This window comes from Leuconostoc sp. UCMA20149 (genome assembly GCF_030400235.1).
Classification (GTDB): Bacteria; Bacillota; Bacilli; order Lactobacillales; family Lactobacillaceae; genus Leuconostoc; species Leuconostoc pseudomesenteroides.
On sequence record NZ_VJYC01000006.1, the window covers coordinates 57,672 to 113,414 of the forward strand.

At 38.6% G+C, this 55,743-nt stretch carries 48 protein-coding genes (1 of these 48 cut by a window edge); 15 read left to right on the top strand and 33 right to left on the bottom strand.

Annotated elements, in window-relative coordinates; all coding sequences use genetic code 11:
• Positions 1-491: the 5' portion of a response regulator transcription factor gene (locus FF105_RS06490; RefSeq protein ID WP_188353284.1), read on the bottom strand. Its footprint begins 187 nt before the window's first position; 491 of the gene's 678 nt are visible here — the first part of the coding sequence; the start codon lies at positions 489-491; its stop codon lies beyond the left edge, outside the window.
• Positions 492-684: 193 nt separating this feature from the next.
• On the opposite strand from FF105_RS06490, the gene FF105_RS06495 reads away from it, so the two are divergent.
• Positions 685-1,224, top strand: a complete 540-nt coding sequence (locus FF105_RS06495; protein ID WP_211640419.1) for a GNAT family N-acetyltransferase — start codon at positions 685-687, stop codon at positions 1,222-1,224.
• Positions 1,225-1,306: 82 nt separating this feature from the next.
• On the opposite strand, the gene FF105_RS06500 is transcribed toward FF105_RS06495, so the two are convergent.
• Complete coding sequence (locus FF105_RS06500; protein ID WP_290046474.1) at positions 1,307-3,337, bottom strand: KUP/HAK/KT family potassium transporter; 2,031 nt, start codon at positions 3,335-3,337, stop codon at positions 1,307-1,309.
• A gap of 249 nt (positions 3,338-3,586) precedes the next feature.
• Here FF105_RS06500 and FF105_RS06505 point away from each other — a divergent pair, with 249 nt between their 5' ends.
• The 3 genes from FF105_RS06505 (at position 3,587) to FF105_RS06515 (ending at position 6,178) form a co-directional block, all read left to right on the top strand.
• Positions 3,587-4,129 (top strand): NADPH-dependent FMN reductase, encoded by a 543-nt coding sequence (locus tag FF105_RS06505; protein WP_010280390.1) that lies wholly within the window; start codon positions 3,587-3,589, stop codon positions 4,127-4,129.
• 188 nt (positions 4,130-4,317) lie between these two features.
• Positions 4,318-5,097, top strand: coding sequence for an SDR family oxidoreductase (locus tag FF105_RS06510; protein WP_010280392.1), 780 nt, complete (start codon positions 4,318-4,320; stop codon positions 5,095-5,097).
• A 100-nt stretch (positions 5,098-5,197) separates the two neighbouring features.
• Positions 5,198-6,178, top strand: a complete 981-nt coding sequence (locus FF105_RS06515; protein ID WP_010280394.1) for a LacI family DNA-binding transcriptional regulator — start codon at positions 5,198-5,200, stop codon at positions 6,176-6,178.
• Positions 6,179-6,274: 96 nt separating this feature from the next.
• Here the strand turns inward: FF105_RS06515 and FF105_RS06520 are convergent, their stop codons facing one another.
• The 4 genes from FF105_RS06520 to FF105_RS06535 form a co-directional block, all read right to left on the bottom strand.
• Complete coding sequence (locus tag FF105_RS06520; protein ID WP_010280395.1) at positions 6,275-6,835, bottom strand: hypothetical protein; 561 nt, start codon at positions 6,833-6,835, stop codon at positions 6,275-6,277.
• 21 nt (positions 6,836-6,856) lie between these two features.
• Positions 6,857-6,991: a hypothetical protein gene (locus FF105_RS06525; RefSeq protein WP_010280396.1), complete on the bottom strand. Its 135-nt coding sequence runs from the start codon at positions 6,989-6,991 to the stop codon at positions 6,857-6,859.
• A 186-nt stretch (positions 6,992-7,177) separates the two neighbouring features.
• Entirely contained in the window at positions 7,178-8,440 is a 1,263-nt protein-coding gene (locus FF105_RS06530; RefSeq protein ID WP_290046475.1) for a glycoside hydrolase family 32 protein, read from the bottom strand.
• Positions 8,441-8,456: 16 nt separating this feature from the next.
• The gene (locus FF105_RS06535; RefSeq protein ID WP_010280401.1) at positions 8,457-10,403 is read right to left on the bottom strand and encodes a sucrose-specific PTS transporter subunit IIBC; all 1,947 of its coding nucleotides are present in this window, start codon (positions 10,401-10,403) and stop codon (positions 8,457-8,459) included.
• A gap of 160 nt (positions 10,404-10,563) precedes the next feature.
• On the opposite strand from FF105_RS06535, the gene FF105_RS06540 reads away from it, so the two are divergent.
• On the top strand, positions 10,564-11,535 hold the full coding sequence (locus tag FF105_RS06540) for a LacI family DNA-binding transcriptional regulator (RefSeq protein WP_148422859.1): 972 nt from the start codon (positions 10,564-10,566) through the stop codon (positions 11,533-11,535).
• 61 nt (positions 11,536-11,596) lie between these two features.
• Here FF105_RS06540 and FF105_RS06545 read toward each other — a convergent pair whose 3' ends face one another.
• From FF105_RS06545 to FF105_RS06590, 10 genes are all read right to left on the bottom strand, one after another.
• Entirely contained in the window at positions 11,597-12,331 is a 735-nt protein-coding gene (locus FF105_RS06545; protein WP_290046476.1) for a GntR family transcriptional regulator, read from the bottom strand.
• Between the two features lie 118 nt (positions 12,332-12,449).
• Positions 12,450-13,883: a 6-phospho-beta-glucosidase gene (locus FF105_RS06550; protein ID WP_010281804.1), complete on the bottom strand. Its 1,434-nt coding sequence runs from the start codon at positions 13,881-13,883 to the stop codon at positions 12,450-12,452.
• A 13-nt stretch (positions 13,884-13,896) separates the two neighbouring features.
• Positions 13,897-15,252, bottom strand: a complete 1,356-nt coding sequence (celB, locus tag FF105_RS06555) for a PTS cellobiose transporter subunit IIC (RefSeq protein WP_010281805.1) — start codon at positions 15,250-15,252, stop codon at positions 13,897-13,899.
• Positions 15,253-15,276: 24 nt separating this feature from the next.
• Positions 15,277-15,768 (bottom strand): hypothetical protein, encoded by a 492-nt coding sequence (locus FF105_RS06560; protein ID WP_010281806.1) that lies wholly within the window; start codon positions 15,766-15,768, stop codon positions 15,277-15,279.
• 270 nt (positions 15,769-16,038) lie between these two features.
• On the bottom strand, positions 16,039-21,447 hold the full coding sequence (locus FF105_RS06565; protein ID WP_260351324.1) for a S8 family serine peptidase: 5,409 nt from the start codon (positions 21,445-21,447) through the stop codon (positions 16,039-16,041).
• Between the two features lie 280 nt (positions 21,448-21,727).
• Positions 21,728-23,953, bottom strand: coding sequence for a beta-glucosidase BglX (gene bglX / locus FF105_RS06570; protein WP_148422862.1), 2,226 nt, complete (start codon positions 23,951-23,953; stop codon positions 21,728-21,730).
• Positions 23,940-25,232 (bottom strand): PTS sugar transporter subunit IIC, encoded by a 1,293-nt coding sequence (locus FF105_RS06575; protein WP_336621642.1) that lies wholly within the window; start codon positions 25,230-25,232, stop codon positions 23,940-23,942. Before FF105_RS06575 ends, bglX begins: the two co-directional genes overlap by 14 nt.
• Positions 25,233-25,345: 113 nt before the next feature.
• Positions 25,346-26,209 (bottom strand): AraC family transcriptional regulator, encoded by an 864-nt coding sequence (locus tag FF105_RS06580; protein ID WP_010281827.1) that lies wholly within the window; start codon positions 26,207-26,209, stop codon positions 25,346-25,348.
• A gap of 155 nt (positions 26,210-26,364) precedes the next feature.
• Positions 26,365-26,850, bottom strand: a complete 486-nt coding sequence (locus tag FF105_RS06585; protein WP_010281828.1) for an Rrf2 family transcriptional regulator — start codon at positions 26,848-26,850, stop codon at positions 26,365-26,367.
• 59 nt (positions 26,851-26,909) lie between these two features.
• Positions 26,910-29,126: a YhgE/Pip domain-containing protein gene (locus tag FF105_RS06590; protein ID WP_148422864.1), complete on the bottom strand. Its 2,217-nt coding sequence runs from the start codon at positions 29,124-29,126 to the stop codon at positions 26,910-26,912.
• 216 nt (positions 29,127-29,342) lie between these two features.
• Between FF105_RS06590 and FF105_RS06595 the strand changes: the two genes are divergently transcribed.
• The 3 genes from FF105_RS06595 to FF105_RS06605 all read left to right on the top strand — a co-directional run bounded on the left by FF105_RS06595 (position 29,343) and on the right by FF105_RS06605 (position 33,150).
• A complete protein-coding gene (locus FF105_RS06595) occupies positions 29,343-30,626 on the top strand; it encodes an MFS transporter (protein ID WP_290046477.1) in 1,284 nt (427 codons plus the stop codon).
• A 36-nt stretch (positions 30,627-30,662) separates the two neighbouring features.
• The gene (locus tag FF105_RS06600) at positions 30,663-32,072 is read left to right on the top strand and encodes a glycoside hydrolase family 32 protein (RefSeq protein ID WP_148422865.1); all 1,410 of its coding nucleotides are present in this window, start codon (positions 30,663-30,665) and stop codon (positions 32,070-32,072) included.
• 115 nt (positions 32,073-32,187) lie between these two features.
• The gene (locus FF105_RS06605; protein WP_148422866.1) at positions 32,188-33,150 is read left to right on the top strand and encodes a LacI family DNA-binding transcriptional regulator; all 963 of its coding nucleotides are present in this window, start codon (positions 32,188-32,190) and stop codon (positions 33,148-33,150) included.
• An 18-nt stretch (positions 33,151-33,168) separates the two neighbouring features.
• On the opposite strand, the gene FF105_RS06610 is transcribed toward FF105_RS06605, so the two are convergent.
• The 5 genes from FF105_RS06610 to FF105_RS06630 form a co-directional block, all read right to left on the bottom strand.
• Positions 33,169-33,648, bottom strand: coding sequence for a glutathione peroxidase (locus tag FF105_RS06610; protein ID WP_010281845.1), 480 nt, complete (start codon positions 33,646-33,648; stop codon positions 33,169-33,171).
• A 75-nt stretch (positions 33,649-33,723) separates the two neighbouring features.
• Positions 33,724-34,584 carry a fructosamine kinase family protein gene (locus FF105_RS06615; RefSeq protein ID WP_148422867.1) on the bottom strand — a complete coding sequence of 287 codons (861 nt, stop codon included), beginning with the start codon at positions 34,582-34,584 and terminating at the stop codon, positions 33,724-33,726.
• An 83-nt stretch (positions 34,585-34,667) separates the two neighbouring features.
• Complete coding sequence (locus FF105_RS06620) at positions 34,668-34,802, bottom strand: hypothetical protein (protein ID WP_010281853.1); 135 nt, start codon at positions 34,800-34,802, stop codon at positions 34,668-34,670.
• 265 nt (positions 34,803-35,067) lie between these two features.
• Positions 35,068-35,712, bottom strand: coding sequence for an RNA polymerase (locus FF105_RS06625; protein ID WP_290046478.1), 645 nt, complete (start codon positions 35,710-35,712; stop codon positions 35,068-35,070).
• A gap of 204 nt (positions 35,713-35,916) precedes the next feature.
• Positions 35,917-36,165, bottom strand: a complete 249-nt coding sequence (locus FF105_RS06630; protein WP_290046479.1) for a GlsB/YeaQ/YmgE family stress response membrane protein — start codon at positions 36,163-36,165, stop codon at positions 35,917-35,919.
• A gap of 310 nt (positions 36,166-36,475) precedes the next feature.
• On the opposite strand from FF105_RS06630, the gene kdsA reads away from it, so the two are divergent.
• On the top strand, positions 36,476-37,327 hold the full coding sequence (gene kdsA / locus FF105_RS06635; protein WP_148422869.1) for a 3-deoxy-8-phosphooctulonate synthase: 852 nt from the start codon (positions 36,476-36,478) through the stop codon (positions 37,325-37,327).
• The gene (locus FF105_RS06640; protein WP_010281873.1) at positions 37,311-38,267 is read left to right on the top strand and encodes a KpsF/GutQ family sugar-phosphate isomerase; all 957 of its coding nucleotides are present in this window, start codon (positions 37,311-37,313) and stop codon (positions 38,265-38,267) included. Before kdsA ends, FF105_RS06640 begins: the two co-directional genes overlap by 17 nt.
• Before the next feature lie 49 nt (positions 38,268-38,316).
• Here the strand turns inward: FF105_RS06640 and FF105_RS06645 are convergent, their stop codons facing one another.
• From FF105_RS06645 to FF105_RS06670, 6 genes are all read right to left on the bottom strand, one after another.
• Positions 38,317-39,987 carry a glycerophosphodiester phosphodiesterase family protein gene (locus FF105_RS06645; protein ID WP_010281877.1) on the bottom strand — a complete coding sequence of 557 codons (1,671 nt, stop codon included), beginning with the start codon at positions 39,985-39,987 and terminating at the stop codon, positions 38,317-38,319.
• Positions 39,988-40,001: 14 nt separating this feature from the next.
• Entirely contained in the window at positions 40,002-41,318 is a 1,317-nt protein-coding gene (locus FF105_RS06650) for a chloride channel protein (RefSeq protein WP_290046480.1), read from the bottom strand.
• A 183-nt stretch (positions 41,319-41,501) separates the two neighbouring features.
• The gene (locus FF105_RS06655; protein ID WP_010281885.1) at positions 41,502-41,981 is read right to left on the bottom strand and encodes a DUF1440 domain-containing protein; all 480 of its coding nucleotides are present in this window, start codon (positions 41,979-41,981) and stop codon (positions 41,502-41,504) included.
• Positions 41,982-42,138: 157 nt separating this feature from the next.
• A complete protein-coding gene (locus FF105_RS06660; protein WP_148422872.1) occupies positions 42,139-43,098 on the bottom strand; it encodes a nucleoside hydrolase in 960 nt (319 codons plus the stop codon).
• A 1-nt stretch (position 43,099) separates the two neighbouring features.
• Positions 43,100-44,032 (bottom strand): ribonucleoside hydrolase RihC, encoded by a 933-nt coding sequence (gene rihC / locus FF105_RS06665; RefSeq protein WP_148422873.1) that lies wholly within the window; start codon positions 44,030-44,032, stop codon positions 43,100-43,102.
• A gap of 20 nt (positions 44,033-44,052) precedes the next feature.
• Complete coding sequence (locus FF105_RS06670; RefSeq protein WP_290046482.1) at positions 44,053-45,276, bottom strand: NupC/NupG family nucleoside CNT transporter; 1,224 nt, start codon at positions 45,274-45,276, stop codon at positions 44,053-44,055.
• 144 nt (positions 45,277-45,420) lie between these two features.
• On the opposite strand from FF105_RS06670, the gene rbsR reads away from it, so the two are divergent.
• From rbsR to FF105_RS06690, 4 genes are all read left to right on the top strand, one after another.
• Positions 45,421-46,422 carry a ribose utilization transcriptional repressor RbsR gene (gene rbsR, locus FF105_RS06675; protein WP_010281901.1) on the top strand — a complete coding sequence of 334 codons (1,002 nt, stop codon included), beginning with the start codon at positions 45,421-45,423 and terminating at the stop codon, positions 46,420-46,422.
• A 147-nt stretch (positions 46,423-46,569) separates the two neighbouring features.
• Positions 46,570-47,517, top strand: coding sequence for a ribokinase (gene rbsK / locus FF105_RS06680; protein WP_010281905.1), 948 nt, complete (start codon positions 46,570-46,572; stop codon positions 47,515-47,517).
• A 2-nt stretch (positions 47,518-47,519) separates the two neighbouring features.
• A complete protein-coding gene (gene rpiA, locus FF105_RS06685; RefSeq protein WP_148422874.1) occupies positions 47,520-48,212 on the top strand; it encodes a ribose-5-phosphate isomerase RpiA in 693 nt (230 codons plus the stop codon).
• Positions 48,212-49,126 (top strand): DMT family transporter, encoded by a 915-nt coding sequence (locus FF105_RS06690; RefSeq protein WP_200136119.1) that lies wholly within the window; start codon positions 48,212-48,214, stop codon positions 49,124-49,126. The genes rpiA and FF105_RS06690 overlap by 1 nt, the downstream gene beginning before the upstream one ends.
• Positions 49,127-49,179: 53 nt before the next feature.
• On the opposite strand, the gene FF105_RS06695 is transcribed toward FF105_RS06690, so the two are convergent.
• The 6 genes from FF105_RS06695 to FF105_RS06720 form a co-directional block, all read right to left on the bottom strand.
• The gene (locus tag FF105_RS06695; protein ID WP_148422876.1) at positions 49,180-50,376 is read right to left on the bottom strand and encodes an SAM-dependent methyltransferase; all 1,197 of its coding nucleotides are present in this window, start codon (positions 50,374-50,376) and stop codon (positions 49,180-49,182) included.
• 212 nt (positions 50,377-50,588) lie between these two features.
• The gene (locus FF105_RS06700; RefSeq protein ID WP_290046483.1) at positions 50,589-50,735 is read right to left on the bottom strand and encodes a hypothetical protein; all 147 of its coding nucleotides are present in this window, start codon (positions 50,733-50,735) and stop codon (positions 50,589-50,591) included.
• Positions 50,736-53,122: 2,387 nt separating this feature from the next.
• Positions 53,123-53,491 carry a hypothetical protein gene (locus FF105_RS06705; RefSeq protein WP_010277757.1) on the bottom strand — a complete coding sequence of 123 codons (369 nt, stop codon included), beginning with the start codon at positions 53,489-53,491 and terminating at the stop codon, positions 53,123-53,125.
• The gene (locus FF105_RS06710; RefSeq protein WP_010277753.1) at positions 53,491-53,760 is read right to left on the bottom strand and encodes an AbrB/MazE/SpoVT family DNA-binding domain-containing protein; all 270 of its coding nucleotides are present in this window, start codon (positions 53,758-53,760) and stop codon (positions 53,491-53,493) included. Before FF105_RS06710 ends, FF105_RS06705 begins: the two co-directional genes overlap by 1 nt.
• A 173-nt stretch (positions 53,761-53,933) precedes the next feature.
• Positions 53,934-54,407 (bottom strand): holin, encoded by a 474-nt coding sequence (locus tag FF105_RS06715; RefSeq protein WP_148422878.1) that lies wholly within the window; start codon positions 54,405-54,407, stop codon positions 53,934-53,936.
• 9 nt (positions 54,408-54,416) lie between these two features.
• Positions 54,417-55,340: a GH25 family lysozyme gene (locus FF105_RS06720; RefSeq protein ID WP_234456353.1), complete on the bottom strand. Its 924-nt coding sequence runs from the start codon at positions 55,338-55,340 to the stop codon at positions 54,417-54,419.
• 69 nt (positions 55,341-55,409) lie between these two features.
• On the opposite strand from FF105_RS06720, the gene FF105_RS06725 reads away from it, so the two are divergent.
• Positions 55,410-55,652 (top strand): transposase, encoded by a 243-nt coding sequence (locus FF105_RS06725; RefSeq protein WP_290046485.1) that lies wholly within the window; start codon positions 55,410-55,412, stop codon positions 55,650-55,652.
• The last annotated feature ends 91 nt before the right edge of the window (positions 55,653-55,743 follow it).

Here is a 55,743-nt window from a genome sequence, read left to right on the forward strand (position 1 = left end):
AATAAGTGTAACAACTTGGTTTCATTTCTAGTCAAAGTTACTGAGCGTGTTCCCGTTCTGAGTTGATCATCAATAATATCTAAACTAAAATCTTGAAATTTTAGAACGCTTCGATCAGACACAAACGTATATTCACGACGCAAAAGCGCATTAATTTTGACAATCAACAATTCAATATTAAATGGCTTGGTGACATAGTCATCACCACCAAAATTCATCGCCAAAATTTGGTCTGTGTTGTCATCACGACTGGATAAAAATATAATTGGAACCACACTATCCTTTCGGATTGCTTGTGTCCAAAAAAAGCCATTATGATACGGTAAATTAATATCCATTAAAATTAAATGCGGCAAAAATTGGTCCACTTCTGTTTTGACATGATTGAAATCATGGCACGCTTCAATTAAAAATCCCCAACTTGATAATGATTTTTTTAATAAATTAACAATTTCATGATTATCCTCGACTACAAATATTTTAAAACCCATGGCACTCCCACTTTTTTCATCTTATTGCAAAACGCCGAGCTTGTATTTCGCCGACATTATTGTTAAATTATAGTTATTGTTTTTCACTATACCTATTGTAATATATGATATACCAAATTGTTGCCTTTCATGTCATCCGTTAGTTATCATTTATCACAAATAACCCCATACCACAGGAGAAATTATCCAAAGCATGACACCCATTGTAACAGAACGACTGATTCTTAAACCATTGCAAATAGATGACTACGAAAGTTGGTTTAATGGTTTTTCTAATCGCTTTCCTGCCCAAAGCCCTTATGATGAAGGCAAGTTAGACATGAGCATTTGTACAGCAGATTGGTTTGCCGACTTAGTTGGTAAGCATAATCGGTTACGTGAAACTGACGATATTTTGATTTTGGCTATCTTTGATAAAAATCACAATCACATCGGTATGATTGATGTTGCAACGCTAGCTAGAACCAATATGGCGTGGGGAGAATTAGGCTACTTTATCCATAATCAACTATGGCGTCAAGGCTTTGCCTTTGAAGCGTTATCTGCACTCATGCCCTATCTTGCTGACACAGCAGGATTTCATCGTATTGAAGCTCATGTTGCATTGGAAAATTATCCTTCTCAAAACTTACTAAAAAAATTGGGCTTTTCATTTGAAACAGTTCGAAAAGGCTTCATGTTAGAAAATAATAAGTGGACCGATAAAGCAGTTTTTTATCGTAATCTCTATTAAAAAAGAGTGGCACATTGAACGTGTCACTCTTTTTTTTGAAGATTGTAGAACTAACATCCAGTTTACAACGAACTAAATTGATTCACTCATTGTCTTTTTTGACGACATTCTTCAAATCACTTTGAATTAATTTGACTTTTTTATTATTATCCAAAAATAATGGTACAGTTTCTTCAATAACATCACTTAACTCAAGCCCATAAAAGCTACTTGGTTTAACAGTGTGGCCTTGCAACCATAAGCGACCACCAATCAAGAAACGATCCCAAGGATGAATGTTTGGTAAACGCAATAAATCAGCTGAATATTGATTAGCAATAACATACTTAAAATCACTCACACTACCGTGCTTATCAATCGCATATCTTGGAAACTGAGGTTTTAGAACTTCTTTTTTAATTAAGTCGTTAGCAATTTGTTTGATATACAGATGAATTTGCGGCTCAACTTTAAAACCAAGCCTGAATGTGACATGCACTATATTTGTTGTCCCCATCATATCAACTTCGTAACTTTTTTCATAAGGATCCGTTGCTTCACGAACGGTGACAAACCAGTAAACAGCAGCACGCTTGGGCTTGGATCCTATCAATGAGTAAATAACGGATCGCTTCAACATGTAATTTTGATGGACGTTAGCAATATAAACAAGATTTGTCGCAAATAGCGGCTCATTTTCATCTTCAGATAAGTTGACTAACTGTTTACGATAATCTCGCAAAGACAAATAATCATCTTTTTTGGCAATTTGTTCACGACGTTTATTACCATAAAACCAAACGGTCATCATTATCAAAATAGCCAACATGATAATCAAGGTGGCATATCCACCGTGTAAAAACTTACCAAGACTAGCAATCAAAAAGACAACTTCAATGAAGCCAAACACAATCGCAAACAAGCTTGCCACAAGGATTGACTGATACTTCCTCACAAATTCAAATAGTAGCACTGTTGTCATCAACATGGTAATTGTAATTGACAGACCATAAGCTGCCTCCATATTGTGCGAAGTTTGAAATACCCATACAATAATCAAGCCTATCACACACAAAATCCAATTTACAGTGGCAATATACATTTGACCACGAGCGTCACTAGGATAAAATGTCCTTAGTCTTGGGATTACTTTGAGATTAATTGCCTCACTAACTAGAGTATAGGCACCAGAAATCAACGCTTGCGATGCAATTACTGCCGCTAAAGTTGCTAATATAACCCCGACAAGCCGCCAAGAATGAGGCAAAATCTCAAAAAACGGATTTGAGGCTTGCTTCAGAAGGTTTGCTTGGCTGCTATGGGTCATAATCCACGCCCCTTGTCCCATATAATTTAAAATCAACATTGTATAAACAAACGGCCAGCTAATATAGATATTGTGCTTACCAACGTGACCCATATCTGAATAAAGTGCCTCAGCACCAGTGGTAGCCAAGAAAACACTTCCTAATATAAAAATACCAGTTTTATTTTCTGGACTCACAAGTACCTGTATAGCATAAACGGGCGACAGTGCTTTCAGGATCGATAAATCACTAAAAATATTAATCAAGCCAAAGAAACCAATAAAAAGGAACCACACTAACATAACCGGCCCAAATAAATTACCTATCTTCTTGGTACCTGCCCGCTGAAATGTAAAAATAATCACCAAAATAACTGTTACGGTAACCATGACAATAAATTGATCATTTGGAAAGGATAAAATGCCAAAGCCTTGCCCTTTTAAACCTTCAATTGCTGTTGTTACGGTAACGGCAGGCGTCAGCGTCCCGTCTGCTAACAAAGCTGATCCACCAATTAAAGCTGGAATCAACAGCCATTTTTTATTGACACTTTGAACACGACTATAAAGCGCAAAAATGCCACCCTCCCCATGATTATCAGCACGCAATGCAATCAAAACATATTTAATGGTCGTAATCAACATCAGTGTCCAAAACACCAAAGAAACCGAACCAATAACAAACTCATTTAAATGCTGAGTACTCCTTGCACTATTCAAGATGGAATTCATCGTATACAATGGCGACGTACCAATGTCGCCATAAACGATACCCAAAGCAATTAGTGCGCCCGCAGACGACCATTTAGTCTTTTTTTCTAAATCCATTTGTGATTCCCCTCTTAATTATGGATACTTTACTAATTTACGATTTGTCAATATTATAACAGTATTTATGATTGGTAGACCAATAACATTGTCATAGTTTGATATGTTACTTGTGGTCATTTAGTTTGTATTAAAAAGTCAACTACTGTCCCTGTACTGCTTTTGTCGTGAAAATAACCAGAAAATGCTTGCAAAATCATATTACAAGTTTTATACTTACTTTTAGTAACTAGAAAGAGGTAAACACCCATGACAAAATTTGGTATCGTAATTGGTTCAATTCGCAAAAATTCTTATTCAAAAGGTGTCGCAGATGCACTTGTTGCTGGACTTCCTGAGGACGCAGACGTTACTTATTTAAATATCAGTAATCTACCCATTTATAATCAGGACTATGATGAAAACTCACCAGAAGTTTACACAGCATTTAGAGAACAAGTGGCAGCACAAGACGCATTCATCTTTGTCACACCAGAACATAATCGTAGCATTCCAGCTGCATTGAAAAACGCATTGGATATTGCATCACGACCTTGGGGGCAAAATTCTTGGGCAGGAAAGCCTGCATTAGTCGCCTCACAATCAATTGGTGGGACAGCTGGTGTTTTAGCACATCATGTCTTACGTCAATCATTGGTATTTTTAGATATGCCAACTCTACAACAACCAGAACTTTACATTGGTAACACAGGCAATTTAGCTGATGAAACTGGTCAAATTACAAATGACGACACAAAAGCGTTCTTGGCAGGCGCTGCCCAGAAGTTTGTGACATTTGCTGACAAGTTTTAATCATCATATCAAGCCAAGCAAAAGCTAACCCTTACAGGGTTAGTTTTTTTGATCACTACCAAATGATACACTCGACCAAATCAATTACTTGAATAATAACGAACATCATAGTATGATTTGTTTATAAGGTTTACGTAAGCGTTTACGTAACTATAACTCACTGCTACTTAATAAAAAGGAGAATGGTTATGCACACAAAAGATTTTGGACTCGATACTTTTAGTCTTGCTGGTAAAACTGCCTTAGTTACTGGTGGTGCATCAGGATTAGGTCGTTATTATACGGAGGCACTGAGTGCGGTAGGCGCTAATATTTTAGTCATTTCTCACAGTGAAAATGGTTGGTCTGAAACAAAAAAAGTGGTTGAATCGAATGGTCAGACTGTCCACTTCCTAAAACTGGATATTACAAGCAAAAATGTTGGGGATGCTGTGACAAATTTTGTTAATGATCACGGTAGTAAGTTAGATATTTTAGTTAACAACGCTGGTCTTCAAATACGACACGAGTGGCAAGCATTTCCTGACGATGATTGGGACGCTGTCATCAATTTGAACCTCAACGCAATGTATCATATTTCAAAAGCTGCTGCGTTGATAATGGCAAAAGCTGGTGGTGGTAAAATAATCAATATCGGTTCAATGCAATCATATCGTGCTGGTAAATTCATTTTCCCATACACAGCCAGCAAACACGGTGTGATTGGCTTAACAAAAGCATACGCAGATGCTTTGGCTCCGGATAATATTCAAGTCAATGCCATTGCACCCGGATATATTGACACACCAATGACCAAGGCTTTGCAAGAAGATAAAACACGAAATGAAGAAATTTTGAATCACATTCCTGCAGGTCACTGGGCCAATCCTAAAGAATTAATGGGAACAGTTGTCTTTTTGGCCAGCCATGCATCCGACTATGTAACCGGTGTCACACTGCCAGTCGACGGTGGTTATCTGCTCCGTTAAGTTTGAATAATACTTTTCAAACTTATCACAACGTTATGGTAAACTTAAAAAAGCAATACATTGTTTTGTGTATTGCTTTTTTTAAACGGAGATTATTTTTATGACAAATCAACAAAAACTGACCATTAGCGACATTGCCAAACTGGCTAATGTGTCGATCGCAACTGTTAGTCGATACCTCAATGGTCAACTGAACCAAATGTCTGAAACTACGGCTCAAAAAATCAAAAAAATAATTACTGAAACTGACTATATTAGAAATTCGGCTGCAGTTCAACTCGCAAAAAAACGATCAAACTTAGTCGCTGTTGTTGCCTCTAACATCGATGAGTATTTTTCGTCTGAATATTTTAAAGGGATTGTTTCAATTTTAAGTGCTTTTGGATATATCGGTGTCTTGCTGGATTCTGATTCCAATCTAAAAACAGAAAAAGCACATTTAGAGTCCGTCTATAATCAAAATTTTGCTGGGATTATTTTACAACCACTGACAACAGATAGTGCAGTAATTCGTAAATTTTTGAACAATAATATGCCAATTGTCCTAATTGATCGTGAGTTTGCTGATTTAGAAATGAGCTCGGTAACAACCAATAACTTTGAAATTGCAAAGTATGCTATGTCCCAACTTTCTCCTGATTCTTTTTCTAGTGTGACTGTGATTACCGAACCGGTGAAAAAACTGTCGACACGGGTAGCACGTGTTGCAGGTATTAAAACCGTGTTTGATCAAGTTAATGTCATTGAAACGCAGTCCGAGCATTTTGATGTGAATAAGCTATCAGAAACAGTTGATCTAAACAATCCCAAAAATTTACTAGTGGTTTTGAAGGAACGCTTATTGATTCAGTTATTGACACACCCTTCTTTTTTAACGCAAGCGCATCAGACGCAAAATATAACTGGCTTCATCGATACTGCGATGCCCCGTTATCTTGCACCGAATTTCAAATTCATTCAGCAATCACCCTATTTGATGGGGGCTTCTGCTGCGGAAATACTCATCAAACATCTATCGTCAGAAAACAATGATTACCACCAGACTATTCAAAACATTATCATCCCCTCACACTACAAATAAAGAATTATCAAAATGTCATAACAAAGCATTTCTTCTCCCAACAGGGTCGAGAAGAAACATAAAAAGCCGACATCAGTAGCCTGCTTTGACCAAAACTTACACGCGCGCATTGCTACCAATGATTTGTAACGGCATGAAAAATTTCGTCCGTTTGGCCAACTCTTCAAATAACTGATTGTCTAATTCACCTAATTGTGCCAAATGTGTCATTAAACTCATTTCATCAACGAGATGAAATTTTTTAAAATTTAGGGTTGACATAAATTTGCCCAACGCTTGAATATCATCATTTAACATAAAAAATGGTTTTTCATTGGCTACTAAGTGAACATAAAGCGTATAACGAGAAGATAACAGTGCCAAAGGCGCATTCCGAACTGCAGAACGGTAAATACCTATTTCTAAAAATGTAATCTGATCGGTTGAAAAAGTTGCAAAAACATGCTTGGTTTCATCGCCAATCTTAATCTCATCATTTTTCAATTCAAGTACTCCGATTGGAAATGGATTAGAAGCTAACACTTTTGAAAATAAGCTATTTGATTGTGGCTGTTGCGGAAATAATTCACCATCTATATTAAAATCAATAAATGTTAATTTTTTGTCAATATTATTGGGTATGTCCATCATTGTTATCTGTTGCATAGTATGTGTCATGTGTTTTCTCCCTGATAGCCATTACTTATTGTGACGATTACGCCATGCCCTGATTCCCAGCATCACCATTGTCACTAAAACAACAGCAAACAAAAAATAACGCATTAATTCGCCAACTCGAAAGCCTTCCTCGTATGCACTCACCAAAAATAACATAATGTTTCTCCTGTTCTCTCATTAAAATATCACCAATAATGATATTTTATGACATATAATATCAACTCAACTACAATTATGTAATCGGTTTCATAAAATGTCAAGATATTCTTGTACACATTGTATAGTTAAAAAGGACATCAGTTCTCATTCGAGCTGATGTCCTTTTATCAATAATGCTAACCTTCAAAAATATCGCGCCGTTAACGTTAGTTGATCGTTATCCGTGTAAACCTCAATAATATCTTTATCAACTACCAACAGCACTTCATCCAAATTACCGGTCACTTCACGACTTTCATATTGGTCACTTTCCCATTGCTTACGCGTCATGGTTAATCGATTTTCTTGACGTGATAAGGTTAAATCATCGCCGAAATTTATCAGCCAGTCAGCTTGTGTGTGCAACGCGTATGCGCCCACACCACTAACGTCTTCTGGCTTTACAGATATCGGCTGCACTAATTCAGCGATTGGTGCTTGGGTTAATTTGTTGTCATCAGTAACGTGCAAAACTCTTGGTAATGACAAGACATGAACCCAGTTGTCCTCTGCGATAGTCGGCACCTTGCTTTCACGCTCTGGGGTCATCATTCCTGCCCATCCCCACATAATACGGCGGCCATCTGGGGCGCTTAATGTTTGGGGCGCATAAAACTCAAATCCACGATCGACTTCTTCAAATGATGTTTCAGGTGTGAAATGAGCCGTTTTTTCATCAAAATGTCCCACCACATAACCAGTGTTATGAATATTTTCGTACCGGTGATTAATTTTATCCGGCGCAAGACCCTGTGGCGAGAACATGAGCACTTGTTTGCCATCAACTTCAATTAAATCAGGACACTCAAGCATGTAACCACGCACCTCAGTTAATTCACCGGTAATCAATGAGCCTCTAAATTGCCAGTTTTCAAAATTAGTTGATTCGTAAACAATAATGTCACCAATATTATTATCAGGACGTGCACCTAATATCATGAAAAAGTGTCCATTTTGACCTTGCCAAACCATTGGATCACGTACATCTTTTGTAAATCCTTCAGGATGAGGAAACAATTGACCTAACCTAGTGAAATTAAGCCCGTCATCACTCACCGCCCACATTTGATGTGAGGCGACACTATGCCCAGCTTCGTCACGTACATTACCGGTATAAAAAACATACAACCGATTATCTTTAACAAATGCTGTACCAGAATAGATGCCAGCAGCATCTTCAGCCAATGACGGCTTCAAGGCTGTCTCAACACGTTCCCAAGTGATTAAATCTTTAGAAACAAAGTGTCCCCACTCTTTATACTTGTGATTACAAGCCTTTGGATTCCATTGAAAGAAAACATGATATTTTCCTTTGAAATAAACCAAGCCATTGGGATCATTTAGTAATCCCTGTGTTGGATATAAATGAAATTCCTCTCGGGAAATTGTATCGTTCTTTACTAACATTGAAACCTTCCTTTTGTTATTGTGCCTTAGGTACGATTGTCAAAATATCATCTGTCGTAATCACTTGATTTCCATATGGTGCATCAACGATTACCTGCTCAAAATTATTTGTGTTTGTCACTAAGACCATTGTCGTTACGGGATAGCCAGCGTCTTTAATAATAGCTGCATCAAACGTTCCTAGTTTATCACCTTTCGAGACAGTTTGTCCTTGTTTGACAAAGCTCTCAAAGCCTTTACCATCTAAATTAACGGTATCGATACCAATATGAATTAAAATTTCAACCCCATCTGCTGTGGTTAAGCCATAGGCGTGTTTGGTGGCATAAGCAACAGTAATTGTACCATCTGCCGGTGCGACTATTGTCCCATCAGCTGGTTCAATCGCAGCACCTTTACCCATCATACCACCGGCAAAAACAGGATCATTGACAGTCGCCAAATCAACTAATTGACCAGAAACTGGGGCACTAATTTCAAAACCATCAACAGTTGAAGCATCAGCTGAAACATCTGTGGTTGCTTGTGATGCATCATTATTTTGATTTGGCATGTGTGACTTACCATACGTTAATGTCACAACAAACGAGACAATGAAAGCAACTGCTACTGCTAAGAAGAAACCAACCCATTTATTAGCTGGAATAGCAATAAAACCAATCAAGCCGGCAGGACCAAGTGATGATGACATCACGTGGAATAATCCCATAACCAAAGCCGCAATTCCTGACGATCCTAACGCAATAAAGAATGGGAACTTATACTTCAAATTGACACCAAACATCGCAGGTTCAGTAATACCAAGCATTGCCGAAGCACCTGCTGATGAAGACAACGCACGAACTTTTTCATTTCCTTTACTCAAGAAGTAAATGGCAAATGTAGCAGCGCCTTGCGCGACGTTTGCCACAGTAGCAATTGGGAAAATAAAGTCGCCACCCGTTTTTGCAACGTTGGCCAACAACTGCGTCTCAATTGCTGGGAAACTCTGATGAAGTCCTGTAATCACGATAGCTGAGTAGAATGAACCAAAGACACCATAGCCAATAAAGCCAAATGTTGTCACTAACCACGTCAACCCGTCTGTAATACCGTTAGATACTGTCCGTAAAACTGGACCAAGCACAATAAAAGTGATAAATCCTGTAATAATTAAGGCTAACATTGGCGTGAATGTAAAATCAATTGCGCCTTTCAAGTGCTTATGGAAAAACTTTTCCAATGTAGCCAGAATGAAAGCAACACCAATCACTGGCAACACTTGTCCTTGATAACCTGCCTGTGCGACGGATAAACCAAACAAATCCCAAGTTGGCATTTTTCCTGTCGCAACTGCTTCAGCAACATTATAACCATTAACCAGACTTGGCATCACCAACATCATGCCGGCAGCGGCACCAAGAATTTCATTACCACCAAATCGGCGTGTCGCTGTGATACCAATCAAAATTGGTAAAAATGCAAATGGCGCTGAAGCCATCAAGTTGACCATCTCAGACACTCCCGTAATGCTGGGATACATGCCTACCAATGATTTTGGGCCAAACATATTGGGCTGCGTTAAAATGTTGTTCAAGGCCATCAATAAACCACCAGCCACCAACGCTGGAATCAATGGCACGAAAATATCAGATAAGACCTTAACCAAATCCATTAAAGGATTCTTTTTACCAGAAGCCACAGCTATTTTTTTGAGATCGTCAGTTGAAGCCTGCTTAACACCAGTTAATTTAACAAATTCATCATAAACACCATTAACATCTCCTGGACCAACAATGATTTGATATTGACCATTGGCATTAAATGTTCCTTTTAAATCTGGATCATTATCCAAAGCAGCTTGGTCAATATTTTTAACATCCTTCACTACCAAACGTAGTCTCGTCGCACAATGTGCTGCGGCTACGATATTGTCCTTCTTGACTGCTTGCGCAACACGCTCAGCCACTTTCCTATAATCCATATTCTACTCCTTTTTTCAAATACTGATGAGATATTTGGAACCGTTTCCATTTCCTTAACAATTACATTGTAACCGCTTTCAATGATTAATGCAATCTTTTTTTTTAAATTAATTTTTAGAACTGAAATATTGTCTTGCGTATTTATGGTACGATAACCTTATGGAAAAAAAGATTACAATTGCAGACATTGCCAGAATGGCTAACGTCGCAAAAAGCACCGTTTCACGTTACTTAAATGGTGGCTCTGTCAGTGAAAAAACACGTCGCAAAATCGACACAATTGTTTCAGATTATAATTACCAGCCTAATGCTTTGGCGCAAAATTTGAAATTAAAAATTAACCACACTGTCGGGGTCATTGTCCCCCGTTTAGATTCAACAGCACAGGTGGAAATGTTGCGTGGTTTGGATGCTGCCAATGATGAGGACACTTTTTTAATTGTCAACACTTATCAATCGGTCGCGCGCGAGTTAGCGGCGATAGAAAAGTTGCGTAACCAGCATGTCAGTGGTCTAATCATTTTAACCGCTAATATCACTGATGACATTCGTGACGCACTGAAAGCTTTTGATGTACCAGTCGTCATTCAGGGTCAAGATGAAGGTGATTTTCATCGCGTCTTAATGAATGACCGTCAAGCCGGTGACATAGTTGGGCAGTATGCCATGTCTTTAACCCCCAAAAAAGTATTATTGCTGACAATACCTGAACAACAAGATTGGTCCATTGGCCATGAGCGTTTTACTGGGGTTTATCATGCTTTAGCAGACTACGACGTCACCACTATTCATACCAAATTTAACATTGACGAGGCTAGAAATGATGCATTAAGTGTCATGTCTGAGAATACGTTTGATTTGGTGATTGGTGCCACTGATCGAATGACAATTGGTGCATTACAAGCTGGTATTGCCACTCATCAATCAGCCAAATATATTGGATTTGGAAAATCTGATTTAAGTACAACTGTCACCCCTCATCTCACTAGCTTTGAATATGACTTCTATGAAACAGGTAAGCTAATGTATAATCTGTTGAAAAATGTTCGTGAAAATAACCCTTCAGAAAAGCAACGTCTTGTGTTTGATGGACAGTTAGTTGAACGTGAATCAACACAAAATTTTTATTGATTATTCCAGCAAAAAATGCTATGCGCAAATCATGGTTTGCGCATAGCATTTTTTGTATTCATTAAATCTTTTTAAATAAAAATAATTTAGTGTCTCGAGCATCATACCCTAACTTTGAAAAGGCAAAAAGTTGTCCAGAACTCAAATAAGAATCATCTCGCACACTCAATGTGGGGCTTTGCTCAGGCCTATCAAAAAAAGTTGCCATTTCTTGACTCATTGATCCAGCTTCAATAATAGTATCTTGAAAGCCGACTTTTAAAGCATCATTTTCTTCTACAAAATTAAATAATGAGCCGTAAAGCGCTGTTTCTGGAATTTGATGAACAATGTTTCGCAAATAATAAGACTGCTCAAAAATAAATGGCTTATCGTCAGCATATCTAAATCGTCGCACACTCCACAGCGGGATGTTCGAATCTAATTGAGTGCCGATGGGTAGAAAAGCGGCTTCTGCAACTGTCGTGGCCTGTATCGTGGCATGCTTAGTTGTTAAATGACGCCCTTGACGCGCCATTTCATCAGTCATACCGACAGGATTTTGTAACGAAATGGCATGATTGTTCATTCGTGGTCTCACAAATGTACCAATACCATGCGCTTGGAAAGTATAACCCATTTGGCTTAGCTTTTTCAGCGCTTGTCTTAGTGTATACCTTGTGACTTGATAGGTTGCCATTAATTCAGGCTCTGGAGGCAATTGCATTGTGCCGGAACCGGTCGGTAACTGTTGGATGTCATCCATTATTTTTTTGACTAATGTGTCTGTTGCAACAGAACGCTCTCCCTTTGCCATAAAATTTTCCTTCCAGATTTCGTATTTTCTGACGCACTATCATCCATTATGCCTGAATTTAGCGTAAAACAAAAGACTTATTGTTCGGAGAGGTCGCCACAACAAGTCTTTGCTCAACTTAATTCAAATTATCACCATTTGTTGTAATCACCTGATTAAACCATGCGAAGGAATCTTTTTTCAATCGTTTTAAACTACCCTCGCCGGCATCATTTTTATCAACATAAATCATGCCATATCGCTTATCCATTTGTCCGGTCCCTGCTGATACCAAATCGATGAAGCCCCATGGCGTGTAGCCAATCAGATTAACACCATCAACATTGATAGCCAACGCCATCTGCTCAATGTGTTGGCGTAGGTAGTCAATACGATAGTTGTCGTGAATTTGACCATCTTCAACCTTATCAAATGCACCCAATCCGTTCTCAACGATAAAGAGTGGCAATTCATAACGATCAGTCAGCCAATTTAGCATATATCGTAAACCAACAGGATCAATCATCCAACCCCAATCTGAAGCAGCCAATGTTGGATTTGGAATTTCTGTTTTGTCATCTCGTGTTGTAAAGTCAGCACGCTCATCAGCGACTGCTTGCACAACGTGGGAAGCATAATATGAAAAGCCGAGGTAATCCACTGTACCAGCCTGCAAGACATCTAAATCAGATAATGTGATATCTAAATCAAACTGTCGTTGTTTGAAATATTGACGTAGCCAAGCAGGATAGCGCCCTTTTATTTGAACGTCAGCGTACCAAGTATTGACTTGCATAGCGCGTTCTGCCTTCATGATGTCTTTTGGATCTGGACTAGCCGGATAGGCTGGTCCAAGTGCCAACATGGCACCAATTTGGAAGTTAGGATTAATATCATGGCCAATTTGAACGGCCAAGGCACTCGCAACCACTTCATAGTGACTAGCTTGATACATCACACGCTCAACATCTTCATCTGGTTTAACCACAATACCAGAATTTGTAAACAGTGACCATTCATTCATCATTGCTGATTGATTATTGATCTCATTAAAAGTCATCCAATATTTGACCTTGTCACGATAGCGTTGGAAAACCACGCCGGCAAATTTTGTGAAGAAATCAATCATCTTGCGATTACGCCAGCCGCCATATTCAGTCACAAGATGATAAGGCATTTCAAAGTGAGACAGAGTAATAACAGGTTCAATGCCCTTACTTAATAATTCATCAAATAAGTCATCGTAAAATTGAAGTCCCGCTTCATTGGGTTCATCTTCGTCACCATTAGGGAAAATTCGTGTCCAAGCAATACTGGTACGGAATGCCTTTAAGCCAAGTTCGGCAAATAAAGCAACATCCTCTTTATAGTGATGATAGAAATCAATTGCCTCATGATTAGGGTAGTTTTCATCAGGCAAAACGCCATCTGTAATCCGTCGTTTGGTCTGATTATCGCCAGCCGTCATGACATCAGCTATGCTAATGCCCTTACAGTCTGCCTGCCAACCACCTTCAAATTGATGCGCCGCCACGGCACCGCCCCACAAAAAATCTTTTGGAAATGTACTCACAATTATCCTCCTATTAAGCATTCACTGCGTTTGTTTGTTCATCACGTACTAACTTGCCATCATAAAACTTGATAAATGGATACCAAATGACAAAGGCCACTATGACACAAACTAGTGCTAAGACGGCTGCCCGCCAATCACCACCTGATCCAATAAATCCTGACAAACCACCCGGCGTTGGCCAAGCAACCTGCGCAATCGGTGGATTAACCAGATGGAATTTGATAGCAAAGTATGCGACTGACATTGACGCCATTGGTGCTAAGAAAAACGGAATAGCTGTATAAGGGTTATACACAACCGGCATACCAAACAAAATTGGTTCGTTAATATTGAAGAATGACGGCACAATGGCAGCTTTTCCAAGCGCACCTAGTTGTGCTGATTTGGCAAAGAAAGCAATGAATATTACCATACCTAGTGTCGCACCAGATCCGCCAATAGTAACAAACGAGTTATTAAATTCACCGGCAAAAGGAATATTGGCCCCAGCTTGGTTGGCTGCCATATTTGACAAGACAATTGGTGTCAAAAATGACGTGACAATTGTCGCACCATGAATACCAACAATCCAAAGTGCGTGCATCAAGAAGTAAATGACTAACAAACCAATCCATGTGTTCGTTAGATTCGTCACGAAACTAAATGGTACGGCAATGACTTTGAAAATATCAGTATTCAAGGCAACCAGTATACCGTTAATAATAATGACTGTGAATGCAATTAGTGCAGTTGGAATTAATGCCATGAATGAATTAACAACACCTGTTGGCACAGTATCTGGCATTTTAATCGTCCAATTTTTCTTCACACAGAACGTATAAATTTTCACAGCAATGATTGACATGATAATAGCTGTGAAGATACCAGTCGTACCCAAACGGGTGACACCACCACCCATTTCCCAACCATCAATAATTTTGCTGTTTTTGCTAACAACATTAATTAATGTCATTGCACCATCCTTGAAAATAATTTCAGGGACACACATTATAAATGCCATCAGCGATAGTAATACACCGTTTAGTGGATTAACGTTAACTTTTTCTTCTTGTGCTTGAATTCTTGTGTATTCATAACCAAAAACAATACAGAAGTAAAGGGCTAAAATTCCCATCGTTGCTGTGTTAGCAATCATGTACAAGCTTGTTAATTTGTCAAATGACGCCGACCAAATGCCTGCTAAAGCAGGAAAGCTTTGGGGGATAATACTTACAATCAAAAACATTGAGCCAACAATTGTAAACGGAATGGACGCCATACCTGCCGCCATAACACCACGAACAATTCTCAACTGTGCTAACTTACCCATCGGTCCCATCAAATGCTTACTTAGAAACTGGAACATTTTGTTATCACTGTTATCCATGATTCACTCTCTTTTCTATTAAACTCATTGCAAACTTACTTTAAAGTCTTGAAGTAGCTTAAAATACTTATCTTGGTCTTGTGAAATTAAACGTGCCCGCCATTCCAATAACAGACATAAACCCATACCAACCAGTAAAATAATTAAAATAACTGATTGGCTTTGATCATTGATAAATGGCCAAAATGTATGGTTAAATCCAAATAACATCACTATCACTAGTGCCATATTACTTGCCAATTGAACCCAATATCCCGCAATGGTTAGGGTCAATTTATGATTAGGTCGCCAATATTTACCCGTCTGTTCCACAGCAACCGCAATATTTATCAATAGCAACGCTGCAGGCAGTAACCAGTAAAATCCTGTTCTACCAAACAATAAGAACATCCAGTACATATTGGTGAAAAAGAAACCTGCTGTCACATATCGAAAAATTAAAAAGCGATTGAAAGCCATGCTTTTGATGCTTAGATTTTTTCGCCCACGATCCATCATTTCTGACTTATCTTTCACAGTCAATCTCCTTTCGAAAAATACTTTAGCTATTCGTCGACATTAAAAATTGTCATCACCATATCCCCCAGTAAGTTAACTCATTCGAATGACTTAATTATAACATCAGTAATTAAAAATGTAAACGCTTTCTTTTCTTTTAAAACAGTGTTGAGACAATTTTGAACTCCCAAAAAAGCACCTAACCGGAGTAACTGTTTGCCAGCGACATCCGTTTAGATGCTTTTTATATTTTTGATGATTTCAGTCAATTATTAAACTTTGCAGATCTTAATCATGTTTACGTTTAATGGTCACTATTGTCATAAAAATTAACGAAACAACCATACCTGCAACCACCACAGACAAAGTAATCAATCCAGCTGTGTCTGGTAAAGCAGCCTTACCAACATTATTGGCTTTTTTAGCCGTTAGTGCGGTTGCGGATGCTGAACTTGACGAATTGAACGGTGTCAAATCAGAACCAGTCTTACGATTACCAGATACGTTGCCACTTTGACTCTCGCTGCTGCCGTTTGAACCAGAACCAGAACTATTACCATTGCTCGACGATTTTTGATCTCCGGAAGGCTTTGCGCCTTTATCAGCAAACAACGTCACCGTCATAACACGACCAACATTACCAGCCTTATCAATTGTTCTTGCTTGAACAACTTGTTTTTTAGCAATAGTCAATGACTTCTCATAGGCTTGCCAAGTTTTGCCTTCGTCTAAGCTATATTGGAGTGACGTGCCCGCAACATCGGGATTAGGCAATTGATCCGTCATTCCTAATGACACAATAGCTGTCTTATGCGCAGCATCATATTGTGTTGAAATAGTAGCTTGGGATTCAATTTGAGGTACGATGTTGGTTACAGATGTTGTAACAACTGCTGATTCATTCCCATAATCGTCCACAGCTTTAAATTCAACCTTAGTATTTGCACCAATGACAACATGATCGTTGTATTCTATCCAAGATTTACCCTGATCGAGACTATATTCTGTATGAATACTATCATCGCTTGGGGCATCTGTTGGTAACTTTGCCGCTTCAGCTGTCAATGATACCGACTTGTTTGTTGGCGCTGTTGTGCTTGCACTAATAATCGGCTGGTCTAATGTTCCTTTATAATAGCGAACATTGACCTTTTTACTGGTTTGATTACCAACAGCATCACTAACCGTAATATCAGCGATATTGTCACCAGTCGTCAAATCTAACGGTACATTAAACTGACTCATCTGCCCGTTGTTACCTTTACTAAAAATAAATGAAAACTTTTGATTTTCAATCATATCGCCATTGATGTTAATTGCGTAACCATCATAATTATCATTCGCACTACCACTTAACTGATATGGCGACTGATTAGTTTTGATTTGATATGAGCCATCTGAAAGGCGTTGTAACGAGCTTTCATTAAACAAACTCAAATCAGGTAATGTTGTATCAATATAGAATTGCAGACTATTATCGACAATGTTTTGTCCTTGATATTTCACCTGAACAGATACAGATACCTTTGTATTTGGCGCTGCTTTTATCTTGGTCTCAAAAGTCAATGTTTTCGGATCATAGTTGACTACTGTACGCTTAGGACCCGCAGTTTCACCTATCATCAAGCCGTTATCGTCAACTGCGTGTTTCAAATGACCACTAATTGTCAACGTCTGTGTATCTTTATCGTACGAACTCGTTGTTGATGACACAACGTTCAAACCATAATTCAAGTCATTATCAAACGATATGACAGAACTTGGGTCACTAATGAATTGTGCATCAGCTGAACTATTCACCGTAAATTTAACGACGTCATCAACATTGCCATCTTTATCCGCTGCTTGTGCAACGAGTGTATTGTCACCAAACTGTAGTGGCACATCGGCAGAAAATGAGCCCTTATTGTCGCCAGTACTCTTAACATCCTTAGTAATGTTAGTAATCTGATTGGTAGACAAGTTACCTACTACCAAAGTGTCTAGCGAATCTATATCGTCTAGAGTACCACTCATATTAAAGGTTGTTTGGTCGGTTGACAAGTTTTCATTCGCATGATCTAAGTGGACGACTGGTTCAGTTACCGAAATTCTTGTTTGAACAACTCGAATCACATTTTTCCCTGCTTCATCCGTACTGAATACAAATTTACCATCTTCTGGCAACGGGATACCATTCTTGCTATCTGTCATATCAAACACTTGAGTCTGTGGGTCAACCTCAACCAGCTTACCATTGACGTAAAAGTTTGAAGGATATGATCCCATTAAGGTTATCGTGTTATAACGACGGTGATAGATGGCTGAATTAGTTGTAATGACTTCGTTATCATTGAGATCATAAAGAACGAGACCATAAGTTGTTTTATCCGGTGCTTGTACAAGTTCTTCAGCATTTCCAAAGTTTCCGGCGTTGTCATAAGCGCCAATTTGGATATTATTTTTGCCAGCCTGAAGCGCCGAAACTTGATCAGCATTCAAAGTCACATCAATTGCTTGCTTCAATGTATGACTGTCTGATAATGGTTGGTCATAAGTTGCACTAACACCGTTTATTGCGACAACAACTTTGCCAAATGAAGCGATACCACTCAGTTCATCCTTTACAGTCGCTTTCAGATGATATGCGCCATCGCTGCCAACCGACAAACTTGATTTATCAAAATCAATCGTTGGTGCAACTGTGTCCAACTTGATTGGCAAGGTCTGTGACTGTTTGTCAGTACTTCCCGATTCAGATTCAGCGGAAATTTTATAATAGTACTGACCATCTGTTGCTGTATCGTACTGACCTGTTTTAGCATTCCAAACCGTGCCATCCCACCTCAAGCTATTTCCAGTATAGCTGGTATAGCTTCCGGTAGATGCGTCATAGTAAGTCTTAGTTACCTCAGGATCGATATAGAGAGTTCTAATTGGTTTTTGGTTTGCATTTTTATCATCATCCGGATCATTTTTATAAATTTGCGCAGTCAGATTTTTTGCATTACGCCACAAACTCACAATAGGCGTCGCTGTATCTTGACTGTCATCAAAATTCGGTGAAAATGCGATATTACTTGGGGTAATATTATCACCTTTGGCGTTCAAACCTAAAATATTTTGTTCACCATCCATGAAATAAGAAGTACCATAGTAAGAATTTCCCGTCCAAATGGGATCATCAAATATTTTTTGACTATTCCATTGTCCGTAATAACCAAGATATGGCACAACTAAGTTTTGAGCACTTGTCGTCACACCATTATTTTCGGCTTGGAAGCCAACATAGCCTTCCACATAGGAGTTTGTTACCTGTTGTGGCAACGTAAGTTTTACTTTAACAGTCACTGTATCGTTCGCTGCAACAGTAATTTTTTGATTGCCATCTAAAACACTTTCACCTTTGTGATTAGTAGCCGACGCCAAATTAATGGCAGCACCACTTAATTTGTCATCATAAGCATTTTGCTGGCTAGTAGCACTATTTGTCCAAACACCACCGTAGTTGTTGAAAGAATAGGTGGCCTTATCTTTATCATTGTTAGTTAATTGAACCGTCATAGTCTGTGTGTTACTAGTGATTTCTTTCAACGAAATCGACGCATCACCGGACGTGGTCGTCGCAAATACTTTGTTATCGACTGCTTTGTCAACTTGCACTAATCCCGCACCTTGACGACGTGGCGAGACAATCGCGTCAGGATGGTCCTTATCATAGAGCGGCACAGCCGTGTTCATCAAATCAGTTTTCACATATTGATTAATATTACTTGCTGCAACACTTCCTGCAAGTGATTGTGTTACCAACGCCGATACACCGGCTGTAAATGGCGACGCCATTGACGTGCCACTCATTTCTTGGTAACTATTATTATTTGCAGTTGACCAGATTTTACCTCCTGGTGCAGTAACATCAGGTTTTAATGTCAAATCAGGCGTTGGCCCATAAGAACTGAAAGTAGACATTTTGCCAGTGCTAGCATTTGGCGTTGTCAAATTTTTGACTGCAAAATTATAAGTTTGATTGCTGTGGTCCTTAACGTAGGCTAACAGTGATTGCCCACCATCATATAAAATAGCCATTGTCGTAATTGACGTGTTCATTGAAAAATTAAGCGCCGTTTCATCAGGTTTATTATTAATAATAATTAAACCAGCTGCCCCAGCATTTAAAGCATTTTCCTGCTTTTCAGTGAAGGCAATACTGCCTCGCATGACAACAGCAACTTTGCCTTTGACATCACTATCAAAGTCTTTAGCGTTACCAACACCAGGTAAACCGTCACTACCGTTTTTAGCCAAATAAAGAGCTTTGCCATTCAGTTTAGTTAGATCAGCTTTATCCGAAAGCTGTGTGACAAGCGGATCTTTGAGTGTTTGCGCCCCAGCAGCTGTCGTCAAATCTAACCATGGTGAGACCATTGTTGTATTTTCAGATGACGCTACCGTAATTGCATCAGCCGCAACACCCGGCGACCCGACTGTACCATTATCATTTGTCAAACTAGTTGATTGATTATTCGTAGCATCAGCAGATGTTGACAAACCATTGTTTCCAGCTGAAATAACTGGTACAACGCCTTCTTTTGCTGCTTGATTAACTGCTTCTTGTTCTGGATCGTCTTGATCCTGGTTGCCACCAACTGAACCTAAGGACATGTTGATAACATTAGCCCCTAATTTAACTGAATCCTCGATTGCCGACACAATGTCATCACTATACGCACCACCACCATTGTTCGAGAAAACCTTCATGTCTAGCAACTGTGCGTTTGGCGCAACACCGACCACATATTTAGTGGTATCAGAACCAGTTTCAGCGGTTGCCTTACCATTTGCCGCCGCAATACCCGCTACGTGCATGCCGTGCATTTCTGAGGCCCCAGTATCGTAGACTGTATCACTAGTCCCATCAGCATAATTATAAGCGAATGGCACTTTGTCGGAATACCATTTACCATATCCAAGCTTTTGGATTGCTGCACTCGATTCAGACTGTGTTAATTTTTCAGAACTATTATTATCCAACGTCAAATCTTTGTGCGTTGGGTCAATGCCTGAATCAATTATGGCAATCAGTGTGCCCTCACCTTTTAACTTATACTTTGACCAAACTTGTGGTACGTTAGCAATTTCATTTGCTGATTGATCTTGTGGGGCATACACATTAGCAGGTGTGACTGCTTTAACCCCTTTAATCGCTTGAATGGCACTAATGTCACTCACCTTAGCATTGATTGAAAAACCATTAAGCAAATAGCCAAAGGTCTTTTTGGGCTTATTGCCTGTCAATTTTGCTACTTGATCACGAACTGGTTTCTGAGCCTCAATTGTCGATTGCGTGGCCTTATCAATCAGATTGATTGACTTTGTCGATCCTGTTGGTGATGCCGTTGACTGACTTGCCGCTTTTTTATCCAGTTCAACGATTACTGTGACAGTTTTGTTCTGCAATTCTGATGAGGAACTAGGAACTGTTAATCCTTTTGCTTTTAATTGTGCTTTGACTTTTTTCTCAAAAGTCGTTTTCTGATTCTTTTTTGCTTCCGATGCTGCGCTGTCTAGTGTCTTTTTAAGTTTGGCCTTTGAAACTGTATCAGTCAATCCTTTCGTCACATCACCAAAAACAGTGATGGATTGTGGATTAATAACCAACGAACTTAAAATTGTGCTCACTAAAAACAGCGAAGTCGTTTTCTTTCTTACAACTCCCATTACTCTCCCTTTCTTAAATGAAAATTAAATATAAAGTATATGTTATATTAAAAAAAGAATAATTTCAATTAGAAAAGGCGTCCTAATGACGTATAATTTAATTTTTCATTGATATGAACCGTTATAATAGTTATTTAAATTAAAAAATATTGTCAAATTTTAAATTTTTGCTATATCTTTGTCTAAGGTATTTCAATCACACCCTCAATTATGAATAATTACATTTGTATCAAAAAAAAGATTTGAATGGTTAAGCAATTCAAACCTTTTTTCTAATATTTCACGCTCGAAGAACAAACCTAGCTTCGGCTAAATGAAGGCTATCGTGGCCAACATAAACTTTGAAGTCTCCTGGATCAAAATTATAATGAAGTTGATTATCAAAATACTTTAACATTTCTACATCAATGTCGAAAGAAACTGTTACCTCACTTCTTGCAGGAACTAATACTTTTTTGAAACTTTTCAAACGTTTTTCCGGTTGCACTACTTTGGCGAATAAATCCTGTATATACATCTGAACTGTTTCAATGCCATCTCGATCACTTTGATTTGATACCACAACTGATACAGTCAGTTTTTCACCTTCATGCAATACATCACCACTCAGCTTCATGTCAGTATAATTAAATTGACTATAAGATAAACCAAATCCAAAGGGAAACAAAGGATTATTGGTGGAATCAATATACCGGGAAGTAAATCGGCTACTATGTGTCGATTTTGTCTCAGGACGCCCCGTCGTGAGGCGGCTATAATAGATCGGTAGCTGACCCACACTATAAGGGAAAGTCATCGAAAGTCTGCCAGAAGGGTTTGTTTTGCCCAAGATTGTATCAGCTATTGCATGACCACCTTCTGTTCCTGGAAACCATGCAACAATAACCGCATCGACGTCATCAATAATATCGGTTAAAACCAACGGTCTGCCATTAATTGTCACTAGGATAATTTTTTTACCTAATTTTCTGATGGCCTTGATCAATTTTTTTTGGTTTTCTGGTAATGTTATATTTGTTTTACTGCCACCCTCACCACTCTCAAATGTATGCTCACCTGCTGCAAAAATAACCACATCTGATTTATTGGCAATTTCGATAGCGCTATCAAATTCCATTTTAGCTTGTTTTTTGGTTAAAATGTTCTTGCTAATGACGTCATCGCTTAATCCCAAACCACGTAACATTTCGACATCATCAGTAATATTGGTGCCCTTTCTAACTAACAGACGATCAGAGGGTACCACTTCACGAAATGCATCAGCAATTGTTACTGTTTCATTCCGGTCGGCATGAACTGCCCACAAACCTAGTAATTCTTGTTCATCTGAATATGGTCCAATTAAAGCAATTTTTTTACTTGTGTCTAGAGGCAGGATGTTTTTTTCATTTTTTAATAATACCATTGCTTTATTCGAGACTTCTCTAGCTAACTCTCTTTTTTCTGAAGATAAAATGGCATTTGATTCAACTTGCTTATCAGCACCTCGATAAGGATCTTCAAACAAGCCTAATTTATTTTTTAACTGCAATACTTTTAGAACAGCAGCATTGAGTTTAGATTCATCTACTTGACCATCTGTGATAATGCTATCTAAATTATTAGCATAGGCTGAAGACTGCATATCAATATCAACACCAGCCACAAATGCGTCTTTGGCAGCCTCAGATTGATTAGAAGAATACCCATGCGCTATGAGTTCATTGACTGCCGCATAATCACTGATAATGATACCCTCAAATCCCCATTTTTCACGGAGGACGTTATGCAATAGATATGAACTAGCTGTGACGGGAACACCATTTATGGTGTTAAAAGACGTCATCACCATTTCGGTGCCAGCATCTACTGCTGCTTTATATGGCGGTAGATAGTCTTGAAACAATTTCATTTCTGACATATCGACACTATTATATTCTCTACCAGATTCAGCAGCACCATAGGCAGCAAAGTGTTTGACACAAGCCGCTATTCCTGAATCTTTGCCTAGATTATGTTGAAATCCCTCTACCATTGCTGCAGCCATGCTAGCGTTCAACACAGGATCCTCGCCAGTCGACTCCAAGCTTCTTCCCCACCTAGCATCCCGCACAATGTCTACCATTGGCGCAAATGATACGTGAGCACCACTGGCATAAGCCTCTGACGCCGTATTTTGATATGCTGTTCTAATTAGATTTGGATCCCAAGTTGCGCCCATCCCAAGTGGAATAGGATAAACTGTTTTCAACCCATAAACAATATCTGCCATAAAAAGCAAGGGAATTTTATGGGAACTATTTTCAAGATATGCTTGCTGTATTTTTCTTGTTTTTTCAGCACCCACCACATTTAAAACGGATCCAACTAGTGGTACCATTTCTGGATTCAAGCCCAGCTTTTGAACTGGTCCAGTGACAATATTCTGTGTTGTGTCAAAAAATTCACCAGATAATTGCACCAGTTGACCGACTTTTTCGGGCAATGTGAGACTATTTAATAATTTTTTTAGGTTAGTTGGCGACATGATTTACCCCCTCCATTTCTGCTTTATAAGTTTGATTATCTAAGTGTTTAAACCATGGATACCAGAGTATTGTAGATAGAACCAATTGAAGGAATAGTTGCAGAATAATGATGGAAGCGTGTCCTTCAATTCCCGCATGGAAGCCTAATGGCAGCCCAAAAATCGCTTGCGAACCGATAAATCGAGCAACAATCCCTAATTTAATTAATACATATGATATGCCAAGTGCAATTGCATTGTTAAAAATAAATGGAATAGCTAAATTAAAATTCAATACTAAGGGTGTTCCAAAAATAACCGGTTCAGTGATACCAAACAATGCCGGTACAACAGCAATTTTACCCAGTTCTTTATATCTTTTACTCTTAGCAAAAAGCATTAATATCACTAATCCAAGTGCCAAACCGCCCCATGTAATAATGTTGAAAAATCCTAATCCGATAATATTAGGCGGTGTGACGCCTTTCGCAACTGCATTAAGATTTTCAACGTCCATAGATAACCAAATTGGGGTTACTAACGGCAATAATACATTAGTACCATGAATTCCAAAGAACCACATAATTTGCATCAGTAAGCTAACCAAAATCATTGCCCAGATGTTGCCACCAATTCCTCTTAACGGCTCTTGAATAATGGAAAAAATCATTTGATGAAAGCTTCCAAATGATGATATGGCAAATAGGAAAGAGGCTAAACCAAATATAATACCTATAAAAATACCCGGAATTAATGCTGCAAACGATTGTGAAACCATTGGCGGTACACCCGCTGGCATTTTAATTGTCCAGCCGTGTTTCACAATATAAATATATAAACGGCCAACGATTAATCCAATCACCATTGCTGAAAAAACACCTTGTGATGAAAGCCACGTTACCGGAGTAGCAGTAACGGCCACATGATTAGATGTATAAGAACCTAATGGTGTCATGATCAAAAATGACATTAGAGATATAATACCTGCTGCGGTACCATCATCTTGATCAGACATAAAATTTTGAACTAGATATTTAGCCATCAAAAATGATAAATACAGTGCCATAGCACCAATCGTAATAGTGCCAATACCATTTAAAATATTTGATAACGGTTTGTAATTTAAATCTTTGGTATATATCGATAGCAGTGTCGCCAATGATCCCAAAATTATGGGTGGTAATAGTGCCATCATAGCGCCCATAATTGTTTGCAGATACTTGTTTTTCCCAATTTTGTCTAAAGTCGGAGACATATTGTTAAATAGACCCGTTACTTTTTCCTTGTTAAATTTCATCATGCGCCTCTCTTTCGAATTGACTATTTATTTTACAATTTAATTGTAAGCGCTTTCTCGATGGCTAACCTGCTGTTTTATCGCTTAAAATATGTAAATATTTGTCATTTTGGCCATCACATTATTGTTGACATTTTCCGATATTCACTAGGTGCAACACGGTAAACTTCAATAAAAGCATTGTAAAAATTACGATAACTCTCAAACCCACAATCAATAGCAATTGTTGTGAGATCTAAATCAGATGTCATCATCTTTTCAAAGGCAGCATCTAAACGAATAGAACGGAGATAACTTGTAAATGACGTCCCCATTCCTTGTTGAAAAAATTTTGAAAAATAACTAGTGGAAAAATTGAAATCGTTTGCGGTAGAAGCCAAAGTAATCTCATTAACAAAATTGTCATGTAAGTAATCAATCACTTTAATCAATCTGGTCCGATCAAAAGTCAATTTTCTTCTAGCAGCAATGGTTTTATCGGCATAATGTTCACATAAAATTGACAATAAACCATATATATCAGACATAACGTGTAGATTCATTAATAACTCGTGCGTTTTGTGACCTTCTTTGAAATATCGGCTGCATATCGCCATTTGCTTAAAATAAGTCAACACAACATCATCATAATCACTTTTCATAACTGTCCTATTAATTTGAAAAACAAATTCATTTGGATATTTACCAAAGGTCACATCACGTAAAAATTGTATTGGTAACTGAATAATCATGACTTGACTATTTTTGAGTCCCTGCGTAGCATGAACGGTATTTGTGTTAATCACCATGAAATCATTTTTTTGTAAAATATATTCTTCAGTAATCAGCCAAACTTTCAATTGACCAGATAAGCAATATATCATTTCAACACTTTGGTGCCAATGTTTCGGGATAAAGCGGCCGTCATTTTGCTCATTAAAACTAAAAATGCGAAACGGTAATCCATTTGTTGTTTGAATACTTTCATGACTATATGTCATACGATCAATACCTCTTGTTTCTTTGTAAACTGACAGTTTTTATGTAACCGCTTTCATTTTGCTTCATATTATCATGATTATAATTTGTCGTCAATAATAACCTGTCGAAACAAAAAAGGACCAGCTGGTCCCTAATCTCTTACATTTTAAACCCATCACACAAAGGCCGTTTGACTTTGTGGTTCATAATTACGCCAATCAATGCCATCGCTACCATCTTCGCGCAACTTCAGCAAGTCGAGAATTGAATACTGCTTCAATCGCTTTTTGAAATCTTGCTCGGCATCAAATATGATTGATAGGACTTCTTGTGTACCTGTTTCAACCGCTTTTTTGGCTGGGAATACTCTATCAGCTAGCTGTGTAGAATGGACAAAACTGTCCTTTCCCTCAATCGCTTCGTAAACGTCCAATAACGTGATTGACTTTGTGGCACGTGCCAAACGAAAGCCCCCCTCCTTGCTGGCAATTGCTTCCACAATATTGGCAACAACCAATTTTCGCATGGTCTTTTTTAAATAGGAATCTGAAACTTCAAGATGCTTACTCAAAATGTGACTTTTAACTGGCAGTCCATCTTTTTGTAGTCCCAACATGACTAATACAACTAAACTTTGCTCAACAGCACTAGACATTTTCATAATGATATTTCTCCCAACTTTTTATGTACAAAGCCCCACGAGTGAGGTTTATAAGTCATTTATTCCGCAGCTGATGATTGTGGAAATGACAATTGATTATGCTTTAGTTTCATTTGGTAAACACCCCATGTCAGAATCATGGAAACAATACCCAAACTCAACAATACGGTTAGATCCAACGCCACACTGCCACCAATTGAAATTGTTTCACGTAGTGCGTGAACCGAATACGTCATCGGCATCCAAGGGTGAATTGCATTAAAGAAGCCATTTGAGAGCTCAATTGGATAAGTTCCGGCACTGGCACTCAATTGCAAAACCATCAAAATTAGCATTATACCAGATCCTAGTTTACCAAATGCAACATTGAACAGAATTACGAATTGATTAAAGGCAAATGATGCTACCAAAGCTACTACGAATGTCATGACTGGTTTTTGAGTTTGCATACCGTCAACGATAAAGAGCAATGCCGTCATCAACAGTGCTTGTGCAATCCAGACCGGTGCATTAACTGTTTGCTTGTCAGCCCACCAGAGGAAACCATTTTTCGGTTTCTTGCCAACAGTCATGAAATCAAATATCGCACTAAATGCAACCATACCAACAAACAGACCGACCGACATCATATATGGTGCCATACCAGTACCATTGTTAGCAACCTTAGATAAATCAGAATTATCTTTTTTAACTGGTTTTGACAAAGCAGTCACATTAGATTTTTGATTATGAATGCTTGATAATTTAACAGCACCATCAGCTAATTTTTGTGACAACGTTTGCGCACCTGTGTTAGCTTGCCCAAGAGCAACGATTGCTTGATTTTCACCTTCTAGTAACTGTGTGGTGCCAGAATTGAGCTGCGAAGCGCCTTGATTAAGGGTGCCACTATTAGCATTTAGTTGACCCAATCCGGCATTCAATTGACTCGCACCTTGTGCTAACTGTTGTGCTCCCGGAACAGCTTGCGTAGCGATACCGTTGCTAACTTCAGTGAGACTCGCATTAAGGGTTTTGATGGCTTGTTGCGCACCCTTAGTTGCTTGCGTACCTTTAGACAGAGCTTTCAGTTCAGGAAGTTGGGCTTGTAAGTTTTTTAGCTCTGGCAATGCTGCAACTAAAGGTTGCAGATCTTTGTTGATTTTTTGGGCTGCCTGACCACTTGCGGTTGCTGAAGTACCACTATCTTGTAGATTAGTATTTAAATCTTGCAGGTTTTTCATTACTGTTTGCACACTTGGATCCGCTATTAGTTGTGGGTTCTGTGCAATTAACTTTGATAAGCTATCAGAAATATTTTTTAAATTTGCCCCAGACTTTGTAAGACTTCCCCCCAATTGCTCCAAGCTAGTTGTCAAATTTTGTGCATTGCTACTAATGTCATCAGAATTCAAATCAATATTGGGTGCTTCAATCTCCCCCAATTTTTCCAATCCTTTCGTCAGCTCCGTCAATCCAGCATCCAACTTTGCCAAATCAGATGCCTTTGCTTGTTGCTTTGCATTAATTTCATCACTGACTTTTTGAAGTTGTGTGGCGAGTTGTTGCGCACCTGCCACTAACTGTGCAGAACCAGAATTAGCTGATGAGACACCACTTGTATACTGCGACAAACCAGTTACAAGTTGGGCAGAACCACTTTGCAATGCGGTCGTGCCTGTTTGTAATTGCTTTGTGCCATCTTGTAATTGAGAGATACCACTGCTCAATTGACTTGCACCCTCAGAACCAGTATTAAAACCGTCCTTGGAAGCAGTCGTGGCGGTTACAAGTGTTTGACTATAAACTTTTTGTAACGATTGTGACACTTTAGTTTGCAATTTCTCGGCTGCTGATGTTGTCATTTTTTCAGCAATAAATCCTTGACCTGTGTTGTGAGCAATTTTTATTTCTGGTTGCACGGGATTACTACTCAAAAGTGTGCCAGAATTCTCAGTGAAGTCACTAGGAATTGTGATGGTCATGTAGTATTTACCACTTTTCAAACCTGATGCGGCTTGAGATTTAGTGGTTTTAATAATTTTTAGTTGCTTACCATCTACCAAATTTTTGGTGAGGTTATTTCCTAAATGTTGCGTCTTACCGTTAATCTTTGCAGCGCGATCTTGGTTGACAATTGCCACCGGTAATTTGTTGACATTACCATACGCATCCCACAATGATGACAAGAAGATAACCGCATAAAGGCTTGGAATGAGTGCAATTCCAATTAGTAATAATGGCAAACCGCGTATTTTTCGAACACGTTGCCACTCCGTACTTTTCCAAAATTTCATGAACTTTCCCGTTTCCTTTTTTTATCTATGGATAAATTATATAGCTGAAAGAAAGAATATGCAAGCTCTTTATTTTATTTGTAATATATCAAAAAAACAAACATTCAAAAATAAAACTGCCAATCGGTTGACATACTAAAAAATTGCAATTATAATCACTTATGTAAACGTTTACATTTTAGAACGCCATTTTAAGAAAGGTTAATGGATCTGCTAATGAATCATAATCAAAAAGGCACGCGCACCTTTAAAAACGCGTCTTATTTACAAAGTTCAACTAGCATGTTGTTGTTCTTTGCGTCATGGGGTATTTGGTGGAGTTTCTACCAACTATGGTTGACTTCCGACACAAATGGTCTGGGTCTATCTGGAAGTCAAGTTGGCACTATTTTTTCCGCCAATTCATTGATCAGTTTAATTTTGATGTTTGTTTATGGCACAATTCAAGACAAACTATTCATCAAGCGACACTTACTTATTTTTAACGCTGTTATATCTACACTAATTGGTCCATTTTTTATTTGGGTCTATGCCCCTCTCCTCGTCAATCATTTTGCAATCGGTATGTGGGTCGGTGCTGTCGTGCTATCGACAGGTTTTTTATCGGCAGTTGGCATACTAGAAGCGGTCACAGAACGATTTAGTCGTGTATTCTCATTTGAATATGGTCAAGCTCGTGCTTGGGGATCATTCGGATACGCTATTGTGGCCCTACTTGCCGGTGTTTTGTTTGTGATTAACCCTCATTTAAATTTCTGGTTTGGTTCATTATTTGGTGTGCTACTATTATTGGTTCTTATATTCTGGGTGCCAAAAGCAGAGCGTGATGCGAATCATGCTGTCGAAACGTTAGCCCGCGAAGATTCAGTACCAAAGCTATCAGATATGTTACGTCTTTTAAAAATGTCTGAATTATGGCAGGTGATTATTTTCATCATGTTCACTTGGACTTTTTATAATATTTTTGATTCACAAATGTTTCCTGATTTCTATACAAAGTTATTCTCAAGTGTAGCAGTTGGCCAACAAACATACGGCACGCTCAACAGTATCCAAGTATTCTTTGAAGCGCTAATGTTAGGTATCGTACCAATTGTGATGCAAAAAGTTGGTGTCAAACGGACACTCATGATTGGTGTCGCTATTATGTTCTTGCGAATTGGCCTTTGCGGATTTAACGCCAATCCATACGCCGTTTCCGCCATTAAAATGCTGCACTCTCTCGAAGTACCTATGTTTACGTTATCAATTTTCAGATACTTTACCCTTCACTTCAATACCAAACTATCTGCTTCTCTATATATGATTGGTTTCCAGATTGCAGCCCAGATTGGACAGGTCATTTTATCAACACCATTGGGCATTCTTAGAGATCGCGTAGGTTATCAAAATACATTCCATGTCATTGCTGTCATTGTCTTGATTGCTGGTGTTTACGCGTTCTTCATTCTCAAAAAAGATACACAACACGTCGACGGAACACCTTTGGCTAACTCGTAACGCCGCAACATCCAAAACATACTTTAAGGAGACAATATGTCACACACACTCGAAAAAAAATTCTCAACGGTAACCAATGATCGCTACCGCCCTGAATTTCATTTAGCACCAACCTATGGCTGGATGAATGACCCTAATGGTTTTGTATACTTTCAAGGCTATTATCATATTTTCTATCAAAACTATCCCTACAAACCTGAATGGGGACCAATGCATTGGGGGCACGCACGAAGCCGTGATTTAATGCACTGGGAAGACTTACCAATTGCATTAACCCCTGGCGATGCTGAAGATACAGGCGGCGTATTTTCGGGAAGCGCCATTGTCAAAGACGGTCGCCTTTGGCTGATTTATACGGGTCATCATTACTACGGCGACAATGATCCTGAACATTTCTGGCAAAATCAAAATCTAGCTTATAGCGATGACGGTGTTCATTTTACAAAGTATGAGCACAACCCAATTATTGCTGAAGCGCCGTCTGATAGCACGCACCACTTTCGGGATCCTAAAATTTGGGAATATGATGGCAATTACTATGTCATTTTAGGCAATCAATCACAAGATGGACTCGGTCGTGCCTTAATCTATCAATCCGAAAATCTTTTTGATTGGCAATATCTAGGTGAACTCGACAAATCACGATCTGTCGCAACCGAAGGTGACATGTGGGAATGCCCTGATTTTTTCACCCTCAACGGTCGTCATATCCTACTCACCTCACCTATGAAAATTGAAACCCAGCCCCAAAAATTCCGTAATCTCTATCAAACAGGTTACTTTGTAGGCCATTACGATTACGCCAAAAATCAATTTGACCGAGGCGAATTTCAAGAATTAGATAATGGTCATGACTTTTACGCCTCACAAACTCTTTTGGCACCGGACGGTCGCCGAATCGTTATTGGCTGGGCGGATATGTGGGAAAGCGAATTTCCTGAAAAAGCAGATGGCTGGGCAGGTATGCTCACCTTACCTCGCGAACTTATCCTAGCCAATGACCGTTTATTGATGCGTCCAGTCACCGAAGTTCGCGCTTTACGGAAACAGTTATTAAGCAGTGGCAGTTTGTCATCAGTACAAACGCTATTAGATGGTCATTCAGCAACTGTTGAAGTTCAACTCAATCTCACCGCCCAAAATTTTAACTTACACTTCCAAAATAGCAAAAAGCAAGATATTATCACGCTCAATTTTGATAATGCTAACCAGCAATTCCGACTAACACATCAGGATCATCCTCAAGATAATCGGTTTGCAACAATTGCACAATCAACAGAAATAACACTTTCCTTATATATTGATAAAAGCGTCGTTGAAATATTCGTTCAAAATGGTGAAAAAGTATTCACAGAGAGATTCTATACTAATGACGCCCCTATCATCAAAATTGACGGCAAAAATTTGTTAGGTCAGTTCACAACCTATCAACTCGAAACACACTAAACAACATTCTCCTAGCAACATTATCAAAGTTTATTATCACTTGTAGTATACTTATAGTTAGTTTTATAATGCTTATCAAATTAGGGTAAGCATTTTTATTTTTTTAGGTGATGTGATGAATTACAAATTAGAAGATGTTGCTGAAATTGCCGGCGTATCAAAAACGACAGTCTCTCGTGTTATCAATAAACGCGGCTATTTGAGCCAAGCCACAATTGATAAAGTACACGACGCTATGGCTGAACTAAACTATCAACCGAATGCAGCAGCGCAACAATTGCAAAAGAAAAAAACAAATATCGTTGGTCTGCTTTTCCCGTCAATCGCCAACCCTTTTTTTGGCGAACTCGTCGAAACACTTGAAAAGAAATTATATCAAAAGGGCTATACAGTCATTGTCGGCGATGCAACTCAGGATGCCAAAAAAGAAGAGCATTATTTAAAGCAATTACTTTCCCGCCAAGTTGATGGTTTAATTGTCGGGACGCATAACTTTAACATTCAAACCTACAATAAATACCACGGATTACCAATTGTCTCAATTGAACGCATTCTTAATGATGAAATTCCTACGATTGCCGTGAATAATTATCAAGGTGGTGTGTTAGCAACGGATTTTTTGATTAAACAAGGCGCAAAGAAAATTATTCATACCACAGATCCGTTTTCCAACAATATGCCAAGTGACCAACGACATCAAGGTTATCTAGACACAATGGTCAAACACCACTTAACACCCATTACATGGCAAATTGATTTTGAAAAGAGCTATGCACAAAAAACAGCCAATTTTACCAAAATGCTGCAACAACATGGCGACGTTGACGCCATATTTGCAAGTAATGATGTTGAAGCAACGCAAATGCTACCCCTAGTATCAAAAATGCCATCAAAACCTATCGTAGTAGGTTTTGATGGCACACGACTCATTCAAGCTATTTTTCCAAACATGCCAACCATTGTGCAACCAATTGAACAGTTGGCAAGTGTCGCCATTGAAGTTCTTGAGAAAAGAATTGCTGGTGAAGCAACTAAGACAAAATACTTACTTGACGTTACGCTTTCACCCCAACGCTGATTGATCACAAAATAAAAATTAAGCACCAAGCAATTTTTCGATATCTGTAATCATTTCTTTAGGTGATGTATTTGGCGCAAAACGTTCAACCACTTCACCTTTTTGATTAACCAAAAATTTAGTGAAATTCCATTTAATTGCCGATCCAAAAGTACCTTTCGTGTTTTCCTTTAAGTACTTAAACAATGGATCGGTATTTTTGCCGTTCACAGAAATCAAGTGGTGCATGGGAAACGTCACGCCGTATGTCAAGCGACACGCTTCAGCGGCGTCATGACTTGAGTCCAATTCTTGTTTGAATTGATTAGATGGAAAGCCCAGAACGACTAAGCCTTGGTCTTGATAAGTTTTATAAAGCGATTCTAATTCTTCAAACTGCGGTGCATAACCACATTTTGTAGCCGTATTAACAATGATAACGGGGTGCCCTTTCAAACTGTCTAATGAGTATGTTTCCCCATTTTCTTTGATCGCTTGAAACTGGTATATATTAGCCATAATTTCTCCTTAAATCATATTTTTTATTAACGTCATTATAGCATTAGATAAGTCAAACTAAATGCTAGGCGCTCATTAGTCATGTTGTTGATTGATGCTGACTAATTTTTGCTGTACTTGTGCCAAGTATCCGGCACCAAACTGTGACAGATGGAACATCAGATAGTACAGTTGATAAAACAATATGCGTCTTTCGTACCCCGAAGTCAATGGGTAAGTTGCTTGATAACCACGGTAAAACGCATCGGAAAAGCCACCAAAAACGGTTGTAATCCCAATATCAAATTCACGATCACCATAAAATACTGCGGGATCAATTAGAATGGGTTCACCATTTAACCCAAACATATAATTTCCTGACCAAAGATCGCCGTGTAATAGTGAGGGTTGCGCTTGATAATCCACCATCAAGCGTTCAAATTGCTTGATAGCCGCTTGAAATGATAGATCTAATTCCTCCGACCACAAACCTTGATCTCGAATCATTTTTCGCAAGGGCATTAAACGTTGCTGTACAAAAAATGTTGACCAACTTTTTTGCCAAGAATTGTCAGCTGTATAAGTCCCCATTGTGAATGATTCCTCAAATCCAAATTGGCCTTGAGGACTAGTTTGCTGATGTATTCTTGCCAAGGCGGTGCCTAACGCGAAAGCATCCCCTTGTGATTGATGCGCTAAATAAGACAAAACAAGATAAGCATTATCACCCCACTCTCCTATCCGTAAGACTTGTGGCGTTTTAACAAAGCGTGCTAGACACGCTAGACCATTGACTTCATGAATAAAGAATTCCTTTTTATGATTTGGTTGCAGTAACAAAAACACTGGTCCTGTACTGCTTTCTAAACGAAAAGCTTGATTGATGTCACCGCCCCCAACAGGTGTGACTTTTGAAATTGTTCCTAAATTAAGATGTGATAAAAACGCGGCATTCATACAAATCCCTCTTTTCAATTAAAAAATAGCAATAGCCATAATGATTAATTGGCTATCACTATTATGGTCTTATACTATCAAAATCAACCATGTATTTTGTCTTCTAAATCATCGCCTAATTCATCAATTCCTTTGGCGGCAAAAATTGTACCACCAACAATCAAACCACTGACAATAAGCGTGGAAGCAAGCATAAACTTCAAAATAGATTTCAACATTGTAAGTCTCCTTTTATAAACATGTGTTTGCACGGCACCTTAATTAGTATTTAAGACTTTTTGCGCGATTGCTTAATTTCATGATAAAGGCTGAATAACAGTTGACCAACAGCCAACAAAATTGATAATTTACTCCAAAATCCTGTACTCTTTTTTACTTTTGCCATACTGAATCCTCCTGGGAATGGAATTTTGGCATTACTAACATTACGAATATTATACTTCCGTTTATTAACCAATGCAAAAAATATGCTCTCTCGACGCTTTATTTTCCTTCACGAATGGCTTGTAGTCTGGCTGGCGTCACGACTCGCTGGGCGATTTGGTCCGTAACAGAACGATGTTGTTCATCGTAGTAAGTCGCAACAGATGTGTTTAAAGAGGTTGTAAATGGTTCCAAAATTGGTCTGGCAACTTGAATTTGGTCGCCATTGATATTAATTTTTGCTGACAAAATATCCGATATTCCAGCAAAACTGTCCGTTTGCGGTACATAACGCTGAATTTCGCCGTCATTTACACTTCCCGTCATTGCCCAGTAGTTTTGTGTGAAATCAAATTGGGCATTGGGCTTGCCATTCTGACCAGCAAATGCAGCCTGTATCAAAATCGCAATTTGGTGCGTTAAATCAAGTGCTGCCCAAGTTGCCACGTTACTACTGCTTTGGGCACTGCTTGAACTACTAGAACTTGCGCTACTACTACTACTCGATGATGTTGTACTTGAATTCTCAGTGCTAGTTGATGATTTAGCACGATGACTTGTTGATGTTGATTTACTAGATTGATGTGCTGATTGTGATTTTTGTATCGTGTGTGATTGACTGTAAGCATACACGCCAACGCTGACCATTAGAACGACCAAAATTGTAGCAATAACTGCACCAATATATTTAGTATGTGATTTCATCTTCTCCCCTTTTTTTCATATCAAATTAACTTTAAATCTATTTGTCACTCTCTCATCCAAAACATAACAATCTTTATAATATATGATACGCTTTGTTGTCAGAAATACTTATTATTTTGCTTGTCAGATCGTTAATACGCACAAAAAAGGGACTTTATCTAAAAAGTCCCTTTTAACATGATTTAAAATCAGAGCAGATTGACCTTATTTATTAGCTCTGCCAACTAACCATGAAACAATTAGCACTAGAATAACGGCGCCAATGATTGATGGAATTAGTGCCATGCCAGCCAAGCTTGGGCCCCAAGAACCCAACAAGCTTTCACCTAACCATGAACCAATTAAGCCAGCAATGATATTACTGATCCAACCCATTGCAGCACCGCGACTAGTAATCGCACCTGCAATGGCGCCAATGATTGCACCGATAATTAGCGTCCAAATTAATCCCATTTCAATATCCCTCTTTCTCAATATTTAATACCAAAAAATAGATTAACTTTCTAAGAAATGTTAATCAAATCCCTTGGTTTATGCTTTAAGAATAACAAATATAATATTTTATTGCAAATATTATGCTCATACCATTTGAAACGAAAATGTTAGATTGTCATTAGAAACCAATCGTTTTCGGACATGCTTTTCACAAACTCATGCTATAATATCCGTAATATTAATTAAGTAAAGCATGGCCATGCAAAACTCATCAATTAATAGCGAACCACCCAACAAAAATTTGATTTAAGTTAGGAGATAGAAAATCATGCCACAAATTAGTGATGTATTTCAAAATTACGGCTTTAAAAACGATCGTCTCACGCTCCTCGCCGGCCCATGTGCCATTGAATCCTATGAAACATGTGCTGAGGTCGCCGAGACGCTAAAACAAATTACCGATGAACTCGGGATAAATTACGTTTTCAAATCATCTTTTGATAAAGCAAATCGTAGTTCTATTGATTCCCAACGAGGCGCCGGCATGGCAGCTGGTCTGAAAGTTTTAGCCAAGATTAAAGAGAATTATCATGTGCCAATCGTCACTGACGTTCATGAACCTTATCAATGTGAACCTGTAGCTGAAGTCGCAGACGTATTGCAAATTCCTGCTTATCTAAGCCGACAAACTGACTTACTATTAGCAGCTGGAAGAACTGGGCGTGTTGTCAACATCAAAAAAGCACAGTTTATGGCACCGGAAGATATTCAAACAGCTGTGGATAAAGTAGCAACAAACGACCAGCATATTCTGGTAACTGAACGTGGCACTATGTTTGGCTATCACCAGCTTGTTGTTGATATGACAAGTCTCATTCAAATGCGTGAAACAGGCTATCCCGTCATTTTTGACGCGACCCATTCTGTTCAAGTGCCAAGTGGTTACGGCAATCATTCAGGTGGTAATCGTGATTACGCCTTTCCACTGATGCGCGCGGCACTAGCCATTGGTATTGATGGCATTTTTGCTGAAGTCCACCCTAATCCACCCGAGGCAATTTCGGACCAAGACAGTCAATTATACTTGTCAAAAATTCGTCCTATTCTGGAGAATGCGAATCGATTATTTCATGAACACCTTGAAATGAAGGCGGTGTATGCCCATGACGACTTACTTTGACGATGCAAAACACACGTTCAACACTGAAATTGACGCGTTAAAATCTGTCCGAGATACTTTGGACACGACTTTTGATAGTGTAGTGGCAGCTATATTACAGACCAAGGGACGTCTCATTTTTATTGCGATTGGCAAATCGGGTATTATTGCTGACAAAATTGCAGCCTCTTTTTCATCAGTTGGCGTTCCAAGCTTTTATATTGATGCTGGTACGGCCTATCATGGTGATCTTGGTCGTGTTGCTAGTGATGATTTAGCAATTTTCATTTCTAATAGTGGCGAAACCCAAGAAGTCATTCAAACGTTGATTGCTTTGCAAGTGATTCACCACAATAATCTTAAAACTGTGGCTATCACAGGGTCAGAAGATTCTACATTAGCTAATAGTACAGATTTACTCTTAAAAGTTGATATTGCTGAAGAAGCAGACCCTACTAAATTAGCGCCGACTAGCTCAACGACGGCCACATTGGTTATGGGTGATGCTTTGTTAATTGCAATTGAAAAAGAGAAAGCATTCAAACGCGAAAACTTTGCCCTGTATCACCCAGGTGGCTCCATTGGCAAGTTATTACTCCAAAATGTTAAAAATGCCATGCACACGAAGATTCCTTATGTGCATACATCGACACCAATCAATGATGTTATCTACCGTATCAGTGATTTTGCCGTTGGCATGACGCTTGTCAAAAACGATGATGAAAAAGTCATTGGTATTGTTACCGACGGCGACATTCGTAAAAAATTTTTGGACATTAGTCAAGTCAAAAATTCTACTGCCAAAGATTACATGACAGAAGGATTCATCAGCATTAACCAAGAAGCCCGCAATAGCGCTGCTTGGAAAAAAATGGCGGCACATAATATTTCCAACTTAGTTGTCCTTGACGATAATGAAGAAGTTGTCGGTATTATCACTATTCATGATGTTTTAGATTAACAAATTAAAACACGTATCACCCATTATTTTATGAGTGATACGTGTTTTTTTAAATAGCTGACTTTTGGAATAGTAATATACCACGCAATGCGTCACTGTATGTCGTGTGCTTAACCAGCTGTTTCAATTGCTGACGAACTTGTTTTGGATGATCGGTGATGAAACCGCGCACGCCAATCACATAGGCACTGGCAACATCCGCCGAATCATTGACCGTCCAAGCATATAAATCTTTTTTGTGTTGATTAATCGCGCGCACAACCGTTTGGTCAACAGCTGAATATTCAATCGCATAAAATTGATTCGTTTTTGTGCTATCAATCGTATTCTTAACTGGTGATAACAATCCAGTTTTGACTTTCAAATAGCGGCTCGCTCTTTTTAAGGCGTTCTGATTTAACGATTGAATTTCTGAATGATTCTTTTGAATTAATGGACCATATTTCGTCTCAAATTTTTGCAATTGCTCATTAGTAATTGTATCATTGATTTTCAACTCAACTAGTAATTTCTGATGATACAAATTGGCTGTTTTGAGATAATTTTCAAACGACGACAACTTGAATGTATGCCCTGCTTCTTTTAGTTTCAGTGACTTTAAAGTCGACCATTTCGTTTGATTGATTTTATACGACTTACCACTTGTGGTAGTTACTTTCGTATTATGACTCAAAACATAAACATCATCTTTTGTTGGCTGAATGTCCATTTCAACGTAATCTGGTTTAGTTGCACTTACTTTTTTCAAGTTTTCAACGACATTTGGTGTTTGATTCGGGTTGCTAATGCCTTTGTGAGCAATCACTAAGTAACGGCCATTCGGTTGGTCTATCCATTTACCAGATAGCCACACACTCAAAACACTAACAGCAATCAAAACCAATATTGTTTGCCAATGCCATGGCTGATTCTGAACATTAACCGACTGGTGTGAGTTGTTAGGATGAGCATAATCAGCCAGCAAGTCGACAAATTTTGCTGTAATGACATAAAAAATGCCAGTCATCACTACAATCAATACATTCGCACAAACATGTCTGATTGTGACTGATGCGTATGTATCAAGTAACTGCTGTCCGTAAATAACCCCATACAAACTGAAAACAAGAATAACCACAACCAACAATAAATTGCGATAAAACTTAAAGTCAAACTGACTGCGACGCCAACTATTTTTAAAGCTCAACCCAAAACTATCTTGACCAACGACAGTCTGGTAAATCAAAAATCTCATTTTCATGACAAATAGAAAATAAAGTATGTAAACAACAATACCAACGGTCAAAGCCAACTGACTATTCAAACTATCAAGAAACGTTTTAGGAATAGTTAAGTAGTAAGATAACGGAAATTTAAAGCCAAATTGATTTAAAGGAATTGTCAAAATCAACAACAATGCAGCATATAAATGAACGCGTCCCTTTAACAAACCCGATTGAAAACGAGACCATGTTATTTTTTGCCAAAGCCACAAGAATGCCCCCAACCACAAACTAACATACACAAACCACAGTAATAGATAAACAACACCAGTGACAGCATAATTAACCCAATAGTCACCAAGATAGTTAAGTAACATTGTCAAACCATTAGTTGGTATTTGATAGGTTTTAGGCTGATAACCTTGTACCCAATTAATTAGAAATTGCGCAACAACATTAAAGATAAAAATAATACTCACAATTATAACTGTTTGACGTGATATTTTTTTACTGTTCATAGTCAAATCCCCTTTCATTTAGGAACTGGTACTGTTTTCAATTGAACTATGGTGTTATATTTTTTTAATGTTTGACGAGAAATAACCATTGCAATGGTCACTCCAATCGCCATTGGCCAGAACACTGAGTAATTAAGGTGACAAATTTCAAGAATCATGAACATTGCCATGAAAGGTGCTTGTTGGGAGGCTGATAACAAAGTTACGGCACCTAAAACAGCGCACTGCCAAATCACAAGATTAGGCCATATCTGTGATAAACCGATACCGATAATTGCGCCCATCGCTGCACCGATGGCAATGGCTGGTGTTAATGTACCACCAGCTGCACCGAAACGGATTGTCAAGACTGTCACAACAGCTTTAAGGATTCCCACAGCAATCAAAAGCCATAGGACTTGTGAGCTTTTGGTCCAAATGGCCGTCTGTGCAAGTGCTCGACCGTTGCCCATGATTTCCGGAAAGAAATACGCGACCACACCAGTTAAGAAAGCTACCAAAGGCAACTGCCACAAAATTGGCGATTTTTTGACTTGATTTTTTTCAGCCCATTGACAAATCACACGGAATAACGCACCAGCAAATCCCGTGAATGGTGCAATAATAATAACTAAAATCAAACTAATAATCGAAAAATGCGCATCCCCAACTAAATAATACGGGTGAAATCCTTTTATTAAAGATCCCATTAACATGGCTATCATTGACATCGTCAGACTCACTAACACGTTGCGTAATGATAATTTTTTTAACAATATTTCAACACAAAATAGCATACCTGTGATAGGGGCAATATAAATACCGGCAAAACCAGCACCAGCTGCCGCTGCTATCAATAAACGACGATCAGCATCAGTTAAATCTGCCAGTCCCAAATGTGATTGGAAACGTATCCAAGTTTGGGCAAGCATAGCACCTGCTTCACGAGGCGCTAACTCTCGACCAATTGATCCACCAGTACCAACATAAACAATTTGCGTGCAAACATGGACAATTGTTTGTAATACTGGCATTTTTTGACCATCCAACGCTTTTTTAATGCCAACAGTTGGTTGTGTTTTATTTCTCAAAAAATACCACACAACGGCCACCAAAAGGCCACCAACCGTCACTGAGATAAGTCTTCGAAAAGCACTAGCGGTAGGCACTGGTGCTTGTGCTGTTTCCAAATAATTTAGAAATATTTTTTCAATCAATTCCAGTAATAGACTTAAACCTATCGCGCTAAATCCAACAATCACACCCAATATGACGGTAGCAATCGTTAATGATATATTCTCTCGTGTTGTCGATGATGATCCACTGTTCTTTTTTGTGGCACTAGTATCCATTTTATCTCTCACTTTTATAACTATTTTATCAGGCAATAACATAGTCTAGATTACCACTCACTGTGCTAATGCACAATGTACCATGGTTTCCAAACAACAAATAAAAAACGCGACTGTTTTAAATTCATCACGTTTTTGTAAAATGCCAGCTATTGGCACTTGAGCGTTATCAGTCACATGAACTTAACCTATCAATGCCACCATCACCAGATAAATACTCCAACCCCAGACGATGTGTCCCAAAAATTCCGAAAAGTGCTCTGCAAATGGTTGCTTGGCAGGTGACGGAATCGTTTTTAGTAGTGGCAGTAGCACAATATGAAAAATGAACCACACAACAACCCCATATACTGTTCCCTGACCAATCGCTACAACATGATTAAATGCCTGTAAAAAAGTAAACAGCGCAGCAAATGTGATCGAAAACCCAAAATGCATGAATAGCGCCACAAAATAGATTCGTTGATCTGTGGCATAGGTCCAATAAGCATGCGTAAACGATTTAGAAAACCCAAGTTGTTGTAAAAGCTGTTGGGGTGGATTAGTCTCATCTCTAGCTTGACTTCTAGGTGGCAAAATGGCTTCCCAACCAATTTTCACCATGCCAGACAGTAGCCCAGCAATAATACCAACAAAAACTGTGTCTCCTATGATATGCAACATCTTCTCTCTACCACCTTTAAAAAATTACGTTATCAATATTCATTCTTAATTATAGCATAATACCTACATTTCCCTGTTCTGGGTACTTTTTTAGCTGGCGCGCTAGTCAAATCGAATGCAATAAAAAAGTACGGACGCGTCCGTACTTGAATAGATTTTAATCATTTAAAACAGCAATCATAAAGTCCATAAAGTCTCTGACAAAGCGTTCCGTCTTGACACCAACTGCCACTTGCGTTGTTGTGTCTTCAAGCAAACGCTCTCGATCACCGATTGTACGACCGTAATCACCCGATTCTTGATCGTATGTCACCCTCATATTCAATGGAATCGTCAGGACATAGCTAGGATCAATCGCCACTGCAACGGCTAGTGGATCATGTAAAGCAGCACCACGATGATCAATACCAAGTTGATCATAAGCTTCAATGTAATAATCCATCAAATCAGCATATATTATACCTGCTTTAGTGCCTAGATCACGCCATTTTTGAGTGTGGTTTTTCGTCAACAATGTCCGTAAAGTTACATCTAAACCAACCATTGTCAACCGTTCTTGCTCCCTAAACACATGATCTGCAGCTTCAGGATCCTGATGAATATTAGCTTCAGTAAATGGCGTCACATTTCCTGGCACTGTCAACGCACCGCCCATTAAGGTGGTGTTGCCAATCAGGTGAGCAATTTCTGGATCGATTGTCAACGCTTTTGACAAATTGGTCAATGGACCAGTTGGTACATAAACCAATTCATCCTTATATTGGTGCGCCATTTTGATCAGAAAGTCTATGCCACTCATTGTTTCAACTTGTCGTGGTGAATGTGTTATATCAATATTACCAACACCATTATCACCATGAATTGCTTTAGAAATTGGCATCACATCAAAACTTTGTGTTGTTGAAGAATGAGATTCGCCCAAAAATACTGGCACATTGTCTGCACCTAATAAATGTAACAAATCCAATGTATTTTGTGCGGCTGTTTCAACTAATGTATTACCATAAGAAGCGATCACACCAATCAAGTCTGTACGCGGATCACATACAGCCCATGCCAATGCTAAGGCGTCATCAACACCTGTATCTAAATCTAAAATCATTTTGACAGAAGCCATGTCATTCTTCTCCTTCGAGTTGTTTATTCATATTTGGTATTTGTGCAACAAACCATTTTTCAAAGGCTGCTGCATCAATGTCTGTTGCAACATGGACATTTTTTTTACCTTGCGACCAGCGATTTTGCGTGTCAGCCACAGTGGCGCCTGCTGCTGGTCCTTGTGTAATGACATCTACCCAATAATCTGTCAACGTGTAAAATTCTGGTGCCAATAAGTAGCAGATTGTATTTACATCATGCATTGGTTTACCATCAGCTTCAGTATCACCATAAGCAGTCATCAACTGATGTAACATTTTACCGCACTCGCCAAGTTTAGCAACGGCGTCAATCGTTTTCAAAGACAGTAATGCTTTTAACGTAACATCTAAACCAATCATCACAATGTCGATACCACTTTTAAAGACAATATCAGCTGCATCAGGGTCAGTAAAGACATTAAATTCAGCCACTGAAGACACGTTACCACCAGATAATGACCCTCCCATCAGCACGAAGCGTTTAATATGCGGTAAAGCTTCTGGATACCGTTGGATGAGCTGTGCAATATTTGTGTAAGATCCGGTTGCCACGACAGTGATCGGCTCTGTCGCAGCCAGCAACGTTTCAGCCATCGCACTCACTGCATCTTGTGCAATTGCCTGATTTTTTGGCGTTTCAAAATCATAACCTGGCATACCCGAAGCACCATGGATATACGAAGCATCAACAAACGCCTTTTTGAGAGGCTTTGATGCACCCTTGGCAACAGGTACTTCTTGCCGATTAAAAAATGTGGTTAATTTGAGTAAATTAGCAGTTGTCTTATCAACACTGACATTGCCAGCCACACTAGTCAATAACTTAATGTCAAAATTAGGATTAGTTAAGGCAATTGACAATGCCACTGCATCATCAATGCCAGGATCCATATCTAAAATAATCGGTATCATGATCTATTCCTCTACAATTCTTACCAAACAAACAAACCTGCTGTGGCAGCTGAAAGCAATGATACTAATACGCCAGCCAACAACATATATGGTACACGTGCACTAATATAGTCATTCTTTTCTTTATTAACAAGTCCCTTGAAACAACCGATAATCATACCAATCGTGCCAAAGTTAGCAAAGCTTGTCAAGAATACAGTCAAAACAACACGTGCATGCTCATTTGCGAAGAAGCCTTTACCAGCCATAATCGACTTTGATACTTCACCCATCACAACGAATTCGTTAGTCACTAACTTAGTACCCATGTATTGTGCCAAACGGAAAGCATCATCAACACTGAAACCTAACAACCATGCAAATGGGAACATAATCACACCGAAAATATTTTCCAGCGTTAACCAATGCAATCCTGTCAAACTAAACAATTGGTTAATCAAAGCTGCCAGAGAAACAAAGGCAATCACAGTAGCGGTAATAATTAAAATCAACTTACCAGCACCTAAGATTGAATCTCCTAAAAATGAAAAGAATGGTTCTTTCTTTTCACCTTTTTCAGTGACATTCACAATTACATCTTCTTCAGGCGTTACTTTAGTAGGATTAAGAATGGAAGCCACAATGATAGCGCCCAAAATGTTTAAGGGAATAGCAGTCAACACATAATTACCAGGCACCATTTGTGTATAAGAACCAATGATTGCCGATGTCACACAGCTCATTGACATCATTGCTAATGTAAAATTACGCCGTGCAGACATGCTGTCCAACTGATTTTTTGAAACAGCCAAAACTTCTGTATTACCCAAAAACATCATTTCAATTGAGAAAAATGCTTCAAACTTTGGCTGTCCAGTGACAAATGCCAAACCCTTACCAATCCATTTAATCAACCATGGCAACAAACCAATATATGTCAAAATATCAAACAATGGCACAACGAGCAAAATGGGTAGCAAAGCTGAGGTTACGAAGTTTGGGCCACCATTATTTGATGTCAAACACTCAGGTAATGCGAATGCAATACCTTTTGACGCAACAGATACTAACCAGTTAAACCCATCAGCTGCACCCTGAACAGCAATTTGACCTGCCTTGAACTGCGTGAAAAACCAAGCCAAAGCAATTTCTAAGGCTAACACAACACCAACTGAACTCCAAGGAATATTCTTCCTATCATTAGAAAACAGCGCTGCAATGGCAATGAAAACAAAAATACCAAGTAAATTTACGATTAAAAACATAATCAGTTCCTCTCCTGAAAACAATAATTTTTAAGTAAAACGTTTAACCAAAAATAGTGTAGCATATTTATTTTAAAATTGGAAGCGTTTTCAAAAAATTAACTGGTACAATAGATACTAAGTATGAGAACAAGGAATGAGAAGATGCATAAGATATCCATTAAGGACGTGGCAAAAAAGGCCAATGTCTCAATTACAGCTGTTTCACAAATCTTAAATAATAAGGGGGATCGCTTTTCAGCAGAAACAATCAAAAAAGTGTTACAAGCTCGTGATGAGCTGGGATACGTACCAAACAGTGCCGCTCGTAATTTAAAAGTGCGGCATAGCCGCTTGATTGGTATTATTGTTCCCTCATTTAGAATGCCCTTTTTTGCTGATATCATTCAAAGTATGCAGGACAACGCGCCTGAAGATGTGAATCTTGTATTCATTGGCTCTACTGCCGACAACTTGCAAAGTTCAATTTATTCATTAGTTGAACGTGGCGTTCAAGCATTGATTTTCGGTCGCCCGATTCCTAATCGCGATGTTGTGAATGCTTTTTTAAAAAAACGTCATATTCCTTATTTGGTATTAGACCAGAATGCCGATATCAACGCTCAAGACATGGTACAAACCAATGAATTTACCGGTGGTAGCTTAGCAGCAAGCCATTTACTGTCGTTAGGTCACCGTGATATTGCCCTCATATTACCCAATGACCTAACCGACAATATGCGTCAACGGCGTGCTGGGTTCCTTGATACGTTGTCGGCTGCCAACGTGACACCTATTTCAGTTATTTCAGCAGCGCTCTCTAAACACGGTGGTTTGGCAGTTGTTCACCAATTAATACAAAGCCAGGCAACAGCTGCTTTTATATTAAATGATGAAATGGCAATCGGTGTCTTACGCGGTCTAACTTGGCAAAATGTTAAGGTGCCTGAGGATATATCAATTGTTGGCTATGATGATACTGACTACGCTGAATTCGTGGTGCCTTCATTAACCACTATCGCCCAACCAGTCGCCGAAATTGGGCAATCAGCGTTGAATATGATTTTGCAACGTCTCGCCCATCCCAATCTTCCTTACCAAACAGCATTTTTCGACGTTAAATTAGTCATCCGAGAATCCACTGCCCAACTATCAACAGATCAATAAACCCTTAGTTATATCATGTCCCCTGAATGCTAAAGCAACATTCAGGGGCTTTTTTACGTGCTTGACTTAAACAATCTTTTAATTTATAATAAAGTCCTAACTCAGGTAAAACGTTTAACCTCATTTTATCTTAAGGAGTAAACTATCATGACAAATAAAGTTGTGATCATTGGTAGTCTCAATATTGACACCATTCAAATGATTGAACGCATGCCGCAACAAGGCGAAACAATTGCAGTGCAAAATCAAGCTAGTACCTTTGGTGGTAAAGGCGCAAATCAAGCTGTAGCGGCTGCACGTCAAGGGGCTGATGTTACTTTCATCGGCGCAGTCGGTGATGACGAACGTGGCCGTGCCTTTAAGCAACTATTAGATGACGAAGGTATCAGTACAAAGTATATTTTTACTAAAAAGCAACCAACCGGTTCAGCAACTATTATGCTGGAAAATGATGGTCATAACACAATCATGGTGTACGGTGGTGCCAACATGGCACTTAGCGTTGCTGATATTCAGCAAGCCAAAGAAGCCATTGCTGAAGCTGATGTTGTTGTCGCACAACTAGAAGTTCCTACAGACGTTGTGGCTGAGGGATTTGCCATTGCGAGACAACATGCCGCACTGACTATTTTAAATCCAGCCCCAATTACGTCACATTTAGATGATACAATAATTCTAAATACTGACTTAATCATCCCAAATGAAACCGAGGCAGCAGCACTTGCAGGCACTGAACCAACAACCGCCCCTGAAAAATTACCTGCACTCGTTGATCAGCTAAAATCAAGGGGATTACACAACACCATCATCACCTTGGGTGGCGATGGCGTGTTCTATAACGTCAACAATCAACACAATCAATTACCCATTTTCAAAGTCAAAGCTGTGGACACCACGGCGGCTGGAGATACCTTTATTGGTACGGTTGCCGCTAACATTTCTACCAAAATGACTGATTTAGATATGATTGTTACACGCAGTTGCTTCGCAAGTTCGCTGACCGTCAGTCGCTCAGGCGCAATTGTATCCATTCCCAACAAACAAGAAGTTGACGCAGGACTTGCTAACCAAGCGAAAGTGATGACTAGAGGCTAATAATGACTGATAAAGACTTACAAAAAAAACAAGCTGCTGAGGCGGCCTTACAATATATTAAACCAAACATGATTGTCGGATTAGGTACAGGATCGACTGTGTCATATTTCCTAGAGGCGTTGGCAAAAGCAGATATCAATATTGTCGGTGTCACAACTTCACAAGTTACTAGCCAGCACTGTGCGGAGCTCAGCATTCCCATTGTTGATATTGACGAAGTCGATCATATTGATGTGACTGTCGATGGCGCTGATGAAGTTGATACCTATTTGAACGGGATCAAAGGTGGCGGTGCTGCCCTCTTAATGGAAAAAATTGTCGCCAAAAACTCTAACGAAAATATATGGATCGTTGACGAAAGTAAAGTTCACGCAACTTTAGGTAGTTTTCCACTACCTATTGAAGTGATTCCTTACGGGAATGGCCAATTATTCCGTCAATTTACCGATAGAGGATTCTTTCCTAAATTAAGACGTCAAGCAAATGGTGCCCCTTTAGTTACTGATGCGGGTCACTACATTATTGATTGCCATTTAAATAACATTAACAATCCGTATGCATTAGCTGAATATTTGGAAGGCCAAGTTGGCGTTGTCGAGCATGGTCTGTTCCTTAATATTTGTAATCGCGTGATTATCGGTGGTGAAACTGTGACAATTAAAGAGCGACAAAAGACGAATACGGAGCAAGTTTAATGTTATTTTTAATCATTGCTTTGGGCGCCGGATTAATTTTAGCCGCACAAAACGCTATCAATGCCGAGTTAAGCGCCTGCCTTAAATCTCCAATCGCTGCCAGTTTTCTTGGTTATGTAGTTGGGACCCTATTTCTACTCCTGTTGACCATTATAATTGGTGACTTTTCTAAAATTGCTGACCTCTTTTCAGCACCACTTTGGTTACTCACCGGTGGCTTGTTTGGCTTAATGTTTGTCACAAGTTGTATCATACTTTTTCCAAAAATTGGTGCGGTTGAAACCGTCATGTTGCCCACACTAGGTCAAATTGTCGCTGGCATGTTATTTGAAACAGTTGGCTGGTTCAACGTTGATATTATTCCAATGACGCTGCTTCGCATTGTTGGTCTGATGGTCTTATTATTAGGAACTTACATCGCTGTCGTCTTAGCCACTAAAAGAAAAACACTCGCCAGCCGTTCTCAAAACAATCAAGCATCCTCACGCTTGGTCTTGCGTTTATGGGCGTTTGGCGCTGGTGTCTTATGTACTGTCCAATCAACTTTTAACGGACAACTTGGCAATCTAATTGACAGTCCAACGGTAAGTGCACTTTGGGCGTTTGTGATTGGTCTCATCGTACTCGTTTTCCTCAAGCCCAACACATGGCAAGTTCTCGTTCGTGGCATTAAAATGCCACAATCTTGGTCAGCCGGTGTTGCTGGTGGTACATTTGTGACGCTAATGTCCCTCCTAATTCCTAAATTAGGCCCTGGCTTAACCGTCAGTATTTCAACACTAGGCGTTATGGTTGGCGCAATGTTAGTGCAACAATTCGGACTGTTCAAATCATTACGTCAAAACGTCTCAATGACTCAGGTTATCGGCATTTTAATTATGCTGAGCGGCATTATTTTAATAAAAATGTTTTAAAAAGACTGTTCAATTCTAACGTGTTACTAGCGTTAGAATTGAACAGTCTTTTATTATTTTACACCACTTGCTACATCCGCATGATAAATGTATGAACGTGTCATTGGCAGATTAGTGCTCGAGGCACCTTTCGTCAGCAAATACTGAACAACATCAATATTGCCTGATTCAAATGACGCTGCACAAGCTTGCAAATATAAATCCCACATACGATAGAAACGCTCACCGTATCGAGATGTCACACTTTCACTGACATCGTGAAAGTTATCGGTCCAAATTTCAAGTGTTTTTTGATAATGTCGGCGTAGCGGCTCCAAATCATCAACCTGCAAATGAGCATCCATAATATGGTCAATATTCTCCGCCAAATTAGGAATATAACCACCCGGGAAAATGTACTTATTGATCCATGCATCGACACCAGCACCTTTATGTTGGCCAGTGATACCATGAATCAAAGCAGTACCATTTTCAACAAGTAATTGGTCAACTTTTGAAAAATAGGCCGCCAGGTTTTCTTTACCAACATGCTCAAACATACCAACCGAGGTAACATGGTCGTACTGCTCTTTTAGCTCGCGATAATCTTCTAGGTAAACAGTTACTTGACCCGTCAAACCTTCTGCTTTAATTTTGTCTGAGACAAAATCATACTGTTGCTGACTCAGGGTCACACCAGTAGCTTTTAGACCGTACTCTTTGGCAGCTGTGAATAACAGAGTTCCCCAACCGCAGCCAATGTCTAATAGTGTTTCACCTTCTTGGGCATGCAACTTGTTGAGAATGTGACGCACTTTATTCATCTGTGCATCTTCTAAAGTATCACTGTCACTGGCAAAATAAGCACAAGAATACGTCATGGTTTTATCCAACCACATCTCATAAAAATCATTACCAATGTCGTAGTGACTTTGAACATCGTTTTTGCTGACCTTTTCAGAATGTGAGTGCTTAGGAATCAGTTTAGAGAACTTGCTATTATTGAAAAAGCTATCTTGTGACCGGTAAGCCAATGTAACTAATTCTTGTAAGTTACCTTGAATCTCAATTTTGCCATCCATGTAGGCTTCACCAAAAGTAAGTGAAGCATGGGCAACAATTTCTTTAATCGGAATGAGCTCATGCATAATGATTTTGGCAATTGATTCACCTTCACCAAAATGCACTGTTTCCCCATCCCAAAATTCAACGTCGATTGGGGCGTCAAAACTGGACTTTAAAATTTGCTTGTAAATCGCTTTGTCAATCATAAATTCCCCTTTTCTAACATAAAGCTATTTTAGAAAAGCATGAATTCAAAGTCAAATCAAAACATTATCACAACACCAATTCTTAAAAATTTAGATATCAATAAATAACACAAAAAACGACATTTTTTCCGGTCTTAAACGAGGCGAATAGCTTCCATTACGATATAAAATTCATTTTTTGTCAACAATTTTTAAACGACAAAATCAAAGCACTAGGCATCGTAAACCAAATCAAGATTCATAAAAGCAAATTTATGCCGTAACGCTGTCACAATTTTTTGTTTCTGTTGTGCTAATCCTTTTAGGTTAATATCGCCGTTAATTGTGCCATTAATTAACACTTTCACTCTATAAGCCATTCCTGTTTTATAAATGACACATGATTTTACTAAAATATCATCTGCTAAAGTTGTTCGAACAATATGCTCTACTTTTTGTTGAACTTGCTCATTTTGAAGCACGCCGCCACTGATTTCAATAAAAGCAAGTTTAATGACTTGAAAGGGATTATTGAGCCCTATATACCAAGGCTTTATCGAATAAAGTGTACAAATAATGTACAAATAGAAAAAAACACCGACCAGATTAATTTCCAGTCGGCTTTTTTGTGTAATATATTTTCTGTCAGAGGAGAAAGAGAATACTCAATTAGTATATTCGGCCTAGATTATATGAACATTAAAACCCAACGGGAATACATTTTTTATCAGTTCCCCCATTTCCTGTTGGGTTGCCCAATTATGCGCTCTATTGATTATATGAATATTAAATAGAAAAAAAGACCCGCACCAGTTAGCGGGTCAATGTATGGATCATCAATACTCCGGAGTATTATGATACACCCAGTCTATTACTTTTTCCTATTTTAAGCAAATAAAAACCCAACAATCTGCGCTGATATCAGAAGGATGGACGTTAAACTTTGATATCGATTGTTGAGCTGACTATATATTATCACTCTTACTTTTTGAAAGCAAATAAAAAAGAAACACATCAGATGTGCTCCTTAAACATAAAAGAAATGTAGCAGTTTTCGGAGAAGCTACGTACTACATTCTATCGGACTTACTTTAAAATAGCAAATAAAAACCCAACAAGTTGAAAACAATTTCAGAATGGACGCCTCCATTATTAAAAAGTGATTGTTGGGCTACACTTATTCTACCCCTATTTGATTGCTGTGTAAATTAAAACCCAACAACCAAGCATTTCACTTAAAAGACGGGCACGTCATGAAATGGTCGACGATGATTGCTGGGTAGTGTCAACATAAGACTTACTTATTGTAAGCTATTTGGATTTTAATTGCAAATAAAAACCTAACAAACAGTAATGTGTATACTTACGACCGTATTTGTTAGGCTATTTGTATAGTATCACTCTTACTTTTTGAAAGCAAATAAAAAAAGAAACACATCAGATGTGCTCCTTAAATCTAACAGAAGTGTAGCAATTTTTCAGAGAAAGCTACGAAATATATTGTAAATCACTTACTTTAAAATAGCAAATAAAAACCGGTTACAACTAATGACCGGTAGTATAGTGAATTTCTCAGCAAGAAACAATGGTACATAAAGGTTTCAAAACTAAAAAATAAAGAAGGAGCACTTGCTGAGTGCGGCCAATCTCTCATGACTACAAAAATATTTTACTATATGAAATAAAAATTTACAACAAAAAAACCCCAACAGGGACAAGCCAAATTTTAAAGAGTAAATATGATCTGCGTAATCACGCCAGTAGTAAGTAACCTAGAAAGAATACGCCTGTTGGAGCAACAAACACAGTCGTAGTCATTAAGACTACAAAATTATTCTAATTCATAATAAATATTTTTGTCAAATAAAAAATCAGGTTAGCGTAAACTAACCTGATACTGGACGCGTATTTTCTTTGGGGAGAAAATACATTATAATTTCAATGGCAAGAAATTACTCTTTTATTTTATATAAACATGTAAAATATTGCAAACAAAAAGCCCGACAAGGTATATTCGTTCAACTCATGATTTCACATATTTTGTAAAGAAGATTTTTAAGAAAGCTGTCGGGCTAAGTAGTCACCTACTATGCTTATATATTATCACTACATACTTTAAATAAGCAAACAAAAAGCTCAACAACACGTAAACATAAAAACCAAAAGCGATAACATTCAAAAGAGCAGTGGTTGAGTTGTGTCATTATAATACCATGTAATTGATTTTTGGGTAATAAAAAAGCTCAACAGTGTAACATCAATTAACCTGCCGAGCATGTAGTCCACTCTTGAAAAGACCACTCGTTTATTTTAACACAAATAAAAACCCAACAACCTGTAAACGGTATGCTGCGAACAGCAAGATGTTGAGCCTGTTATTATTCTACTACGTCACCTTAGAATTGCAAACAAAAACCCAACAAATTGAAAACGATCCCATAAGGAAGAGCTCGTGAGAGCATGAAACCGATTGCTGGGTCTGTAGTCCACTCTTGAAAGAACTACGACTCTATTTTATCACAAATTAAAACCCAACGATCATTGTGCGATATCGGTAGACATCTAGGTCTAGTTCCGATAATGATTGCTGGGTAGTGTCAACATAAGACTTACTTATTGTAAGCTGTTTGAATTTTAATTGCAACTTAAAACCCAACAAACATATCAGATTCGAAATTGGGGTAACTCATCATGCTGTTGTTGGGCTATTTAATGGTATCACTTGTGCGGGTTGAGGGCAAATAAAAAAGGATCCCTGTTATGGTGGTTATCCTTTGAAAGGTATCTTTCCTGTATCAACTAAGTTCTTAACAAAACTATGCAATCCTACTTTATCATTAACCGTTAACTTAGCAACCGGCTTGTTTCTCAATATATAATCAGTTGTAATGTTATACGTTCTGTGGCAGTCAACATATGACTCTTTTTTTAATCCTGCTTGTTGCCACTCTATAATAGGATAATATAGCTCTTTGATTTTTTCTGGTTTTTTATCGTAATCACTGGTAACTTTTAGTAATTTAATATATCCATCCGACATGCTTAATACTAAAGCAGGTCTAGTTTTTGAATCACTTTTGTCTTCATATGGTATGTTTACCACGTAAACTTTCATCCTGGGATCTAATTCACTCATTAACCATTAACCATCCAGTCATGGAAATTAGGTGACTTCTTTTCATCGTATTTTCCGTTTTCGTCAATATCAACCACCTCCGTAGGATAGCTAGCAAACAAATCGTCCCAATCTAACTTGCTAGGTTCTTTTGAAACGATTAGTTCCTGATTGTCGTTCAAGGTAAAAGTCAATTTATCTCCCTTTTCTATGTTCAACTTTGTTCTGAACTTAGCTGGTATGCTAACTTGACCCTTTGCCGTTACTGTTCCGATTCCTGTATTTGTCATGTTTTATCCTCCGAAGTAATACATATTACGTAATACGTATTACCTATACATGAATTATATATTGTTTGTATATTTTTTGTCAAATAAATTTGCCGTTTTGCTAATTTATAATTATCATCAAGACACAAAAACCGCCCAACCAGAAATAATCCAGTCGGGCGGTTTTATTATATTCAATTTTGTAAGGCGTTAACCTTTGCTTGTGCATCAGCTAATGCCTGTTGTGCTTTGGCTAATTCATCAGCCTTGGCTACTTCGCTTGCTTGTTGTTCTGCTGCCTCTTGCGCTTTGGCTTGTTCAGCTGTCATTTGTGGGTACGTCTGATTCAGTTCATTAATCAATGTAGCGTACTCTTTTTCGATAGTGTTCCTGATTAGTGTTTCATTCGTATTTGAAAGTCCTAATGCCGATAACGCTTTTTTGACGATATCAACGGCACCTGACTTTTTTGCTTCACCCTCTAGATATTGTGTCACACCTAACTTTTGCATGGCCACGATTGCAGCCTTAGCCAAGGGTGATAGAACGTTAATCAAAGTGGTAGCCTTGCTATTGCCAGTAATGACTTTACCAATCCAACCACCAATGATTGGAATAGCTGCCAAAGCGATTGAGATAATAACATCTGAAATACTATTTACTTGCATGTGATCTCCTTATTTGATTGTTGCAAACGACTTCATCATCGAGACTGGCTCACCACCAATTTCAACGTTAATCGTTGTCGCTGTCTGTGAAATGACCTTGTACTTGCCAGTCAAAGTGAAGTATTCCATACGTCCATTGTTGCCTTGAATGTATTGATTTTTCAGCTTATTACCGTATCGGTCAGTCAAAGTCAGGGCTGAAATAGGAATATAGTTGTTGTAATCAATCACCGGAATACTCATATCAATGTTGATACCATAAGTTTTGTGATTGTACTTCGTCCAATAATCAGATACATAGACACCACTAAATGTTGCATAACGTGTCTTGGCTGGTGTACTTGGTGTGTTCGTTGATTGTGATGGCTTAGAAGCTGTTTGCTCTGTCGGCTTGTCATTATCCAATGAACCAACCACCATAACGTTACCGTCAACACCAAAATGATTATCACCATACTGCCACATCTTAACGTTGCTCATATTTGGGAAATATTGCATAGGCGGCGTTGCTTGATTAGCAGTAGTTAGATACCAAGCTACCCATAAAGCGTTAGGATAACGTGTATTCACTCTTGATAAGTCAACGTTAGCATTCATGTAGTAGTAACCAGAGTACAGCATTGGCTTGTAACCAGCAGCGTAGATGGCGTCCATGAACTTCAAAATAGCTGTCGTGTTGTTAGCCTTATTCAGACCTGCACCTTCTTCATAATCCAATGCGATGTAACTAACCTTAGCTAATCCAGCATTCTGTGCGTCTTGTACAGCTAATTGTGCGTGATAACTTGCTTCACTAACTGAATCACCAACCTCACCCCAGAAATAACCACCAGTTTGCATACCAACGTCATCAGCATTATGAATTTGTGCATAGGCTTTAGGGTTGACATAGTGACTACCCTCACCGCCGCCACGTCCACCTAGCTTAACCATAGTGCTCTTATACTAAAAAAATGGACTATTTTTATTCAGTCCGTAAAATGAAAGTATAGGAGTATTTTTATGTCAATTCGTTATTCACAAGATTTTAAAGATTCACTGGTTAAACTTCACCAAGAAGGACGTTCACTTAAGTCATTAGCAGACGAATTTGGACCTTCCAAAGATTCTATTGCTATTTGGGTTAAACAAGCTACCCCAATCATGATCAAGGGTCAGTCAAAGACTTTAAAAGACGTCAAGCAATTAGAAAAGCGTCTCGCTATTTTTGAGGAAGAAAACGAAATTTTATCACGCATATCCTGACAGGCATTGAGCGGCCATCTTACTAGCCGAAAAATAGTTCGTAATGTGGGATTGCCGCTAGTTAACCAATTTTTAGCACAAGGCTACGCGC

Bases quoted from the DNA above. Each gene is read 5' to 3' on its own strand.
- FF105_RS06495 (WP_211640419.1), top strand. From the start codon at position 685: ATGACACCCATTGTAACAGAACGACTGATTCTTAAACCATTGCAAATA.
- FF105_RS06500 (WP_290046474.1), bottom strand. From the start codon at position 3,337: ATGGATTTAGAAAAAAAGACTAAATGGTCGTCTGCGGGCGCACTAATT.
- FF105_RS06505 (WP_010280390.1), top strand. From the start codon at position 3,587: ATGACAAAATTTGGTATCGTAATTGGTTCAATTCGCAAAAATTCTTAT.
- FF105_RS06510 (WP_010280392.1), top strand. From the start codon at position 4,318: ATGCACACAAAAGATTTTGGACTCGATACTTTTAGTCTTGCTGGTAAA.
- FF105_RS06515 (WP_010280394.1), top strand. From the start codon at position 5,198: ATGACAAATCAACAAAAACTGACCATTAGCGACATTGCCAAACTGGCT.
- FF105_RS06520 (WP_010280395.1), bottom strand. From the start codon at position 6,835: ATGACACATACTATGCAACAGATAACAATGATGGACATACCCAATAAT.
- FF105_RS06525 (WP_010280396.1), bottom strand. From the start codon at position 6,991: ATGTTATTTTTGGTGAGTGCATACGAGGAAGGCTTTCGAGTTGGCGAA.
- FF105_RS06530 (WP_290046475.1), bottom strand. From the start codon at position 8,440: ATGTTAGTAAAGAACGATACAATTTCCCGAGAGGAATTTCATTTATAT.
- FF105_RS06535 (WP_010280401.1), bottom strand. From the start codon at position 10,403: ATGGATTATAGGAAAGTGGCTGAGCGTGTTGCGCAAGCAGTCAAGAAG.
- FF105_RS06540 (WP_148422859.1), top strand. From the start codon at position 10,564: ATGGAAAAAAAGATTACAATTGCAGACATTGCCAGAATGGCTAACGTC.
- FF105_RS06545 (WP_290046476.1), bottom strand. From the start codon at position 12,331: ATGGCAAAGGGAGAGCGTTCTGTTGCAACAGACACATTAGTCAAAAAA.
- celB (WP_010281805.1), bottom strand. From the start codon at position 15,252: ATGGATAACAGTGATAACAAAATGTTCCAGTTTCTAAGTAAGCATTTG.
- FF105_RS06565 (WP_260351324.1), bottom strand. From the start codon at position 21,447: ATGGGAGTTGTAAGAAAGAAAACGACTTCGCTGTTTTTAGTGAGCACA.
- bglX (WP_148422862.1), bottom strand. From the start codon at position 23,953: ATGTCGCCAACTAACCTAAAAAAATTATTAAATAGTCTCACATTGCCC.
- FF105_RS06575 (WP_336621642.1), bottom strand. From the start codon at position 25,232: ATGATGAAATTTAACAAGGAAAAAGTAACGGGTCTATTTAACAATATG.
- FF105_RS06580 (WP_010281827.1), bottom strand. From the start codon at position 26,209: ATGACATATAGTCATGAAAGTATTCAAACAACAAATGGATTACCGTTT.
- FF105_RS06585 (WP_010281828.1), bottom strand. From the start codon at position 26,850: ATGAAAATGTCTAGTGCTGTTGAGCAAAGTTTAGTTGTATTAGTCATG.
- FF105_RS06590 (WP_148422864.1), bottom strand. From the start codon at position 29,126: ATGAAATTTTGGAAAAGTACGGAGTGGCAACGTGTTCGAAAAATACGC.
- FF105_RS06595 (WP_290046477.1), top strand. From the start codon at position 29,343: ATGAATCATAATCAAAAAGGCACGCGCACCTTTAAAAACGCGTCTTAT.
- FF105_RS06600 (WP_148422865.1), top strand. From the start codon at position 30,663: ATGTCACACACACTCGAAAAAAAATTCTCAACGGTAACCAATGATCGC.
- FF105_RS06605 (WP_148422866.1), top strand. From the start codon at position 32,188: ATGAATTACAAATTAGAAGATGTTGCTGAAATTGCCGGCGTATCAAAA.
- FF105_RS06610 (WP_010281845.1), bottom strand. From the start codon at position 33,648: ATGGCTAATATATACCAGTTTCAAGCGATCAAAGAAAATGGGGAAACA.
- FF105_RS06615 (WP_148422867.1), bottom strand. From the start codon at position 34,584: ATGAATGCCGCGTTTTTATCACATCTTAATTTAGGAACAATTTCAAAA.
- FF105_RS06620 (WP_010281853.1), bottom strand. From the start codon at position 34,802: ATGTTGAAATCTATTTTGAAGTTTATGCTTGCTTCCACGCTTATTGTC.
- FF105_RS06625 (WP_290046478.1), bottom strand. From the start codon at position 35,712: ATGAAATCACATACTAAATATATTGGTGCAGTTATTGCTACAATTTTG.
- FF105_RS06630 (WP_290046479.1), bottom strand. From the start codon at position 36,165: ATGGGATTAATTTGGACGCTAATTATCGGTGCAATCATTGGCGCCATT.
- kdsA (WP_148422869.1), top strand. From the start codon at position 36,476: ATGCCACAAATTAGTGATGTATTTCAAAATTACGGCTTTAAAAACGAT.
- FF105_RS06640 (WP_010281873.1), top strand. From the start codon at position 37,311: ATGACGACTTACTTTGACGATGCAAAACACACGTTCAACACTGAAATT.
- FF105_RS06645 (WP_010281877.1), bottom strand. From the start codon at position 39,987: ATGAACAGTAAAAAAATATCACGTCAAACAGTTATAATTGTGAGTATT.
- FF105_RS06650 (WP_290046480.1), bottom strand. From the start codon at position 41,318: ATGGATACTAGTGCCACAAAAAAGAACAGTGGATCATCATCGACAACA.
- FF105_RS06655 (WP_010281885.1), bottom strand. From the start codon at position 41,981: ATGTTGCATATCATAGGAGACACAGTTTTTGTTGGTATTATTGCTGGG.
- FF105_RS06660 (WP_148422872.1), bottom strand. From the start codon at position 43,098: ATGGCTTCTGTCAAAATGATTTTAGATTTAGATACAGGTGTTGATGAC.
- rihC (WP_148422873.1), bottom strand. From the start codon at position 44,032: ATGATACCGATTATTTTAGATATGGATCCTGGCATTGATGATGCAGTG.
- FF105_RS06670 (WP_290046482.1), bottom strand. From the start codon at position 45,276: ATGTTTTTAATCGTAAATTTACTTGGTATTTTTGTTTTCATTGCCATT.
- rbsR (WP_010281901.1), top strand. From the start codon at position 45,421: ATGCATAAGATATCCATTAAGGACGTGGCAAAAAAGGCCAATGTCTCA.
- rbsK (WP_010281905.1), top strand. From the start codon at position 46,570: ATGACAAATAAAGTTGTGATCATTGGTAGTCTCAATATTGACACCATT.
- rpiA (WP_148422874.1), top strand. From the start codon at position 47,520: ATGACTGATAAAGACTTACAAAAAAAACAAGCTGCTGAGGCGGCCTTA.
- FF105_RS06690 (WP_200136119.1), top strand. From the start codon at position 48,212: ATGTTATTTTTAATCATTGCTTTGGGCGCCGGATTAATTTTAGCCGCA.
- FF105_RS06695 (WP_148422876.1), bottom strand. From the start codon at position 50,376: ATGATTGACAAAGCGATTTACAAGCAAATTTTAAAGTCCAGTTTTGAC.
- FF105_RS06700 (WP_290046483.1), bottom strand. From the start codon at position 50,735: ATGGCTTATAGAGTGAAAGTGTTAATTAATGGCACAATTAACGGCGAT.
- FF105_RS06705 (WP_010277757.1), bottom strand. From the start codon at position 53,491: ATGAGTGAATTAGATCCCAGGATGAAAGTTTACGTGGTAAACATACCA.
- FF105_RS06710 (WP_010277753.1), bottom strand. From the start codon at position 53,760: ATGACAAATACAGGAATCGGAACAGTAACGGCAAAGGGTCAAGTTAGC.
- FF105_RS06715 (WP_148422878.1), bottom strand. From the start codon at position 54,407: ATGCAAGTAAATAGTATTTCAGATGTTATTATCTCAATCGCTTTGGCA.
- FF105_RS06720 (WP_234456353.1), bottom strand. From the start codon at position 55,340: ATGGTTAAGCTAGGTGGACGTGGCGGCGGTGAGGGTAGTCACTATGTC.
- FF105_RS06725 (WP_290046485.1), top strand. From the start codon at position 55,410: ATGTCAATTCGTTATTCACAAGATTTTAAAGATTCACTGGTTAAACTT.